This is a genomic window from Pontiella desulfatans (assembly GCF_900890425.1).
In the GTDB taxonomy this organism is placed as follows: Bacteria; Verrucomicrobiota; Kiritimatiellia; order Kiritimatiellales; family Pontiellaceae; genus Pontiella; species Pontiella desulfatans.
The window spans coordinates 576,287-633,957 of sequence record NZ_CAAHFG010000003.1 but is presented as its reverse complement, the minus strand read 5'-3'; the positions used below and the strand labels follow the sequence as shown (position 1 = coordinate 633,957).

Genomic DNA, 57,671 nt, shown 5'->3' with positions numbered 1-57,671 from the left:
GCTTCCATCCCAGCGAACCGCGGAATCGGGATATCCGGCGGCGGTAAAGAGCTTGTCCAGCATGATGTAGTTTCGTCGTTCGGTGCTGGTGCCGTTGGTCATGACCTTGCGGCTCTTGTTCATGGGAGTCGCCCACATGGTCATGTAGGGCGACGTATAGTCACCGGTGTAATGGGTGGCCGTGAGGGCATCGCTCCATGCTGTGTGAGTGTGACTGCGAATCGCGCTTTGCGCAGCCCCGTCTATTCCCGTAGGGCTGTAGGTGCTACCGTTGGCGTTTTGTTCAAAGAGGTGACTGTACAGGGTGGTCGCCAGTGTATATTGGGCTTCAGCCGAGGGCGTCGCGGTCAAGCTGCTCTCAGCAACGGTAAGACCTCCATCATTGATGATATCATGCCAGGCTAACCCGGCCGGAACGGCCTCGATGCCCAGCGCATCCGCAATCCGATAGGTGTATTCCCGGAAGGTTGTCGTCTGGGAAGCCGCACTGGTGGCATTCCAGAGCATCGGCAGCAGGATTTGGGAACTCAGGCCCTCGGTCCTGCAGTAGGCCTGCAAGAACAGCAGCGTGGCCATGGTCAGCTCGGGTTTGTCCTGTAGATAGGCGGGTTCACCGAGGTAGATGATATAATCGAAGTTTTCATCCAGTTTGTCTGTCAGCGCATTCACATAGTCCGCGTGCTTGGGCGCATCCAGATAGTCATTGATAAACTTCGGGTAGGTGCGGTCCGTGAAAAGCGCATCCATCACATAATCCACGTCAAAGCTGTCGAAGGTCAGGTTCAAGGTGTTTACGGAGGGATCGGCAGTATAAAGTGCCTCGAGCGCATCTTTGTGCGTCGTCGCTTCCTTGCCGAGGAACAGCACCCTGCTGTTTGAAGCGATCGGGGCGGCGGCATCCACTGCAGCCGGCTGGATGCAGAAGCAGAGGCAAATACCGCTCCATAACAGGGTTTTAAGTTTATGAGGTAATATCATAGCGTATCTTTTTGTGTGCATTATGTACAAGAAATCAGAGTTCGCCTGGCTCACGTCCATTGCGGAAAACGGAAACCGTCGTGCGCCCCGTTTCATCAGGTTTAAAGCTGACCACATCAAGCTGCTCCGGGAACTGGATCGAAACCGTATCGTGCGCTTCATTCCAGCGGGTCTCGGGGAGCCGGTCTCCCTCACGATGCGGATAGAGCAGCACCTTGAAAGCGGGCGCCACGGCCCGGGCGGCAAAATGGACCTGCGCGGCCGGCTGTCCGCTCCGCGATCCGGGAATGCCGCCGAGTTTCAGCTCGCGCAGTTTCGGTCCGCTCACCGGGCCGTCGGCCTGAAGCACCCGCACCAGCAGGCGGTTGCCGAGATCGTCGTTCCCGGTCTTCTTCAGAATGAGGTCGGTGCCGTCCTGCGAAACCGTTTCAACGGTGCCGGGTTCCAGATTGCCGATCCACTCGTACAGGCGGGTGGCATCATCCTTCTGATAGTCGTCAACCACCAGCACAAAGGGATGCTCCCCTTTAACCAGTGCGGCGGTACGGAAAGCCCGCTCTACCGGATTGTACCGGTACAGATTTTCATTGTAGCGCACCGGCTCCATGCGCCAGGCCGGCAGCCCGGCGGCATCGGCCCGGGTTTTACCATACATGAAATCCGCCCACAGCAGGCCGTGTTCACCGGGCGATACCGGCTCCAGCTTTTCTCCGTCGGGGCTATCACGCAGCTCGCCGTGAACATAGTCATAAAACGACTTCGCATCGCCCGTTCCGATCACCATGCCCTCGGTTTCACGATACTCCACAAACCGCCCGGGCAGACTCGGCCAGGCAAAAGCGCCGCTGCTGCCCCCGCCGCCACGCCCGTCCATCAGGATCGTCTGGTGGAAATCGTTCTGGATCGGATATTTCCCCGGATCCCAGAACCAAGTGGTTCCATTGGCATAGAGTTCAAATGAATTGACATCCGGATGCATGTGGCCTAACGCATACTTATCCATGCGACTGCGGAAAACCAGGTTCACAGCTGAGTCCTCCCAGCCCGTCCGCGCATTCATGTAGCCTTTATCGGGACAGAATATGGAGGCCGGCATTGCAGCCGCTTCGGCCGCCTCCTTTTGTGTATAATCCTGCTGCGGCCCGACCGCGAAGATCAGCGCCATGAGATTAAGGGCCTGGTTCTGTTCTTTCGACGAGCATGACCCGGCAACCAACCGGTCGAGCCGCGGTTTGATCAGATAAGCGGCAACCGGATCATCAGGCCACATGTAACGGATGGTCCAGTCCAGCGGTGCCATGCCGCTGATCTCCGGGGACGCATCCCCGAAGCCGGTCACCCAACAGGCCTGCGGCGGCATAGAGCGGAACATCATCTGGACACTTCGATACAAGCTGGTGGTTTCATAGAGGTTTTCACCGCGCCGGCTGAGGGCCAGCGCCGAAAGCGCCGCAGATTCCATGCCCATGCGGTAGTAGGTATAGCCCTCATGCGCATACCCGGAAGGAAACACCCCGTACTGACTCAGGAATGAACGCAGCTTGTAGACCGCCTGTTCAACCAGCCCTGCATCGTATCCCTCTTCGCCTTCAATCGCCAGGGCCGCCAAAACAATCTGATCGTGATGGGTTTTCCAGTTGGACGAGTTATGCAGATCATCGGTCAGTTCAGAACCGAAGCTCTGCCTCCACTTCGTCATCTTTGACAGCAGGGCACGCACCGGAATGCGCTGTTCTGCATCCATGCTGTTGTGCAGCAGGTCATACGCAAGCGCAAGCCCTCCATCCGCATCATGCGTCAGCTTGTTGGGATAGTTCGGTCGGTAGATTTTCAGGTAGGCCGCTGCGGCGCGCGACAGCACCATGGCCAGCTCCGTGCATGCGGCCTCATCCTCTTCCAGCACCGCAAGCATGGCGGCGGTGGCCATCGAGCCGTAGAAATTGCCCCGCCCCTGCCAGTATCCGCGGGTGTTGTCTTTGCTCACCAATTTGACATCGACATCCGGTTTTCCTGCCTGAAGCAGGGAATAGACCAGGCCTTCCTGCGCCTGAGGGTTAAAGAGTCCCTTTTCAAGCTCGGACCGCAGGATCTCCGCCGCCCGCTGCGCCGCGGCATCGCTCTTGAACCGCTCCCGCATCTCTGGAAGATCCTCCGGACTGAACAGGATGCGCGGATGAACCCCGGCCGGGGGATTTTCGGAGAAGACCCGGGATTTCGGAGCATACGGGCGATGAAAAACCACGGCCACCTCATCCCGGTCGGAACGCGCAAACGCCCCGGTTCCAGCCGATGCCGTCAGCCGGAAAATATAGTGGCGGTAATCCCGGTTATGCAACTCCGGTCCCGGCTCTTCAAAGCGTACCTCGGTCACCGGGCTGTCCGGTGAAGAGAAGGTCACCTCTCCCGGGCCGCGCAGCTGCTCCCAGCGATACGACAACCCCTCCCCTTCAAGTGCGCGTCCCTGCAGCTTAACGGAACGAACCGGCAACGTTTCAAGCCGGTCTTTTCCGGCATCGATGACCGGCGGGGGCAGCTGCAGCTGCGTCAGTTGCTGCGAAGACGGGCCGTTGTAAAGATAGCCAACCTGGCTACTGTCGAGCGGATAGTCAAAGACCGCGATATCATCCAGCTCTCCGTTGAACGGATACCCGCCTCCATTGCTGCGACAGCCCCAATAATGCGTATGATCCGTTCGGCGGCTCCCGAAACAGGTTGTAAATGCATGACCGGTTGAGGCCCGTTGCACGCCATCGATATAAAGTCGCACATTGTTTTCACTGCTCCGAAAATCGGCCACAACCGCCAAATGGTGCCACTGATTATCCAGCACCCCGTTCGCGGTCACGTATACCCCGTCGATGCAGACGGAAACCGTATTCTTTCCACAGTCGATCGAAACCCCCGACTGACCGCCGATGCGACCGACCTTTGCGCCATGCTGCTGAAAATCGCCTTTGAACCAGAGGCTGTGTGTTATCCCGGTGGTCAGTTCGGGATCGCACAGACGGGCGAGAGTAAAACGGTTGTGTACCTTGACGGCGGATGGGATGCCGGCAAAATCCCACCCGGTCCCGGTGAACGCACGCGCCCCTTCCACCAGCTGCGGCAGGCCGGATTCCATCCTGAAGAGTTCTGCACAGGTCCCCCCGGCGGACTCCATGACGCCGGCTGATTCGCGGTTGGCCGGCGTATCCAGTGAAACCAGGTAGAGCGGATTCAGCAGGAGCGCATAGTGCGGCGAGGACGGCCCGCCGACCTGCACACTGACGACGGCACGGCTGGTCAGTTCCCCCACCCCGGCGGTAAGCTGCAACTGGTAGAGTCCGTCACTGCTGAAACGCACCGCGGTTTCCGGCGAGGATTCATCCGCAAACGCCACACGCCCCGGACCGCTCAGTTTGCTCCACCGCAGTTCAACGCCGTCCAGATCGCCGTCGGATCGTCCCGGAACCTCGACACCGACACGCACATTGGCCGTATCGGCACTACCGGCAATCTGAACCGGATCCCCGGCCCGCAGTTGCGGCGGCGATGGCGGCCGCACGGTGATGTTGAGCCGGCTGACTTCGCGGTGCCCCTGGACATGCAGTCCCAGAACATATTCACCCGGCTGACTGAACCGCACCTTGGTATTCGTCCGGCCCGCATTGGAAAACATGACCTGCCCCGGCCCGGACAGCTTTTTCCAGAGAATACGCCCCCCCTCCGGTGCGGCTCCCTTCAATTGGATGGCCGCAGGCAGGTAGACCTTGCGGTCAGCCCCGGCATAGACCGGTCCGGCCAGGATACCCTGGATCTGTTCCGGTGTCAGCGGATAATCAAACAGGGCGACATCATCCAATGCCCCCGAAAACGAACTGCCGCCGTTCCTGCGCGCCCCGATATAGAACAGTCCTTGGCCGCCGGAGCTGTTAAACGATTTATTCGCCGCGCCATCGGCACGCCCGACCTCTTTTCCATCCAGATAGATGATGACATTGTTTCGCCGGCTGCTGAAATCGACCGTTGCGGCAACATGGTGCCACTGCCCATCAAAGGCCTCATATCCCGCCGCGCGGGAGAGGACCACAGTATAGGCGGGCCCGAAGCTGATATTCAATCCGCCATATCCGGCCTTCATCATGGTGGCTTCCACCGCCGGATGACCAAACAACCGATGATTGCTCTTCTGGTCAGCCAGCGGAATCTTCATCCAGAACGAAACCGAAAGTCCCCGTGTGGTCTCGATATCGCCGAGGGTTTCAAAGGCACCGTCAGCCTTGATCTTCAGCGAACTCTCTACCTCACGGAAATTCCAGGCGCGCCCGGTAAAATCACGTGCCCCCTGCTCCAGCTTCGGCAGCCCCGACTCGGCTTTGTGAATCGCGGCGCCGGACGGAGCGCTACCCACGGCGCCGGGATCCTGATCCAAAGAAAAGACCGCCACCGGATTATATCGGTCCACATAATGTGCTTCAGCGCACATCATCCCTGCACCGGAAATCAACCCGATCCCCAACCACGCGACTTGCCTCATCTTAGTTCTCATTTGTATCCTTATTTCCTTACTCGGCTCTATTGCTAATTTGAGCTTAGCGGGTTTACCGGTTCGCCTCATAAAGAGCCCGGATCTCTTCGGAACTCAGCGCACGGTCATAGATCCGGTATTCGTCGATGGCGGTAGGTTTATTGTCACATGACACGGCCTGGTGGTCGGCAAAGAAACCGTTGCCGCGGCGCTTGCCCCAGTGTAGGGATTGAGCGGAACTCACCTTCTCGCCATTGAAGTAAAGCGCGTTCTCCTTGCCGTAGGTGGCGGCAATATGGAACCAGATGCCGCCAGCGACGGCCTCCTTGGGCGCATGCCACTCCGTTTGTCCGATCCCCCGCGACCAGTCACACATCAGACGGTTGCCCCGCAGCCGGAAGTTGAGCGAACCATAGGCCTGGCCAAACAGCATGATGTCTTCCGGGCCATCTTTGAAACGCACCCACGTGGCAATGGAGAAGGCGTCCTCGCGTTGCTTGAGGCCACGGAGTTCGATGCCCGCGACGTCGCCGTAGAGCCCCAGGGCCTTGCCTACGACCCCGTCCGGAATGATCTCGCCGCCCTGTACAAGAGCCGTGGCACCGTCGCCACCTGTGACCGGTGTGGTTTCGCCGTTGAGCTCTTCGCCGCTAATCACGCCAATGAGGCCGGGGATCTCGCCATCGGTTCCCCCCGCCACGGCGGGTGACTGATCGTTCGCATCGCGGGCGAAGGCTGCCGGGGTGAGGACCTGGAAGGAATCATCTGCCTCATGCTTGAAGGATACAACGGCCCGGCCCATGGCGACCTGGAGCTTGAAGGGGTGCAGACCGGCGGCCAGAGCAATGACCCCATCGGTTTTGGGCGCATCCACTTGACGACGCACCACGACTTGATCGTCGATCAGCAGGCAGGCGGCATCGCTGCGGCTTTCACGCAGGCTGAAGGTATAGACCCCATCGCGGCCGATACGGAGGTATCCCTCGTATTCCACCAGCTTGCGGGGCGTATCGTTGCGCTCGGCAATATCTACAAAGCGCGACGCATACGGTTCGACCTCGGCCAGATCGTAGTAGGCAGGGTTTAAGCCACTTGTGGGAATAAACGCTTCCTGATTGAGGAAGTTCGGCACAGTTTGGTAGTCGGCCAGGAGGAACTCCAGTCGGTCATAGCGGTGTTCGACCAGACCGGGAACGACCTCGACTCCCTGTGTCGCGGGCAACAGTGCCGGAGCTGCGTTGTCGGCATTTGCCACCTGTAGCGAGTCCGCATCGCGTAGAAAGTGCTCTGCCGGAATCGTTTCGTAATCGGTACCGCCGGGAGCGAGAGCCTTCAGGTGAATCTTATACTGTTCCTCGGCATCTCCCTTCCAGAAGACAGGATCGCAGACCACCAGACGCAGTGGATGCAGGCCCTTCTCAAGCACCACTTCGCCGTAGCGCGGTTTGTAGCTTAAACCGTATTGCTGATCGATCAGGATGATCTGTTGTCCTCCAATTTGGAGATCGATTGGGCCACAGGACGTCAGTTCAAAAGAGTAGCCCCCCGTTTCGGGCACTTCGACATAGCCATCAAAAGCATAGAAGGCCTTCATCATGCGGGTGCCGTCTTCCTGACCGTCCATCACCGGGATCGTCAGGTCGGACATCGCTGTGGTCATCAATGGGGTGAAACGAGTTACGTCAGGCAGGGAGGACTTGCTGCCTTGGAAGAATCCTTTCTGATCAAATTCAGTGGTCTTGATTTCGTAGCCGGAAACCTTCAGCCCACTGAGCTTGTTGACTGTGACTACGGCTTTGATCGGTTGCTGCAGTTCGAAGGCGAACTCCACGGTGTCGCTCCAGTTGCCCTCGCCAAAGCGCCAGTCAGCGCGGTAGCTGCGGGCCTTGAGAACGCAACTCCGATCAATCGTGATGGGGCCACTGGCTATGGGAGCATTGGGCCCCGGATCAGAACCATCGAGGGTGTAGCGAATCTCTGCTCCTGGCTTGGCGGCGGCAAAGAGAACGTCGGTCGGCCCACTGATGACGCGCGGAGCCCTCCACTCCGGCTTATTCTGATCTTCGGTAAAACGAGTGGTTTCCACCAATCGGGGCTTCGGCGGCTTGGCTCCGGAATCGGTTACCTTCCGGCCATTACGGGTCATGCTGAAGACCGTGCGCTCGCAATCGGTCTGATCGAGATCATAGACGTCAACATGTCCTCCCACCTTGATCGTCAGGCGGCTGCGATCATCCGACCACTCCGTCGTCGGCAGCTTGTCGCCATAGCGAAACGGGAAGACCATGATGCGGTATTCGGGACTCTTGCCAAAGGCCGGCACCGAGACCATGTTGTATTCTCCGCTGCGCTGCAGATTGGGCACCGGGAAGGGGAAGTTGGTGTTGTGCCATAGCACGCGCACCAAAAGCATCGGATCACCCTTTTTCGGCGTTGGCTTGAGGGTGACGTATTTTGCACCCCAGGCATCACCCCCGGCCCGCTGGTAGCTGTCGTCTTTGAGGGTGAAAATCAAATCCGTACCGATTTTACCCTCGGTGTTCAGATCGAGGTGTCGTTTGCCGGCGGCGGTATTGACCTCGTAGAACACTGCGTCGGCCGTCATCAGCATACGCCAGTCAAACTGATGGTTTTCATCATCGGCCTTACGCAGGTCGTCGAAGATGAGGAGGTAAGGAGCCCTGCCCCGAGCGAAGTGCAGGGTCCGGAATACGTGATCCATGGGTTCATTCCACTTGATATAGTATTCCGGGCCGCGGGTTTCGCCGTGCCAGGGGCCGTAGTCGAGATGCGCATAGCCATCGTAATGCTCACGGATACGCGGCAGGTAGGCTAATTCGCTGAAGCGGTTGAGCTGGTAGGCAGCCCTCAGGTAATGTTCGGTCATCTGGTAGGGGGCTTGTTCGATGCCCGGGTGGTCCAGGTAACGTATTCCATTTATGCTTTTACGCCACTGATAAGCGCTGGTCATTTCCGAAACCGAGGTGGCGCTAAGGTCTGTCGCGGAAGCTGTCATCCAATCTCCGGAGATGGGTGCATAGACCCCCGCCAGCCCATCGACGGTGACCATATTGCGGAACGTGGTGTCGAGATAAGCACCGGCATTCGGAACCCAGGGGATGCCATCGGCCCAGACCTGGAAATCACCGTGTTGCGGGCTTTCATGCCCCATGTAATATTGATCAATGCGGTTTTCTTTGTGAATCAGCATGGAGTCAGCGGACCAGTCATTACGGGCCGACATAATGCCACGCTCGTCATCGAACCAGAATTTATCGGCCTCGTCAAACTGCGCAAGTTCATCCAGCTTGTTGTAGTCCGTCATGCGGGTGGCCGTCAGCAGGTTAATCGCCTTGAGACTAAACCAGTTGTGGTGGATTTTGCCGCTCCAGTTGTCCTCCGGTGTGCCTTCATAGTACGCCAGGCTGCCCGGCAGCTTGCAGTTCCAGACAAAGTCGATCATGTCATTCTCAGGGTAGAAATGCTTCATCACGGACCAGAACTCGAGATGGCCGCCCGAGCCCGATCCACCTGATGCGCGCCAGTAGCGCGGTTCGTCCTGTCCGGTGATGATCTTATCGAGATTTTTATCGTCAGGCCGGCGGCGGGACTCGCCGAAATAGCGGTAATAAATTTTCCGGGCGTGTTGGACATTGGAGTTGGCGCGGGACAGAAGGTGGCTGTGCTTCAGCAGGTTTTCCGGATGATCCGGGCCCTGCCGTTTGGCGATGGCCAGCACCGGCAGCATGGGAATGAAGCCCTTGGTGTTCTCGTAGGTGATGCCATCGGAGGACAGGTCGTAGCTGAGCTTGTTCTTCAGCGACCACTCCGCCATTTCTGCAATGCGCGGGTCATAGCCCTCCTCGCCTTCAATGGCCAACGCCAGATAGGTGTTGTTCGCACCGCCGGACATGTGGTTGTTGATATACATCTGGCCGGGCAGAGCCATACCCGTGGTGTATTTGCCGTAGGTGCATTTGGAAATCACCTGGCGGACGATGGCGCGCTCCTCTTCAGTCATGAAGGGATGAGCATAGTCATACTCAAAAGCCAGACTCAGGTAGGCACCGCTGTGATCGCCGGTGTGCGTGATAGTCGCACCGTGCTCACGCATGAGCTCAGCGACCCGCTCTTTGCCACCCTGGTAGTAGGCGCTGTGGTAGTCGATCTGGCCGAACTTTACCCCTATACGCACGAAGTCGTAGGCGACGTCCTTGATCGCCTCGGCATCCGGATGGCTGTTCAGGATATCGGCGCGTCCTTCCAGATAAAGCGCATGTTCTACAGTAGCCTCCGCGGCCTTGCGGCCCAGCTCCTGATCCTCGGTAATCAGCGCGTAGAGCGCCCAGCCGGCGATTTTACTGTCTTCGCCCCAAGGGCTGGTACGGTAATTGAAGTTTGCCGGCACCGTCCAGTTCTCGGCATCCCGGCGCATCTGCTCCACTTGCAGGCGGAAGATGCGCGGGGCCTTGTCTCCCGCGGCATGCAGCTCTTTGAAGTGTTCGATATCATCAGGACCGATGATAATCCGTGGGTGCTCGCCGGGATCAGGGACGGGGCTGAGTCTGAAAGCGTCAAAACCGGGCGCTTCGTAATGAACAGGCACTTCGATTGGATCAGGCAGGTCCTTGATCAAGCCTCCGCTCAGGATATAATCCCCATCCGGTGCATAGCTTCCCTTGTAACAGTCCGCTTCATCACTTCCCCGGGCCGCACCGCAAGCCAGCGCCAGCGCCGCCATCATCCATGAACTTCTTCTCATAATAATTTCCTCAATATAGATTTAAAGACGGGCGCAGTCCCTCTAGTGCTTTACCGGGCGTTTACCCCAGTGTTTTTTTGCAGTCGGACTTGCGGCAACCAATGATGCAGCTAATTCCGCGACCTTATCGGGCATTTTATCTGCAAGATTATTGGTTTCTCCGATATCGTCGGCCAGATTGTAAAGCTCGACCGAATGACCCTTCAGAATCAGTTTCCAGTCCCCCACGCGCACGGCATGTCCACGCCAGCTATAGTAGATGCAGGGTTTCTTTTTTTGTTTTTCCGGTTTTCCCAAAAGGGTTGGCAGGTAACTGACACTATCAATATGGCTCGGAGCTTCGACCCCGGCCAGTTCACAGGCGGTCGCCATGAAATCACAAAAATTACTCATGTGATCTGTGACTTGTCCGGGTTGAATGGCTCCAGTCCAACGGACAATAAAGGGAGTACGTGTCCCTCCTTCATAGATGCTGCGTTTACCGTCCCGCAAGGCTCCGGAGCTTTTGAGGAACTCCATACTTTGTCCGCCTTCATCAGAAGCTCCATTATCACTGCCGAATACCACCAGGGTGTTCTCACTGAGATCCAGTGTATCCAATAGATCCAGAATGCGCCCAATGTCGCGATCCATTCGTGTCACCATAGCCGCATACGTCGCATTGGGGTTTTTGACACCACAATAGCCTTTAATGTACTGGCTGCCGTAACCTGGATTTCGAGACCCGCCCCCTCCTACTTCTTTCGCGGTTTCCGGCCATCCCAGTTGAGCATACTCCTGAAGCGAGTCCTCGGGTACGGTCAACTCGGCATGCGGAATGGTATAGGGCAAATAAAGGAAAAAAGGCCTGTCCTTATTTTCTGTGATAAACCCGAGCGCTTCTTTGGTAAATTCATCATGACTGTACACGCCCTTATGATCATCTTTGATAAACCACTCTTTATCGAAGAGGTTTTTATTCATGGGGTAATGAACCTTTTCCAGATTTCGCCAAAGAAATTCAATATAGTAAAAATGAGCCTGCCCCTGATCGTGATAGGTAAAAACATGATCAAAGCCGTTCACATGGGGACTGTCCGGGTGGCCGGGATGCCCAGTCATGCCCCACTTCCCTATCATAGCCGTGCGGTATCCAGCTCTTTGCAGCATGTGCCCCACGGTGAGACCGGGAATGGTAGTGCCATGCGGAAGATGACCCACATGGCGCCCGGTCATCAGCGCCTTACGCGACATCGTACAGGTGGCATAGCCCGAATAGTGATCCGTAAACCGCAGCCCCTCGGCTGCCATTCGATCAAGACCCGCGGTCTTGATCTTCTCCTGGCCATAACAACCAACTTCGCCATAGCCGAGATCGTCTGCCAGAATAAAGATGATATTGGGTTTATCTGCACCCGGCTCAGAAACGGCCTCTTCCGCAAACAGACCGCCCGGGCAACCCATGCCGAGGGTTATTAAAAGCGCCCATGTTGTTTTCACAAGGTTTCCTTTACCGGAATCCGATAATCAAAACAGTCAAATTCCGCCCAGATGCCGTCGCCGGTCATATCCTGGCAGCACAATCCCCAGAAGGTTCCGGCAAATCCGCTGATGGCCGAGCTCCAGTCCCCCATGTTGGTGCTGTCGAACGTCTGTTCAATCCAATTCCACTCTTCTCCATTCAGGCTCCAGGCAAAGCGCAGGTCGGCATGCTCATTCATCATCTTCAGGTATATCTTTGCACCCGGCTTCAGGTCGCACACATTTTGCACCGTAATCAGCGGGCGCTCCATCCCCGGACTGAAGTCTGAGGAGACCACCCCGACTCGACAGCCGCCTTTACCATCGCCGGCCATCCGCAGATAGTGATAGTTATTGCGGTCATAGTACGCGATCAGACCGGCCTCCTGCTTCGGTGACGTCGGCGAAAAAACCAGGCCCGTTTCCGCCTCGGCACGGAAGTGCTGCAGACGGCGGGCGACCAGCGATTGATCAAACCGGGAGAAGAGCGAGTTGCGGCCCTTCAGGCTGAGCGACCCCGGACAACGCGAGAGCGACAGCCAGCTTTCGTCGGCCGGTTCGCGCAGGGTCTGGAAATGGGGATTGAGGACCGGGCCGTTAAAGTCGTCGCGCAAGGCATCCTCCCACGGATACAGGGGCCCTTCCGGCGCAGGCACAATATCGGACGGGGCATTCCCTCCATCCGCCAGGCGCGGGAATTCACCGTCGGGCCACGCCACACGCTGAATACCGGTTTCGCGCCCGAGGATCGCCACTTTATCCTGATCCCAGGCGGTCTCCGGAACGCCGCGCTTCTGCAACGGACGGTGGCAGAGGTGTACGGTAAACCAGCTGCCGTCCGGGGACTGGAACAGATCGCCGTGTCCCGCCGACTTCAGGTTCAGGTCGGGACGATTGGCCGAGGTCAGCATCGGCCCGTCGGGATCCGCTTCATAGGGACCGGTCAGATTGCGTGAGCGCGCTACACTGACCGCATGGTTGAAAGCGGTGCCGCCCTCTGCCGTCAGCAGGTAATACCATCCGTCCTTCCGGTAGATATGCGGACCTTCGGTGACGCCCAGCTCCGTTCCTTCCCAGATTTTTATCCGCTCACCCACAAGCTTTTTTCTGTCATGGCAATATTCCTGAATCGTGATGCCGTCAAAGCGCTCCTCCACACCAACGGCTCCGACCGACCCCATCTGCATGTTCACCAGATATTTTTTCCCGCCCTTATCGTGAAACAGCGAGGGATCAAACCCGTTGGCGCCCAGCACTACCGGCTCCGACCAGGGGCCTTCAATATCCGGCGCCGTCACCAGAAAATGCGGTGAATCGGTAACCGGACCGCCGTGGCTGCGGACATTGGTGTAAACCAGCCAGAACTGATCGTCCGCATAGGTCAGGCACGGGGCCCATACCCCGCCGGAATGCTGACACCCGCGCAGGTCCAGCTGGCTTACCCGATCCAGCACGCGGGTCAACAGCCGCCAGTGAACCAGGTCTTTTGAATGGTGAATCTGTACACCGGGAAACCATTCAAAGGTGGAGGTGGCAATATAGTAGTCCTCCCCCACCGCAACAATCGACGGATCGGGATTAAAACCGGTCAGGACCGGATTGATAAGTTCAGGCATCATGTTTCCTCGAAAGATAGGGCTTCAGTAATTCCGCCAGGTTTTCACCCATGCGGATATGGCCTTCATCGGCCGGATGCAGCAGGTCGGCGGACATTCCGTCGAAATCGGAAAGCACCTGGCGACCATCGATAAAGTGCAGGTTGGGACGGGCGAGCGCCTTTACGACCTGCGGAACAATACGATTAAACTCGGGAGTGCGGACCGTCTCGGTATCGGATCGATCCAGGAACACATCGTACCGGTTGGGATAGATGTTCAGGGCGGCCACCGGCCGCTCCGGATCACGATCCGCCAACGTGGTCAGCAGGTTTCGAACGCGTTCTTCAAATTCTTCCGGCCCGAACCAGGCCGCCATATTCACGCCCAGTTCACAGGTGATCAGATCCGCATCGTCCCGTCCGGCCAGGTAGTCGATCATGACCGGCTCCACAAGACACGATCCCGGCAGGCCCAGGTTCAGCACATCGACACCCAGCCGGCGGGCCGCCTGCTGGACATAGGCATTGGTTGCATGCAGCGCATCGGCCCCGTAGGTGATCGATGATCCATACGCGAGCCAGCGCAGCGCCGGAACCTCATCCCGTTGCGGAGGACGAATAGAAGCACCGAAGGTTTCGCATCCCAGAAAAGCGGCCTGCGCATCCTGATGAAACAGCACGCGCCAGACCTGCGGCGCAAAGCGCCCGCACCTGAGGCTTTCCGGCTCGACGGCGGCAAAAAACGGCGGATCCTCGAGTTGCAGTGTAGTAGCCACCCCCGCTTTCAGTTCGTGGCGGGCAACCGCATAGTCGCCGCGGTAGACGAGCACATGCGTATCTTCATCCAAAGCCATGAGCGTGAGGCTGACAAAGGGATTGTCCACCACAAAACGCAGTTCCGCGCCGGACAGGCGCCGGGCCAGCCGGCGACCGCGACGATAGGCCGGAATGCCCAGCCCGTTGTGCACCTCGGCAGGCAGCCGCTGCAGGCGGTATCCCCCGGACGCCATCGGCTCCAGCTCCGAAATATTATAAAATTCAATCTGCTCAAAAACCGCCATATTGGTCTCCGGTTTGAAAAAATTACGCTTTAGCCCGTAACACCCAGCGGGTGGGATTCAGTTCCGACTCCAGCGAAAACGGAACCCGGTCTTCATCATGGGCAATCTCTTCGAGGAACAGCTCCAGCATGTCCCGGCCCGGCGCGGAAAAATCGAGCACCTGCGGCTCCTGCCCGTTTACGGCCAGCGTGCCGATACGGCCGCCATCGATGCTTTCCACAAATCCTTTTTCCCCGAAGATGCGCAGGGTTTCATAGCCCCATCGGCTCCAGCCGGGCGGCTCCGGACAGCAATAGTTGGCTACCGCACTGCCGACCGCACCATTTTCAAACGTCATCTGCATCGACACCGCCCGGCGGCAGTCGCTCTCCGGCTGATCATTGCCGAGCGTCGTTTCACGGATGTCCAGGGATTCGATTTTCAGTCCCGCCACATGCTCGGCAAAGCGGGTGTGGTATACCCCCACCTGGCGGGCGAGCCCGCCATCGATGCGCTCATCCTTCGGTCGCCAGGCGGCCCACGGATAAGATTTCTGACCGTAGAGCTGAATCACCTCCCCGATAGCCCCGGATTGCACGACGTCGCGCAGGGTGCAGTAGGGCTGAGCCAGTGAAACCGAATCCATTTCATGAAAGCGCCGGCCGGTGCGCCGGACCGTTTCAATGATCCGGTCAAGTACCGCTTCGGACAGGCAGCAGGGCTTTTCGGCATACACATGCTTCCCCGCCTCCAGGGCCCGTATAATCTGTTCTCCCTGTTCATCCTTGAATGGGGAACAGAAGGAGATGAGCTGAATAGCGGCATCGTCCAGCAGCTCATCGAGCGACTCAACCCTGGAGACATCGTTCAGATGCTCCGGCACCTGTTCGGGTGCAAAGCCGCACAGCGCCCGGATCTCCGCCAACGGATGGTTGTTCAGATCATGCTGGATCTGATGCCCGGCGGTTCCGAAAAGGCCGACTCCGAATTTTACTTCTACCTCGGTCATGGGTTTACTCCTCAAGTCCTTTCCGCATATCGAAAACCGTCAATCCGGCCAGCGCTTTACGATGTCCGCCCGTGACGACACTGACCAGATAACCGACACTCATGCAGCTGATAACGGCAACGGGCATATAAAACATATAATGGAGCGGGGAAAACATTTTAACCAGCAGCGTCACGACAATACTGACCAGGGCACCGCTCACCGCACCTATCGCATTGGTTCGCTTGGTAAACATGCCCAGAATATAGATGCCGATGAATCCCCCCCCCACAAGACCGATAAGCACATTCCAGGTTTCAAACATGGAACTGAGATTCATGGAGGCCATGTAGGCGGCGGCTCCCGTACCGAGTGCCCCGACCACCAGCGACGAGATTTTCATGAAACGTAAGCGTGATTTATCGTCGGCACCCTTGAAGAATTTTCGGTAAAAATCCTCGCAGGTCACGGTGGCAACGCTGTTCATACTGCTCGAAAGCGTCGACATGGAGGCGGCAAAAAGCGCGGCGATAATCAGCCCGGCCAACCCGGTCGGAAGACGCTGCACAACGTAAAGCGGAACAATCTGGTCATTACTCATACCGGCATCGAGCAGTTGCGGATGGGTGTGAAAGTAGGCAAAAATCGCAAGCCCGGAAAAACAGGCCAGAACGGAGATCGCGATCGCGCAAAAGGCGAACATGCCGGCCAGCTTGCGCATATCCTTCAGGGGGGTGGCATAGACGCGCTGCACAACCGGCTGGTCAGAGGCACACGCCAGGTTCTGCAACACCAGCTGCAGGCCGAAAACCCAGAAAACCGGCATGGTTAAATCTGAGTTCCAGATGATGTAATCAAATTTATTATAGGTTTTCCCGACCTCAATAAATTCCGCCATTCCACCCGGCAACCCGTTAATGGCGAGCAGGATCATCAGCGCTCCGCCCACCAACATGAGAACCCCTTGTGAAAAGTCGGTCCAGATCACGGCCTCAAAACCACCAAAGGCGGTATAAATGGTGGTCAGTACGCCCATCACCAGCACGCTGGTCAGCACAGGCAGCCCGGTAACCGCCGAAATGGCCAGCGACGGCAGCAACATCACCACACTCATGCGCCCGATCAACTGAAAGATAATCATCTGCGCACTGGCCACATAGCGGAGCGAAGGGTGGAAGCGATGCTCAAGATACTCATACGTTGAGGTCAGGTTGAGACGGCGCAGCAGGGGATAAATGATATAGGCCTGCAGAAGCGTGAGTGGAATAATGAATATAACCGGGGTAAACCACACCAGGTTCGAGCGGAAGACCTGCGCCGGAATGGCCATGAAACTGATGGAGCTGGCACCGGTGGCAAACATGCTGACCCCGGCAGCCCACCATTTTACATTGCGGTTGCCCAGGGCAAACTCATCGCTGTTATTCTGCTTGCGCGCAAAGTAGATACCGATCCCGGCCATGAATGCGAAGTAAATGCCCATGGTCGCATAGTCCATGAATCCGAGCGTTTTGACCGTACGACTCAATGTAAGCTCCATGGCGGAACCATCCGGGCCGATCAGCAGGGGCTGCGTATCCTGCCCGACCATCAGGCCGCCGCCGACCGCTTGCGGCAGCACGCCGTCCAATACCCACGTGTCGGTCACGGTGTTGTAGAGCAGGACCCGGTCCGACGCGATATCCGGTGCACTGAAACCGCCGGCCAGCGCAACATGGATCTGACCCGACTGAAATACGGCGGATTGAGCCAGTGCGTCCGGCATGGGAGCCAGAGCCTGCCATCCCCGATGAGTGGTGCCGTCGACCGGTTTGAGGCGATAGCCCCAGTTGTCATTCAGTACCCTTTGGCCCGGTCCATCCGCCGTCCAGCCGCCGAAGACATGCAACCGACCGTCAGACGCAATCAAGGTCGGTGAAATCCGTGCCGCACCGGGCAGGTCCGGATGTGGCTGCCATCCCTCGGACGGATTGGAGAGGTTGAGGGAATACATTGCTTTCGAAACCGCCATGCTCTCCAGGTTTTCAACACCGCCAACAACAAAGAGCCGGCCGTCAAACAACGCGGCACCGGCCTCGCTGATCCCGTGCGGGAAAGCAGGGAGCTCAGTGGTCCCGTCATCCTGCACCAATACGGCTCGATCCTGCAGCCGCCCGTTATCGATCCCGCCGACCAACGCCACGCCATCCGGCATCAGAACCGCAGCGGCCGTCGGGTTCTCCAGCACGATCCCGGCCCGCTCCACCGCCGCCCCTTCCGGAACCGCGTCGAGCATCTTTACCTTGATTTCCGCTGAGACCGGCCCGGCCAGAGCCAGCACACCCAGCGCGCACACATAGTTTAAAAATCGCTTACTCATCAAAATTCCTTTTATACCTTGATCAAAACAGAGATCGCACCGGAAGTTTCATCTTCCGGCAGGCCGCCGCCCACACTGATTTCAAATGCACCGGCTTCCACAAACGGCTTCCCTTCGTCATCATACACCTCGAAAGCAGAAGACGTCAGCTCGAACGATACGGTTTGGGTCTCCCCCGCTTCCAGATGAATCCGGCGGAAGGCTTTTAACTGGCGCAGCGCCACCGGCACCGACGCCTCGACATCCTTGACGTACAGCTGAATCACTTCATCACCGTCGCGCTCGCCGATATTGGTAACGTCCACCGAAACCGACACCGGATCAAATCCGCCGGCCCTGAGGTTCTCATACGTAAACCGGGTATAGCTCAGGCCATAGCCGAAACGGTACAGCGGCTCCTGCTCCATGAAACGATAGGTGCGTCCCTTCATAGCATAGTCCCGGAAGTCCGGCAGCTGCTCGAGCGACTTCACCACCGTCACCGGCAGGCGCCCGGCCGGATTATAGTCGCCGAACAGCACATCGGCTGCAGCACGCCCGCCCTGCTCGCCGGGATACCAGCCATACAGGACCGCATCGCAATGTTCCTGTGCCCAGGTCAGGTCCACCGCACTGCCGCTCAGCACCACAAGGATCAGCGGGGTTTCCGGCGCAACGCTTTTGAGATGCTTGAGCAGATCCAGCTGACGGCCCGGGAGATCAATCGTGGTCCGGTCGCCACCGCCGTCGGAGGCCGCTACATCGGGCTCTTCGCCTTCGGTTTCGGACGTATTTCCGAGAACCGCCACCACCACATCGTTCGGCTCCAGGTAGCCCCACTCGAGTTCGGCAGCCGCCACGGGGGCATCGCTGCACAGGTCGCAGCCATTTGCCACAAAGACCTGGGTGCCGGCCGAAACCGCATCCATCATCCCCTCGACCACCGTAACCATGTTCGGCGCATACCCGGTATAGTTGCCCAGCAGCGCATCAATGCTCATGGCATTCGGGCCGACCAGCGCCATTTTCGGCAGATCCTTGCGCAGCGGCAGGATCCCGTTGTTTTTCAGCAGCACCATCGATTCGCGCGCCGCCTGCAGACTCAGTTCAACATGTTCGCGGGAATGCACCACCTCCGGCGGAATGGCGGCATACGGCACCGCCTGTTCCGGATCAAACATGCCGAGTTTAAAGCGGGCCTTAAAGAGCCGTTTAACAGCCGCGTCAATCTCTTCTTCCGTAATCAGCCCCTCATCCAGCGCCTGCATCAGGTTGGAGCGCTCCTCGCCTACGTTGAGGTCGCAGCCGTTGCGGATGGCCAGTGCATCCGACTCGGCATGCGAGCCGGAGACGCCGTGAGTCTGATGAAAATCGCGGATGGCCCAGCAGTCGGAAACCACAAAGCCGTCGAAGCCCCATTCATCGCGCAGAATATCCTGCAGCAGGGTCTTGCTGCCGCAGCACGGTTCCCCATCAACCCGGTTGTATGCGCCCATCACGGAATACGCGCCGGCCTCCTGAACGCAGGCCTTGAACGCAGCCAGATAGGTTTCGCGCAGGTCGCGCGGGCTCACCTCCGCATTGAACACATGGCGCTCTGATTCAGGGCCGCTGTGCACCGCATAGTGTTTCGGGGTGGCCACCAGTTTCAGATAATCAGGATCATCGCCCTGCAGCCCCTTGCAGAAGGCCACCCCCATCCGCGATGTCAGAAATGGACATTCACCATAGGTTTCCTGTCCGCGACCCCAGCGCGGATCACGGAAAATATTGATATTCGGCGTCCAGTAGGTCAGCCCGAAATATTGACCGTGGTTTCCAAGCTTCAGCGCCTGATGGTGCTTCGCCCTCGCCTCGTCGGAAATGGCCACGGCAATGCGGTGCACCAGTTCGTCATGAAAGGTGGCGGCCAGGCCGATGGCCTGCGGAAAGACGGTGGCCCGCCCGGCGCGCGCCACACCATGCAGGCACTCGTTCCACCAGTTGTATGCCGGAATGCCCAGCCGGGGTACGGCCGGCGCCGCATGCAGGGTCTGGTCGATCTTTTCATTCAGTGTCATCCCGGATACAAGGGATTCCACCCGCTCGTCGATCGACTTCGAACGGTCTTCAAAACGTTGGTCATTCAAAGGATTACCCTCCTGATACCGTTAAGCCAAAACCGGTTCGGCGGGGTTGATCCTTCCGGTGCGCTTCACGGCATGGGAGAGCTTTACCAGGCAGCCGGTTTCCGCGGCCTCCTGCATGGCCGCCATGACCCGCAGCGAATTGACAATTACCGAATCCGGTGTCTCGCCCTCCGGCCGTTGCCGCGTGGTCACTGCGTTATACAGCACCTCCCACTGGTAAGCCTGACTCAGTTCCGTATTGGGAACCGCTACCTTCTCGATCGGCATTCCGTCGGTATCATCGCCTTTGCTGAGGCAGAGCCAGGTGTGGTCCAGCAGGTTGGCGCGCACCGGATCGCACGGCATCATGGTCGGGTTGCGGTAAATCGTGCCCCGCTCAAAATAGAGAATCATCGAGGTCGACTGGCGTTCCGGTGATGCCACCCATCCATCGAGAGTATCCACCATGGCGCCATTCTTGAACTTGATGCACATGCGGGCATAATCGGGCGTCGGGCGTCCCGTAAAGAGGCGCGTCTGCATGGCCTGGATCTCCTCAGGCTCACCGAAGATCCGCAGCATGTCATTCACGCCGTAAATCCCCAACCGAAGCACCGGGGCGACCGGGCATTGCGCCGGATCGTCATACCAACTGCCATCGGCCTCTTCAACCACCTTATACCAGCATTCATGATGACCGCCGACCGGACGGCCCAGGTCATACTTTGCGCGCCACTCATTAATAATCCGGAAATCCTCTGAATCAGCGGCACAGGGCGAGTTCAGATAGATAAAGCGTCCCAACCGGCGCGCCTCGGCCAGCACGTCGGCAGCTTCGTCGGGATCGATTTCAAACGGCTTGGTGGTCATGCAATCCTTGCCGGCACGGATAATTTTCCGCAGCTGGTCGGCCCGGCCGTTGGGACCGGTCATCAGAATGATGACACCGATTTCATCGTCCGTCAGCATGTCGTCCAGCGAGGAACAGGCTTTCACACCATATTCCGCAGCCACCGCATCACACGCCTCGGGATTGCGCTGGCAGACCGCCGTTAGCTCAAAGAAGGAGCTCCCGGCCCCGGTAAGAATCTGATGATCAATGATCTGCCGTCCATAATGCAGCCCCACCACGCCTACTTTAATTTTTTTCATAGTCTTTCCCTGCCCGGTTCCCATAGGAATTTCCGGTTAAAATCTATTCTTCCACATTGTTCTTTATATAGCTCTCAATCGCATCCAGCCCGCCCATCATACGGTAGGTTCCGTTATTCTTCTTGGCCAGTTCCCTGAAATGGCTGCATCCCGGACCGTCTTTGTTCTCCTTGGAAGTAAACTGGATAACATTGAGCGAAAATTTATTTTTATTTTTATTTTTCGAACGGCTCAGCCCGCTTTTCACCGGCACCGCATTCTGTGCCCATTGGCGCTGGCCCGTCTGCAGCACTTTGGTGAGGTCATCCGGAGTGTAGGTATAGCGCTCCCCGACCGGCGGCCCCTTGACATTCGGGAAATATTCCTTCACCAGACCGGTTCCGCCCAGGACGCGGGGGGCTTCACCCCGCTTGCGGCGTTCTTCGTTCTCTTTCTTCAGCAGTTCCGTTGCTTTGACCATGGCTTCGTTATACTTGCGTCGCTCCGACTCCTTCCACTGCGCCGCTTCAAGCTGCTTGTAAATCCGGCCATGCATGCAGGTCAGCACATAGACGGTATCCGCCTGCTGGTGAATCCCGCAGAGAACGGACCCCAGCCAGCCCCCTGCTTTTTCCAGCGGCTCAACCACAAATTCCATGTCGCTTAGGCGATGCATATCCCCGGGTTCACCGAGCGTCTTCGTGCCGTACTGCTTGTCGCCCATCCCCTGGCTGACCGTATTGAGCGGCTCCAGCCAGGTCCGGCAAGCCTGAATATTATCGGGAGTGGCGGGTGCCAGCGAGGGAAACAGCGGAACCACCCCCCCGTCAAAAACCGCAACATTGAACAGCGCCACCGAGGGCAGCTGGCTGACAATTTTTGTAATCTCATCCTTGATCAGCGTGTAGGCCGGTATGCCGCCGAGTTCGTCAGCCATGATATAAGAAGTCGTATCCAGAATGATGAACACCTTTTCACCCCGGCTTTTGGCACCGAACAGGTTCAGCTCCGGCATGGTGAATCCGATTCCGCCGGCCCCCTGCAGCCCCATTCCGCCGGCCGATCCAATACCGCCCTTAACTCCGGTAATCTCCGGCATCTTGATATCGGGCATGGTTTGATTCAGCTTCGGCTGGACCACGATCCGCTTGCGCAGCTTCGGCTTGGGTCGACTCTTCTTTATCTTGACCGGTACCTGCAGCCTTTTCAGTTGCATCCTCGGGCGTTTGACCTGCTTGGCCTCAAACTTGGTTTCGTCCTTCTGGATGACGGTAACCGCCACAAAAGAGAGGGCCACCACTATGAGCACCGCATGGATGCCTAAGCTGACCAGCGCAGCGCTCGACTTGGCATGGCGCGCCAAAAACTTTTTTTTTTTCCGTTTTTCAATTCAACACCTAGTGAATGGAGTTCAACCTGTTGTTTTTATGCAAATGCCCCGACGAGGCGGGGCATTTGCAACACTTCGTATTCGCCCTGCCTACTGGGAAATTTCCACCCAGAGGAAGCCTTTGTTTTCGGTGACTGTGTCGACACTGTTGGTGTAGGCGTTGTAACCCGTGCGTCCCGCACCGGAACCATCGAGCGTCACCGTGAGGGAACCACCGCCCACAACAAGATCCGTCTCGGTCTCTACCTGATGCAGTACCGTAGGATCATCCACGATTTCGTAGATATATTTCATACCGCCCGCATCGGTGAGAGCAGGCTGCACACCCACATCGCCGGTACCGCCGTCATTCGGATTCCCGCCAAAGGCATACTCGCCCAGGTTCTTCAGTCCATCACCATCCGGATCGGCATCCGCATCGAGATCGGTACCGCTCAGGCCGAATCCGGCAAGGTATGCTTCGAACGGTGTCGCGTCCAGGTTCAGGAGCGCAGTCATCTCGTCAGCCGTTTTACCGAAGACGGTTGCGTCACCCTGTGAGTAAACAATGCCCAGCACTTCCATCGTGTCACCGGCATCTGCGACATTGTTGCCGTTGAGGTCCTGCAGGATAACGGCAAAGGCCATGTCATTAAAGGCCGTATCATTTCCGCTCGAATCGGCTTGTTCTGCGGTGTAGGCATACCACAAAACCGTGTTGGTCGGCACATTGAACACATCGCCTGAAGCTCTGAAACTCACATTATTAACCGCTGTATCATTCGTGCTGAGCACATCGCTTCCGGTATAGCCCAGTCCACCCGAACCGGCATGGAGGTAATGCCCGTTATATCGTTTATTGCTTGCATCGAAGCGCAGGTAGTAGCGATCCATGCGGCCAGTGTTGTCCAGGGGATCCTGCAAATAGGTCTGCGTTGAAACTTCAATGCCGCCGAGCGTACTGAGCACGGGGATAGGCACACCAGATCCGTTATCACGCTGGGTGTTGATATCCAGCAGCACAAACTCTGAAGCCGTTGCCTGGCCCAGCCGTTCCGCACTGAAGCCTGTTTCACTTCCGCCATCCACTTCCGTCACCACATAATAGTAGGGGGTTCCGGCCACCGCAGAGCTGTCGGTATACTCACTCACGCCTACGGTTGCAATCTCCGTGTAGTTGGTGCCGCTCTCGGTGGATCGGTAAACCTTGTAGGATTCAAACGCCGGATTGGTGGTGTCGTCCCAGTCCAGAGCGACCGCACCTTCCTGCCCCGTTGCGGTAAAGCCGGTCGGCGGGAGGTTCACGGGCTTGGCGCCGGCCTCCGCACTGTACCCGGACTCGACGGAGTCGGTATCGGTGTAGGTCACCACATAATAATAGGTGGTGCCGATCGACACGGCTGTATCCTCATATACATTCGTGGTGATTGAGGTGGCAATTTCCGTGTAGTTGCTGCCGCTTTCTTCCGAACGGTAGACCGTATAAAAGTCCAGGGCCGGGTCGGTCATGGGCGTCCAGCCCAGGCTGACCTTCCACGTACTTCCAGCACCAAGCCCCAGCGGCACGTCCGACGGCAGGGCGGAAACTTCCGAACTGTAGCTCGATTCCACGCCGCCGGCCGTAACGGTCACCACATAATAATATTCGGAGCCGTTGCTCACGCTGGTATCGGTATAGGTATTCGCGGTCAGGCCCGTCGCAACCTGTGCATAATTGGTGCCGCTTTCTTCCGAACGATACACCGTATAAAAATCGGGTGTCGGATCCGAAGCGGCCCAGTTCAGTTCGACTTCTCCCGGCAGGGGGAGCGCCGTCACATCGAGCGGGGCCAACGGAGCGGTTGAGACAATAGCCGCTTCCAGCTCGGCCACCGTGTCTATTTCGGCAAACGTGTCGGCTCCGACCACATATTTCACAGAAACGATATCGCCGGGATCCATTGCGTCATTTGCATTCACGTCGGTCCAGATCAAGCCCCAGGCAATCACGCCGGCACTTCCCAGGTCTGTGCCACCCTCTTCGCCGGACATGCACCAGTTGATCTCCTCCGCACCGGTTCCATCATTGGCGGTCCATCCATTCCCTGGAGTGCCGGACGTTTTAGGACTTCCAGAGGAGCACATAGCGGCTGAAGATCCTTGAGTCTGGTTGGTCGAAAAGGTTCCGCTGCCTACCAGCCACTGATAGCCGCCGCCATCAATTTCGTTAAAGCTGTATCCCTGCCCAAACAGAGAACCCGAGTTGCGAAGGTCTATCCTGGCCCGCGTATACCGGCTGCCGTCCGCGGCCTGACTGATATTGAACTGCTCGTTCGCCCCGCCACTGGTGGCCACAACATCCAGCGTGTTGCCGGTCGGGGTTGTGCCATCCGACAACTGGACGGAAGGATCCCCTCCGGGGTCAGAGCCATAACTGGCCCATTCGGCCAAATAAGTGTCTGCCATTGCACCGGTGCTGCCAAACAATGCAAGTGCAACGATGAATCCGTATCTTTTCATTCTCCACATCACTCTCATCTTTCCTTTCCTCCTGCTGAGTTATTTAATCCCGATTTGAGACAACCCGGGAAATTCAATTAACTTCCGTCTTGGCCAAAAACGCCCCCGAAAGCAGGCATCCGACCACCCATCCAACCCTTCTTCCGGCTGAATATCTATACATATACGACACAGCTCCCCACCTATCAATCCTTAAAAATCATTTTTTTCATTTGTGTTTGCAATATTTTGCATTCCAACAAAAAACCTTCCGCGACTGGTCGCCTCGGCTGGACAGTTATGTTGCGCGAAACATAAGGATGCGTTGCGAAACTGAAACATTTCGGATCTCCGTTTTAAAAACCCGCTCTCAGACCCGGTTTTCGCTACAGTTTATACTCGCTCGGCCAGAGGATTCGTTTACGCACCCGTCAACACCTGCGCAAGTGTGCCGAAACCCGAAAAACGGCAATGAACTAACCGCGAATGAACGCCAATAGACGCGAATGATCCTTTGCGCACGCATATAAGGAGTATTGAAGGACAGGATAATTTTATTCCACTCATCCTACGCGTCGTTACAACGAATGTAGAAAAAAGGTGCGCGACGCGCTCTGGAGCAACAGTGCTTAACAGCAACCTAAATTTCAGCATTTTTCACGGCGGAGTTAGCAGCGATGAGCAACTTTCTCATGACCGCCGTAAGCGCGACCATTTTTGGGCGGTGGTTTTCATTTACCAGACGCTGGTAGAACTCGCGAAGAACTGGGTTGTATGTCCTGGCATTCATGGCAGCCATGTACAGGCAGGAACGCAACCTTCGGCGCCCGCCACAGACATGCCGCCTGCCGGACTTGCCCCCGCTGTCCCGGTTGAAGGGGGCGAGTCCCGCCAGCGACGCGATTTCCCTGCGCGAAAGCGTGCCGATCTCAGGGAGGTGGGCGAGCAGGGTCACCGCATTGACGATGCCCAGGCCTTTGATGGACTGGATACACTTGGCCTTCTGCGTCATGGTTGCGTCTTCGGCAAGGGTATCTTTGATTTTCGCTTCGATTTTCTCGAGCTGCTTTTCAAGCCACTTGAGATGCTGCTTGATCAGTCTGACCATCTCCGGCTCGTCGGCAGTTCCCAAGCGGTTCTTCTCGGCCGTATGCATGTCGCTCAGGTGCACCCTTCGATCAACGAGGGCGGTGAGCCTGCGCTGCGTCGCCGAAGGCTTCTCGGAGGGCTTGGGGTCGGTGTGCGACGCGAAGTCGCGGATCATCCGCGCGTCGATCGGATCGGTCTTGGCGATCTGCCCCATGCCCAGCGCGAAGTGCCGGACGCGCGACGGGTTCACGATGCTCGCGGTGCCGCTGGCGGCCATCACCATCCAGGCGGCCATGCGTTCGTAGCCGCCCGTGGACTCGAAGACATAGTGGGCGCTGCCCGCCCAGTTCATCAGCGCCGTGGCACCCTCGCAGGTGTTGTCGAAGCGACGCGCTGTTTTTCCGTTGAAGGCATCCAGATGCTTCTTGGAAACATCGACGCCACAGTATACTTTTTCCTTGTTCATATTTGCTCCTACTTGCTAATGCGAGCTCGCTCGTACGGCTCATGCAACAGTTCGAGTTCAATATGGCAACCATCCGGCGGATCCGGGCTCCAGAACGTTCGCCAAAGGCGAACCAGTGCGGCACGATCTCACCGGACGGGAACCTCTCCCGGCTGGCCGGCCGGGGGAGGCACTCCTCTACGAGGATTGCACAACCCCTTTCACGGGAAAAAGGATTTCTCCGACGTTATAGAAATTCATTCTCAAAATCCTTTTTCCCTACCTGTTTTGAGTTGGTTGGAGAAACATACAAGTGCGGCATCGTTGATGCCGCTTTTAAAGCGGAGACCCCGTCTCCGCACTCCGGAGCGGCTACGCCGCAGGCACAAGCCGATTTTCACGCCATTCGGGTCAGCCCTTGAATTCTGACATAAAACTTTCGATCGGGACAGGACTCTGGTCGGTCCGGCTGGATGGTTCTTTGGCCTTCCAGCATTGCGAGCGGTAGCGAACCGGCGGGACCTGATAATGATTTTTGAAGACCCGGGAAAAGTGGGCCGGATTGGCAAATCCGGTTTTATACGCGATTTCCGCAGCACTCAACCCAGTGCGTTCCAGTAAAGCCGCCGCCGCTTCGGAGCGAACCTTCCAGAGATATCGAACCGGAGTGGTTCCCCTGAACTCTTTAAACAGGCGGATTAAATGCGCCCCGCCCACTCCGCAGCCTGCAGCCACCTGCTCCAGATCCAATTCGGAGGAATAGTTCACCTCCATAAACGCAATAGCCTTGCGAACAGCCGGATGCTCCTGAACGTTCCCCTGTTCCCCGGGTTGATAGCCCGCGCAATAGAGGAATTCCTGAAAGATGCACTGCGCCAGAGATTGCTGCAGGTTGCACGACTGTGCCGCGCGGTCTTTATCCAGATCGATAAGCATTCCGTCCAGCATCCGCATCCGGTCACTCATCGCCACCCGGAACGGCAGGGCCTCAAGCGCATCGAACGCAGCTTCATCTAAATGCACGGCCCTCGCCTCACACCAGCCGTGGTGTGTTGGTTCCGTGGTTGAAAAGCTGAAAAATTCAGTCCTGCCCGGAAGCAGCAACGTCGCATATCCAGCCGGAAGATCGTTGATATGCCCATCTACGCTGATGCGGGCATGGCCCTTAAAAACATAGACCAGCTGCACCAATTCCTGCAAACGCGGCCCAAACTGCCCGAATTCTTTATAGACAACCTGACCCCACTTAAAATCCGATATTATATCGTAAATCTTCATTTAGGATAATCTAATGCCGTTTGCAGATATTGTAAAGCGCCGCATACCCGGATAAATTAACGTCCATCATTTTAAAGCGAGGTAACGATGAAAACAGATCCCTTATCCAGAGAAGAAGTAATAGCCGTCATTGAAGGAAAGGCCACGCAGACCCGTGTACCGAACCTGGTTCAGTTCTGGGTGCACCCGGAAGAATTCGGCGCCCAGCAGAATGAAGTACTCGACCTGCTGGACCGCTATCCCATGGATGCCCAGGCCATCCCCTTCAACATTCCGACCGTCTTTGATGCCCCGGCCGATGATCCGGAATACCGCTGGGTAAACTTTAAAAACCCACGCGAAGGCGAAACACACGGAATCGATGAAATTGTTGCCATTGAGGACTGGGATGCCCAGCTCGAAGGCGTTCTGACCAACTTCCCCAACCCCGACTATGAAAACCTGTTCCCCGAAAATCCGGAAAGTGACGGACGTTACCGACTGGGCTATTGGTGGTATTTTTTCTTTGAGCGGTTCTGGTCACTGCGCGGCATGACCAACTCCCTGATGGATTTTTATGAATATCCGGACGAAGTTCATGAACTGTTCGACAAACTCGCCGACTTTTACTGCCGTATGCTGGAGCGGGCCAAAAACGAACTCAACCTGGACGGGGTGTTTGTTTCCGATGATCTGGGAACCCAGGCCAACACCTTCTTCAACCCCGATTTATTCGATGAATTTTTTGCCCCCTATTACAAACGCGTCATCGGAAAAGCGCACGAACTCGGGATGCATTTCTGGCTGCACTCCTGCGGCAACATTGAAAAAATTATTCCCAAGCTGATTGAAGCCGGTGTGGATGTCCTGCATCCGATTCAGAAATACACCATGGAGGAAAAAAATATTGCGGATCAGTTTGGAAAAGACCTGTGCATCTGGGCCGGTTTCGATGTCCAGCAAACCATCCCGTGGGGCACCACGGAAGAAGTCCGGGAAGAAGTGCGCTTCCTGATCGATACATACGCCCGCCCCGAGGGCCGACTGATGATCACCGCCGGCAACGGAATCAATGCCGACTGCCCCATTCCAAGCCTGGAAGCCCTGCTCGATGAAACCGTAAAATATGGAAGCGCAACTTAGGAGGCCCGGCCCCATGACTGAGCAAACACGCATTAAATGGTATCGAACCGAGGTGGACAAGAGCGAGATGAAGGCGCTCATGAAACGAAGTGACCTGCCGGGTTTCCTGCAGGCCGGTTCCCAGCTGGCGATCGTATGCGCCACTGGATGGCTCTGCTTCCACTCGTTCCATCACTATCCCTGGTGGGCCACCCTGGCGGCCTTCTTCCTGCACGGTTCATTCATCTCGTTTCTTTCGCCGGGCGCCGCCATTCATGAACTCTCGCACGGGACCCCCTTTAAAACGAAAGCCTTCAACGAGTTTTTCTTTTATCTCTTCAGCTTTATAACCTGGACCAATCCGGTCTGGTTCAGACAAAGCCACATCCAGCATCACCAGCATACCCTGCACGATCAAGTGGATCAGGAAGTGGTCCTTCCGCAGCACTATTCATGGGTGGATGTTATTGCGGCGTTTACGCTCTCGCCCTCGGGTATATTCAGCAAACTGAAAGATACCCTCCTGCTGGCCGGCGGAAACCTGCATACCGATTGGTACAAACGCCTGTTTGACCAGTCAGCAACCAAACAAAAGCAACTGTTCAACTGGGCCCGCCTGATTCTGTTCGGGCATATTGCGCTGACGATTGCCTTTCTGATGCTCAACCAATGGATCCTGATTCCGATTGTAGTCCTGCCGTTTTACTGCGGATGGCTTACCTTCCTGTGCGGAGGCACCCAGCATGCCGGACTGCAGGATAATGTGGCCGATTTCAGGCGTTCATGCCGCACGGTAAAAATGAGTGCGTTCAACCGGTTCTGGTATTGGAATATGAACTACCACATCGAACATCACATGTATGCCGCCGTCCCGTTTCATGCTCTGCCGAAACTGCATAAACTGATCCGGCACGATCTCCCTGCTCCGAGCAGAAGCATAGCCGCCGCATGGAAAGAAATTTTCAAAACCACCCGAGTGCAGAAAGCAGACCTGACCTATTATTTCGATAATTTTACCAGAGAAAAATAATCGCCGGATCTGCAGCATAAACCTGTTGATTCCGACTTATCGCTGAACCTCATCCATCGCAATCGCGGCCCAGTCCGACAGCCGTTCAGGACGGTAACGCACGGTGGAAATATCTTTCATGATAAATTCCATCGGAGCCCCCTGCCCGATATCCAGCACGCGCCGGATTTCAGCCCGGGCCCGCTCCGGATGCCAGTTATCCTCCGCCAGGATCGCGGGGCTCGGCTTGATGCTGTAGACCATCTCCTGCCCCAGCCCTTCGATCACTTTTTCAACATCACACCAGCAACTGGTGGATACCTTTCGCAGGTTGGGAATCTTTTTTAAGATCTCGGTTTTATTATGCAGCGGTTCGCAGCATCCATAATAGTTCAGCCCCCACCGCTTCATCCATCGCATATCGTGCTCAATGGCAAACTCCCAATGCATATCCGGAGAAACCTCGGAAAAAATCTGGGCGTTCGAACAGCCCCACATATCCTTTGCCGTAATGCGCGACGGTGCCTGGTCCGGAAGCGGAAGTTCAGAGGTATAGCCATACCCGCCTGAACCAACCCGTTCATTCGTATTATCCAGTTCCAAGACATTGAGTGCTTCAAACTGATCCAGCTCAACCATCCAGGCCTCCACAAGACGCTCAACAATGGCATGGTACAGATCAGGATCATCGTACAGCCCGATCATCGCATTCTCGATGCCCGTCCAGCGAATCAGAAAATCCCAGGGCGTAAACCAGATATGGCTTTGGCCTGTAACCTTCACCGGCATGATATCCCCGAACACATCATTAAAGACCTGCTCGCGCATGGCGGTCTGCCCCTCGTGGTGAACCACCTTCGGCATTTGAATTTTTTCAATATCGGCCAGTTGCTCAATCTGCACATTAAAATGACGGGAGACCACTTCGTTGGATGAATCGGTCTGGGTAATATCCGTATCCTCAACAATGCCGAAATCCGTACTGTGCACCGCCTTCGGACATTCGATCCATGGATTAACCACCATATCGGCGCGCAAATGATTCCACTGATACAGCTCCTTCCGAAGCCCCACTTCCTGTTCCCGGGCCCAGCGTCCTTCGCACTGCAATGCAAGCTCGTCATGAACCTCCATCTCATTCCAGCAAATCTCATTAATCCAGACCATCGGCCGCTCTGGCTTCAGATCATTCAGCGCGGTCCAGAGCCGGGCATTTTCCTGCTGCGTGGCCTCTTGTCCGATTTTTGCTTTCTGCTCGGCCAGACCGCGCAGGATATCGCGATCCGACGACGAAACCGCAATGCTTTCTTCGGTTTCGATCGGTGTGTAATGACTGGGATCGTGCAGCATGGTTATTCCTCGTTGGTTGAAGTTTGTTTTACTTTTGTCATACGAATACGCTGAAAAGCAAGGCCGTTCCATTTGCCATCATCAATTGGCTGAAGTGAAAAGGACTTAAGCCCCGCAGTTTTAAAAACAACCCGGCCGGCGTTAACCGGAACCGGAGCATTGCGGCTTCCCGTATGCTGTATTCCGAAAACCTGCTCCTGTCCATCAATCGTAAGAACAAAACGACCGGTCGCGGCAACTAAGCCCCTTTTTCGACGTGGAGGCTGCCACCGACTTCCGACGAAAAGAAGATCGATTTCCGGGAACTCCTCGGAGAAACCGATACGCCTTCCGAGGAGCCAGAGGATGTATGCGCTGAAAGCGAAACCACCTCAGAAGAAACCGCAGTAACTCCCGAAGTCCCGACCATTCTGAATGAATACTACCTGCTGCTTGAATGCTGCCGGGACAACCCGGATCTGGGCGCCTCTGCCCTTTATAGAAAGTCAGGTCTGTCAGCCGGCCGCGGCACCAGAGTGAAAAACAAACTTATTGAGCTCGATTGGATCGAACCCATCCATCTCGCATCCCCAAAAGGCGGGAGGCCGAAATTAACATTGAAACTAACAAACAAAGGGAAAGGTATACTCAATGGAAAACGCACGTAGAGGCCATGAAACCCAGCGCCATATTGAAGCAAAGCTTGCCATCGGGCAGATGTTTAAGAACGAGGACTGGTCGGTATTTTTCGAACAGTGTAATGCGGACATCCTGGTACTGCACCATGCAACCCGGTTCGTGGCCTCTATTGAGGCCGAAGCATCTCCGCGCAATGTACTCCGCAATATCGAGCGAAATATTAAGTATGGATGCAAAGCAGTCGCAACGGTCTCCCTGACAGATCGCTATCTTGGACAGATCACAACCAAGGTCTTCAAGTACTCAGATCAAAACCCCGAGTTCCCGATCCGGCTGTTCCGGCATAACAAGCAGGGACTCGAAGAGCTGCACTCATGGATCGTCTCACTCGCAGAACATACCGCCTCAGCCAGGAAAACAAATCATGACCCCGAATGAATCCCCCCTTCCTAAGCCACTGGAAACTAGTGCCGAAATCCTGGTTAACGTCCTTCTTCGGCGTTTAACCGAAGAAAAATGTCCAACAGGGGTAGAGAAGACTTGAGGTTCGCCTGAACGAATGGACTAACACACAGCACCATTACAAACGGAGAAAACTATGAATATCGAAGAACATGAAAAGGTGCTCAACACACTCCCGATGCGAACGCTGCGGGGGCAATATGCGAACCATTACGGCTACACGCCCAAAACACGGAACCGTACTCATCTCATCAAAAAAATCCTTTGGGCTATTCAGAGGAATGCCCAGGGTGACATCAGTGATCTGGCCCGAAATAAGGCATTGGCCATCGCAGATGATCGGGATGTCAAAGAGCGCTTCCCGAAAATGAACCCGCCAATTCAGGCATCCGGCAATCCGGAAGGAACAGTCAACATCGCCTACCAACCGGAATCGGTACTACTGCCCGGATCTGTTCTTCACCGGGATTATCAGGGTGAAACCATCCAGGTACTGGTATTGGAAAACGGTTTTGAATGGAACGGTGAGGTCTACAGGTCGTTGTCGGCAACTGCACGGGCCATTACCGGTACCCGCTGGAACGGAAAGCTGTTTTTCGGCCTGAAGAAAGGAGCAAAATAATGGTTGCTCCACAGACAGATTCCACCCGGATTCCGGTCGTGATCTATGCCAGAAAATCCACAGATGCAAAGCTTGAGCAGAAGATTAACTCCATCTCCGTGCAATGCGCCTCAGCACGCAGCTACATTGAATCTCAGCAACATGCAGGTTGGTATGCCCTGGACGAGGAGCTCATGGATAACAACATCAGCGGGGCTACAATGGAGCGTCCAGGGATTAAGCGGCTTAAACAGCTTATCCTTGAAGATAAGGTCAGGATCGTGATCGTCAACCGCCTTGACCGCATCTCACGCAGTCTCTCGCAGTTTCTGGAGCTTATGACCTTCTTCGAGGCACATGGAGTTTCTCTCGTCAGTGTGACGCAGAACATCAACACAAGCACCCCGATGGGCCGTTTGATGATCCAGATTATCATGGGGTTTTCAGAATTCGAAAGGGAGCTGATCTGCGAACGGGTGACCGAACGCATGCATGCCGCACGTAAGAACGGCCAGTTTCTCGGCGGACGACCGGTGCTGGGCTACAACATTAAACCCGAAGGCCGGGCGCTGGAGATCGATGAACTGGAAGCAATCCGGGTTCGTGAAATCTTTTCGATGTATATCAAACAACGCTCCGTCAAGACGGTGGCTCTTGAACTCCGCAATCGCGGTTGGAAAAACAAACGATGGATTACGCGGGAAGGCAAGGTGACAGGCGGGTCGGATTTTACGGTCAGCACATTGCATAATCTGCTTAAAAACCTGATCTACATCGGAAAGGTAACGCTGAAGGATGAGATCTTTGAAGGTCAGCATGAAGGAATCGTGAATTCGGACATCTTCGACCGGGCAAACACAATTCTCTCCGGCAATGATCTCACCAAAGGAAACCGTAACCGCAACAGCCATGACGCCTTGCTGAAAGGACTGCTTACGTGCAAAGCCTGCGGAACCGCTTTCGTTCATACCGGCACTAAAAAGAAATCCGGCAAAGGGTAACATCTGAACTGGAATTAGTTAACAGGGATTTGGACATCTATTTGATGCCCGATGAATCATGGTCGATGGACGGCTTACGGATGGCGACCCTTAATCAAGCGGTGAGAGAAGCCTTTGGCGAACTCAAGACCGTGGCCAAACAACATCCTGAGGTTAAATTTAAAGTCAGGGTCATCGCTTTTTCGGATGGCGCGCGCTGGCACATCGGACCGGACCCTGTTGATCCGGAACAACTGTCGTGGGAAGATCTGACGGCCCAGACCATGACGTCAACCGGTGCCGCGGTCAAAATGCTGGCCGAATCGGTCACTATGGACAAGATGCCGCGAAAGGGTTTTCCGCCCGTCATGGTGCTTTTGTCCGACGGCGACAACACGGACGGCAAGGCCTACGACGACGCCATCGAGCAACTGGATCGCGAAGTGTGGGGAGCGAAAGCCGTCCGCCTGTCGATCGGTATTGGGGATGAATACGACCGCAAGCAACTGGAAAAGTTCACCAACCATCCGGAAGTCGGGGTTCTCGAAGCCAAGAACACGGTCGATTTGGCGAACTATATCCAATACGCGCTCGTAACGGCGACCCTCTCGGTTAACTTCTAACTGGCTGACAGTGCATGGAGTATCAAACAACCTTGCACGAAGGTATGTTTCATCGGGATGGTTTGAACGCATCGGACAAGGTGCCTATATACGATACGGTGACGATGTCGATTGGCAGGGTGGATTATATGCGTTGCAGTCCCAGCTTGGATTGAAAGTTCATGTTGGGGGGTTGAGTTCCCTCCGCCTCAAGGGTATGGGGCATTTTCTTTCTTTGGATGCAGATCAATCCATCCAGCTATTCAGCGGGAGCGCTAAACCGCTTCCCGCATGGTTCCGCGAGACGGATTGGGGCGTTCAGATCCAACACCGCACGGCATCCCTTTTCAGCAATGCGGAAAACCTCCAGATGAGTTCCGTGCCGCATAAGAGTTTTGAAATAGAAATGTCCCCACCGGAGCTGGCTGCTTTCGAAATGATCCATGGCATAAAAGACAATTCTGATTTTGATCATGCCCGAACTGTATTTGAGGGGCTGAGCACACTTCGCCCCAAGGAGAGCCAGGAACTTTTGCAGACATGTAAGTCCGTTCGGGTCAAACGCCTTTTTTTATGGATGGCTCGGGATTGCGGTCATCCATGGTTTAAATACATGGATATGGAGAAAGTGGATTTGGGAAGTGGAAAGCGGGTGGTCTACAAGGGAGGCAAACTGGATCAGGAATTCTTGATCACCGTTCCCCGCCCGGAAGGGGTGTCTGATGTTTAATCCCGCTTATTCAAACCAAGTGAAGCTGCTGCTCAGCGTTTTACCTTTGATCCAAGAATACGACAGCTTTGCCCTGAAGGGCGGGACAGCCATGAACCTTTTTGTGCAGAACCTGCCCCGGCTTTCCGTTGATATTGATTTGGCCTTTCTTCCATTGATCCCACGCCATGAAGCTCTTCAAGAGATCTCGAAGACACTTGAGTCACTTTCGGGTAAAATACAATCGATACTGCCGGAATGTTCCGTCACCCATCAGCCTGTGGCCGGGGTGACCGGGCGACTGGTCGTTAACTCTCCGGCAGCCACCATTAAAGTAGAGCCGAATTTCGTTTTCAGAGGGGCTGTGCATCCAGAGGAAACACGCCTGCTCTGCCCTGATGCCCAGGATCTGTTCGAACTTTTTCTGGAGTGCCGGGTTCTGTCTATCGCCGATCTTTATGGCGGAAAAATCGCAGCGGCACTAGACCGACAGCATCCCCGAGACCTGTTTGATGTCCATCTGATGTTCGAGCGGTTCGGACTTAGCGATGAAATCCGCACGGCCTGCACAATATATCTCGCGGGACACCCGCGGCCTATGGCGGAGCTGCTCACCCCCAATAACCAACCTCTCGAAAACCTGTATGCCTCGCAGTTTGCAGGCATGGCCCGTGAGCCAATAAGCATCGAGACATTAGCGAAAACACGAACCCGCCTTGTTCGTGAGCTGAAAGAGAGTCTGTCAGAAAATGAAAGGCTGTTTCTACTTTCGATCAAAACAGGCAAACCAGAATGGAATCGCATACCCATTGAGCACCTTGAGCGCTTGCCCGCGCTTCAATGGAAGCTTAGAAACATCCACAACATGGACGCCCAAAAACACAAGCAATCCATAGATAAGCTGAAGCAGGTTCTGGAACTGTAGGTACTGATGCCTGATCCTGCCAACGAACTTCAGCAGCTCCGCGAGGAACTGGACTCCCTGATACCCGATCAGGATGAACCGGGGTTTACCTTCAGAGGTCGCGGAGAGCAAACTGTGCCATACCGTCACATGCAGAGATAAAAAGTTCGCCTTAAGACATGGCCGGTGCACCTTGCTGGATGATACTGGGGTTGAGGGGGAAATTAGCACGAAGAAAGAGTTCGCTTTGCCATATCGTAAGGTAACCGAGTCGGATGTAACTGGGGTTTAACTTTGTGGAGAACGGAGAGCGAACGGAGAATCTCAGGAGAAATCGGACTACAAAATCGTGAATTCGGGGTTGGGAGAATGATACGGGAGCGGCAATTCGGCGTACAGCACCTCAAATCGTTCACGCAACCACCTCAAGCAGTTACGGTTATGAACGGGTGTTTTGAGGACATAAAAAAACGGCGATTCCCGAAGGAGTTCGCCGTAAAAATAAATGGTCGGGGCGACTGGATTTGAACCAGCGGCCTCTACACCCCCAGTGTAGCGCTCTACCAGGCTGAGCCACGCCCCGACATTTCAATTTCCGGAAAATTGAGGGCAGAACGTATCACGGCGGATGGGGGCCGTCAACGCCTGCCATGCAAAAAACTCACTACGTTTTTCTTTTAAATGGGCATCGTGACTCTACAATGGCGCGCATGAACCAAATACCTGAAATCCCTTCCGAAGATCTCGAAAAATATTCATCCGCCATTTCCCTCTCGGACATGGAGATCTTTGTGTTTCCGGAGCTGCTCTACAGCCTGGTGCTGGCCAACATCATGTCGCCGCGCATCTGGGAGTGGAAAGAACACGAATGGTTTGCCAAGCTGGACACGATGAAGCCGTATAAGAAGATCCAGCGGCTGAAGCAGTTCATCATCGATAACTATGAGTTCAACCTCGACCTCGACACGTGGGGCTTGACGACCAAGGAGTCGGAAATCGAGCGGTTCAAGCCGTACATGGACGAGGGGATGATCAGCCAGTCGAACGCCTTGTTCGGCTACCAGGGGGACAAGCACTATTTCTCGCTGGATATCCGCAAGCATTTCGGCCTGGATAAATACAACTCCAGCATCATCCCTTTCTGGAAAACGGAAACGCTGGAGGCGATGGATGCCTTCAAATTCAAGGAAAACTATCGCGTGGGCGCGGGCGAGTGCGTCTCGCTCTCGACGCTGTATGCGGCGGCCCTGTTCATTATTTGCGAGATCCCGCTGGAGGATATTTTCCTGATCGCAACGCCGTTGCATTCCCAGAATTTCATCAACGTGAACGATGGCGTGCTGACCAACAACCGACGGCTGGTGACGAAGAACATGTGGTTCAACGGCACCGACCTCACCGGCAAGGCCCAGCGGGCGCTGCGTAACGAGCAAGTGACGATTGTGGCAAACAATACCGGCTTTATCCATACGGTCTATCCGGAAGCCACCATTGCCCCGGACAGCTTCGAGGTTTTCCGAAGCAAGCTCGACGCCTTCACCACGACGGAGATCACCTTCGAAATCCTCGCCAATTTCCTGCGCGAGCGCTCCGAATTCCAGAAGTGTTTCCAGATTAAATACCTGCGGCATGGCAAGGAGCAGTATCTGCCGATCGAGCGCGCATTCGCCTACGAGCACGGCAGCCCCTACAAGGTTTCGGACAACGCCACGCGCGACAAGCTGCTCGACCAGATCGATGAATATGATTTCTATACCGACCCGATCGAGGGCCGCATCCAGATCAACAAGCTGGGCGACTACCTGAAAAACAATCCCATTTCCCACTTCGACGAGGAAAACATGCGTGGGCTTGCGGAGAAAATCGACTGCACACGCGACATGGAACGCAAGATGTCGGTCATTGAGGGACTGGTCGATTTCGTGCATCTTGAACCGGAACTGCCCGAGGTTGGGGAAAAAACCTTCGGGGGCCCCGGGCCGATCGAGATCCAGCCCGGTAGCTCCCGCGATGAGATTATCGACCACCTCTCCAGCCTGCGCGAAAGCCACACGATTGCCGACCTCGCCTTCTATGCCAGCCGCGATCTTTCCTCCACGCATTGGAAACCCTTCCTGAAAGCCGGGCTGGAGCGGAATCCGGTCATCATCGCGGCGACCAAGGAGCTTTCGGACGACGAACTGGTCCAGACGATGCAAGACCTGACGAACGAGTCGATCTACGACGGCCCCCGCGCGGCCCAGCCCGACGAAGTCTGGAACTTCCAGCGCGGCGACGGCCTCGAGCGCGCGATTGCCTTGGCCAACGTCTGGAAATCCCGCCATCCGGAGGCGAGCATCGAATTCACGGCGAAGGGCTCGGAAGTGACGCTTGTCTGGGGAGACAGGAAAATCCGGTTCGAATCGGCCAAGGGCCTTGTAAAAGAGCTAACCCTGAAACCCATCTAAGGTTTCTTCTCCCCGAAGAAGCCAACCAACTTCCGTTTAAGAACAGGCTTTGCCCTGTGCCTTCAACTCCGCGATGATCTCTTTCCCTAAAGACCTAGTATTTTTCGAACGCCCGCTTGAATTGGTTAAGCTTACCCTCAACCTTTTCTCATCGTTAATCATCCGGAGCACAGGTTTTGCCATTTCGCAACGCTCGGCATCGCAGTTGTAAACGCTAATGGAATGACTGTCGTACCTCTCTAATCGATATGTACCGATTGAAATCAATACATTAACAGATTCAATTACATCACCTTTTTCAAAAGGGCTCTGGGCTTTCTTGATCTCTATCCGTTTCCGCTCTTTCTTAAGTATGTAATCCTTGGCTTCTGGAAGAGGGATGATTTTGTCCGGCTGAATAAACAAATCCCCCTTGTCATCAACAAACGGCGTCAGACGCAAGCACTCGATATCAACGCCATAATCCCGAAGCCATAATACGGCAGAGATGACATCCGAGTGATATTCTTTTGAAACAAGAATGATGCGTTGGCTATTATTTAGGAGTTCCAACTCAACATCGATGAACTCATCGATTCGGGATCGAGCATCTTCCTCATCTGAATTTAGATAGACGGCATAATTCCCGACAACCTCTTCGACCAAGAAGTTGGAACAATAAGATGTATATTTGATCGCCTGCCAATCTACTTCCTTTCCAGAGTCATCGCGTTTCAGCTCAACAATGACAAGTCGCGCATTTCTATCAATTGCCAGAAGATCGAGACGGCTCCCTGATTGGAGTTGAAGTTCCTTGCCGATTATCAGCAAATCCTCACCTAGGATCGCGGGCGTCTTCTCGATCCATTCTTGAATATCGTATCGCTCCAGCAGGTTGCGGGAGCCAAAACTCGTTGGCGCAAGCTTTACAAGCGCTTTGTCGTCAACATTAAGTTTATACATGTGTCCCCCATCAATACAGTTCATGAAGCATCTGGCCGGAGCAGGGCAATGACGCCATCGACGACCGCATCGAGTTTGGCCGGAACCAAGTTCCCTGCTTCGCGAACCATGATTGATGTGTTTGCGGAGAATAGTTTTCCGGGGCGTGCAAAGCTAGTTCGCAAAAGGGAACCTCTCGTGAAATCCGAATCGGTAATTTCAACCGCGTTCGGATCGGAATATGGATTACTGGTAATTTGGCATAGCACCCAATCGTCCCTGCCGACTCCAGCAAGCACGACGGCAGGACGCAACTTACTGGACGAAAGATCTGAAAACGGGAAGTTGACGAGGACAATCGAGCCTACTGAAGGTGCGACCATGCCTTGTCCTCCTCAGAGCGGTTCCAATCCTCCGCCAAAGCTTGTTCGGCAAGCAATGCGCTTTCCGGAACATCAGGTGCATCGACAATGGTTACGATGGCGCGGCACGGATGCGTCAGATGCACCTGCTCAAGCAAGCGCACATGCCCATCTGTTTCAATTGTTGCCTCAACTGCTTTCAACATGGCTTCACCTCACTTAAAGAGGTACAATAAAAAGCTATTTCATTCAATCCTTCTTTTGCGAAGGCGGAGAATCAACTATGTTGCGCTTAAATGGAGATGATATGAAACAGACTGTACTGATACTGCTCGCAACAGCAATGGCGGCACTCGGAGGCGACTGGATGCAGTGGCGCGGGCCGGAACTGAACGGGACATGCTCCGCCAAGAACCTGCCGGCATCGTGGTCGGTTGAAAGCGGTGAAAACGTGGCATGGACCTGCGACTTGCCGGGCACCGGGCAATCGACACCGGTCATCACCGGGGACCGGATCTTTTTAACCACGAGCGACGACAACCAGCTCCACGCCGTCTGCATCGACCGCAAGTCTGGCAGGATAGCCTGGAAAAAAAAGGTCGGCCAGGGACGCGAAATGCCGCGGGGCGGCAATGCGGCGCACCCCTCGGCCGTAACCGACGGCAAAACCGTCTGCTTTCTCTATGGGCAAGGGACGCTGGTTGCGTTCACGCTCGATGGCAAACAACTCTGGGAAAAGGAACTGGAAAAGGAATACGGCAGACTGGCCACCAAGTTCGGCTTCAGCTCGAGCCCCCTGCTGCACAGCGGCACGCTGTACCTTCCCCTGCTCTACCTTGCGGGAAAGAACGATCCTACTGCAAAAAACGGCACCACCTTGCTGGCCATTGATCTTCTAACCGGAAAGACCCTTTGGGAAGCCGACCGTCCCACCCCGGCCACGAAGGAATCGCTTGATTCCTACATCACGCCGGTCCTCGGCAAGCAAGGGATTATCCTGACCGGCGCCGATCTGGTGACCAGCCACGACCCCAAGAACGGCAAGGTGCAGTGGGAGTTCGATGTGGCAAAAGGCAACCGCAAGACCAATTGGCGCATCATTTCCAGCCCGGTGCAGGCCGACGACCTAACCGTGACGGCCTACCCTCGCGGCCGCACCTTGGTTGCGCTCAAACCCGGCGGCGGCAAGCGGTGGGACTACGAAGGCTATGTGCCGGACGTCTGCACCCCGGCCTATGGCGACGGTCTGCTCTATGTGCTCGATGGCGTGAAGCGCTACCTGACCTGCATCAACGCCCAGAACGGACGGGAAGAGTGGCAGGAAAAGATCCCGAGCGACAAAGGCTTTTTCGCCTCGCCACTGGTGGCGGACGGCAAGGTCTATATGCTCAACCTCAACGGCGAGGTATTCGTCTATGCCGCCGGCAGGAAGCCCAAGCTGCTTGAACAGTTCATGATGGGCGCGGATAATTCGGCGGCCTCCATCGTTGCAGTCGATGACGCGCTATACATCCGGTTGCCCAACAAACTAATTTGCGCGAGGAACACAAAATGAAAACCGTGGCAAAATATGGAATGGCGCTGGTGGTGATGGTGTTGCTTGCAAACCTTCTTTTTGGTGGCGGCGTGGACAAGGATGCCGACATCCCGACCTTGGTCAAGAACGGCGCACTGGTGATCGATACCCGCACCCCGGGCGAGTTCGGCTCGGGCCACATCGAAGGGGCCATCAACATTCCCTACGACATCGTTGCCCGCGCCATCGACCAGCGCATAACTGACAAGTCGAAGAGCATCATTGTCTATTGCCACAGCGGGGCGCGCTCGGGCGCGGCGAAGGAAGCTCTGGCAAACGCGGGCTACACCAACGTGGTGAACGCCGGCAGCCTCAACCGCATGCGCAAGCTGATGGCGCCCGACTAAGTCGTTACGGCTTTATTCGGCGGCGGGCTCCGCCGGCGGGGCGTTCCGGGCCTCTTCCTGGTGCTTGAGCCAGGCGACATGGTAGTCGTTGAGTGAGTTGACCAGCAGCTCCAGCTTGACCTCGGCGCGGAGGTTTTCGAACAGGCGCCCCCTGCCCTTGCACTCTTCGCATCGAACAAGAACCTTGCCCGCGCCTTCGCAGCCGGGGCAGATGCCGGTTCCGCCACACACCTCGCAATCTTCGTCGAAGGTGGATTGCTGGGTCTTGGCCGCGCTCTTTTTGGAGCCGCCGCCTTTCGTTGGAGCCGGGGCCTGCGTTTTCGAAGTGCATTCCGGGCATTTACCCTTTTGCTTCTCCTTGGAGCAGGTTGGGCAATCCTCCTCGATCTGCCCACTGGCCTTGCAGGTCTTGCAGACCTTGATGTAGTCGCCGATCTTCATCACCTTGTTTTTCGGGAACCGGACCTCGAGCATCAGGTTGAAGCGGTCGGCATCCGGAAGCCTGTCCTTGAGCAACGTCTGCATGACGCAGGCCGCCAGGATGTTGGTATCCATGGAGCCGTTGTATTGCTCCGACAGATAGAAACCCAGTGCCTCTTCCTTCAGCCCGGGCAAGCCGGCCACCACCTTGGGAACCCCGCTGGATTCATCACGGGTGACCGCCAGGATTTCACCATCGACCAACATGCTGATGGTGCGGACGAGATGGTAGCGGTTGACTTCGCAATAGCGCTGATCAAGCAACACGCCGCGCCCGCGGCAGTTCGCACAGGGCAGCACGAGGCGCTTCTTGCCTTCGCACTGCGGGCAGTCCCCGGTTTTTTCGCAGGCCTTGCATTCCTGGTTCGATTTCCCCAGCCCGGCCTTCACCAACCCCGTGCCTGCGCACTCGACGCACTCGCCCGTGCCTTCGCAAGAGGGGCAATCCTGCTCATACTCCTTCTTGCCATCGCATTCCGGGCACTTGTTGAAAATCTTGTCGAGCTTGAGCGCATCGATCTTATAGCCCAGCTCCTCCGTGATCAGATAGAAGCGGTTGGCCATTTCGCGCTCGTTCGAAAGGAGGCATTGGAAAACGGCCAACGACAAGCCCAGCTGCTTGGTTTCCTCGTCCGAACCCTCGCGAAGCAACCAGGTCTGCGCATCTTCGCTCAGGCCCGGCACCCGCGCAAGCACGGCGGCCGCCCGGTAGCGGTCGTCCGTCGAGACCGTCACCGGCACCGGCACCTTTTCCTCCTCCACGGCATCTTCCCCGAGATAAGCGGCCTTCCAGTCGTCGGGCAGGGTTTTGAAGTTCATGAAAAACTGTCCATCGTCGTGGACGATCATGATGCCCTCGAAGTTGCGCTTCCAAACAAACGCATTCTTCAGCACGGAGCCATCGGGCAACCTGAACTCGGCCACCGGTTGCTGGCCCAGTACCACAATCTCGTTGGCCGCGCATACCGGCGCCAGCGCCAGCAACATCCCCAGAACCCCCAACTTAAACACGACCCGAACCATACCCATCTCCATAATTGATTGAACAGAACCCGACCAATGTACAATATGTCGCATTCAAATCCAATTACGCATTACGAATTACGTTTCCGCCCTATGAAAGTCGTCATCACAGAAAAACCATCGGTTGCGCGCGACATCGCTGGCGTCCTGAAGATCACCGAGAAGAAAAACGGCTACATCGAAGGGCGCGGCTGTGCAATCACCTGGGCGTTCGGCCATTTGGTCACCCTGCTCGACCCCGGCGAATACGATCCCGAGCTGCGCAAATGGCGGCTCGACTCCCTCCCCTTCATTCCGGACGCCTTCCAGCTCAAGCTGATCGAGAACCCCGGCGTGGCCGAACAGTTCGCCACCATCAAGAAGCTCTGCCAGGAGGCCGAGGAAATCGTATGCGCCACGGACGCCGGACGCGAGGGCGAGCTGATCTTCCGCTATATCCTCGCCCTGAGCGCGTGCGAGGACAAACCGATCAAGCGCCTTTGGCTGAGTTCGCTCACGCCCGACGCCATCCAGGAAGCCTTCAAGGACCTCAAGGACGGGCACGACTACGACCCGCTCTACGCCGCAGCCAAGTGCCGTTCCGAGTCGGACTGGATCGTCGGCCTCAACGCCACGCGCTTCTTTACCGTCCGGCACGGACGGCTCGCCTCCGGCGACGACCGCGTGCTCTGGAGCATCGGCCGCGTGCAGACCCCCGTTCTCGCCATGATTGTCCAGCGCGACGACGAAATCATGAAGTTCCGCCCCAAGCCCTTCTGGGAGCTGACCACCCGCTACCGCGAAACCGTTTTCAAATATACCGGCGACCGCTTCGAAAAACCCGAAAAGGCCCAGGAGCTGCTCGATAAAATCACCGGCCAGCCCTTCGGCATCACCGGCGTCAGCGGCAAACAGAAGAAGGAGCAACCCCCGCAACTGTTCGACCTCACCACGCTCCAGCGCGAGATCAACAAAAGCCACGGCCTCTCCGCCGCCGACACGCTGGCCGCCACGCAAAACCTCTACGAATCCAAACTCGTCACCTACCCGCGAACGGACTCGCGCTATCTCAGCGCCGACATGAAGCCGCGCATCCCCGGCATCCTCGAAAAACTCAAATCCATGCGCGCCGAACAGATCGCGCCATTGAACCTGGCCAAACTGCCCTTCACCAAACGCATCGTCGACGACAAGAAAGTGACCGACCACCACGCCATCATCCCCACCGGCATCATTCCCGGATCGATCGGCCCCAACGAACAGATGGTCTACAACGCCATCACCACCCAATTCATCGCCGCCTTCTATCCCATCTGCCTCAAGAAGATCACCACCGTCGGTGGCGAGAGTGCCGAGGTGAAGTTCCAGGCCAAGGGCACCGTCGTCGTCGAACCCGGCTGGACGGTGCTCTTCCCCAAAAAGAAGAAAAAGAAAAAGCCCGATGACGAGGGCGAAGACGACGACCAGACCCTGCCGGAATTCAAGAAGGGCGAAAGTGGAAACCACGAACCCTCCACCCGCGAAGGCAAGACAAAGCCCCCCCAGGCCTTCACCGAAAACTCCCTGCTCGGGGCCATGGAAGCCGCCGGGAAATGGGTTGAAGACGACTCCTTGCGCGAAGCCCTCAAGGAGCGCGGCATCGGGACGCCCGCCACCCGCGCCGCCATCATCGAGACCCTGCTGCGCCGCAACTATATCCGCCGCGAGAAAAAGCAGATCCGCGCCACCGACATGGGGCGCTGCCTGATTGCCCTCATCCAAGACCCGCTCCTGAAGTCGCCCGAAATGACCGGCGAATGGGAAGAGCAGCTCAAGAAGATCGAGCGCGGCGAAGGAGAGGCTTCCGACTTCATGGACGGCATCGTCGGCTATACGCGCGGGCTGATTGAAAACGGCACATCAACCAAACTGGACATGGATCAACTGGGCAGTTGCCCACTATGCGGGAAAAAAGTTATCCGAGGAAAGACCGCCTATGGTTGTTCCGGATGGAAAGAGGGATGCTCCTTTGTCCTGCCCATGGAATACAAAGGCATCAACCTTACCCGCAACCAAGTGCAGGTCCTTCTGCAAATGAGGGTTCTGCCCTACGCCATCCACATCGAAGACCAGCTGCGGCTTCTGCTCCTCAGCACCCAGGGCGACCTGATGGACATCGACCTCCCCTCCGCCGACCGCCAGAAGAGCGCCAAAGACGAAGGCCGCCCAGCGAAGAAGAGGTAGAATACGCATGCCAGGCTCCTCACTTAACCAAAACAGAGAATTGGACGGTAGATAATGCCTGCACTGTATTCAGCCCAACTCGACGAATTTCAAGGCGCCAATCCAACCCAGCTGCTAGGAAAGCTGGTTGCAGGCCTCGCTGTACGAGCACATCGTTTTGATTCCCATTTAGAATCCCATCCCCAGGAACTACCATGACGTTGTACGACCTTTTCCATCGAATCGATTGGGCGGCACTCTCCAACCGACTCGCCAAACTGTACCCGGATCAAGCCAACCAATTGCCGGAATACGAGGCGGCATTCAATTCGCTACGCCTCGTTGCACCGGAGGAAACCCGCATGCGGATTATCGTGCAACAGACCTTCCGCGAAGGGCTGGACGATGAGCCCTTTGTTGAAGTGAGCGGGAAAGATGGAACCCTTAACAAGGAACAGGACGACTTCCAGTACATGAATCAAGCGTCAGAAGGCACCTTTGCCAACCGCGAGACCTCCTATGCCCTTTCACTCAGTCCATGGAACGAATGGTTGGGAATGGAAATCGACGCAGCAACAGCAGAACACTATTCCGACGAAGACATCCTGGCCCACTGCCTATGGGAAATGACCTGGCACGGTTTCGAGGAGGAATCCATACAGGAACAAAAGAAAGAACTGGATCGAAGAGTTGCCGAAATCGCCGCAATGACGGATGAGGAGAAAAAGGAAAAACTGATCCCGTGGGAAGACGTGAAGCAAAGGCTGAAAGACAAGTTCAACCGCGATGATCAGGACGAAAGCTAGAGGGGCAAACGAATGTGATACCGTCAATAATTGCAGGGAGCGAATGGTCGCATGCGTGGGGCTGCTTCGGCCCACCTTTCTTCGCATCGCGCCGAGGTCGGAAAGGCGTTGCCTATTCCAGCCCTACAAAACGGAGTCGGCATTTCATTAGCCCGTCTTTCGCTATTCGACCCTGAAAACGACTAATTTAGAGGGTGCGTACGCCGTTTTGCCCTTTATTTACCGGGGTGCGTGTTCCAAAACGGGCTGTAGTGCAGACCTTGCCCGTTGACGACTTTGTTTTCTATGGAAAAATAAGGGCATGTACTTGAGATGCCACAAGCGGTTGAAGGACGGTAAGGAACATCGCTACTGGAGTGTGGTGGAAAGTGTCCGCACGCGCCGGGGCGTACATCAACGTCAGTTGCTCTATCTGGGCGAACTCAATGACAGCCAGCAGGCGCAGTGGTGTTCGGCCCTGGATGTGCTGGACGAGTCGCATGACTGCGTCAAGCAGATGAGCCTGTTCCCCGACGACCGGATGCCCCCGCCGGAGGTGGCCAACCCCGTCCAGATCCGGCTCAGTCAAATGACCCTGCGCCATCCCCGCCAGTGGGGCGGCTGCTGGCTGGCCATGGAACTCTGGAACCAGCTGGAACTCGATTCGTTCTGGGGACCGCGCCTGCCGGACAGTCGCAAAGGTACCGGATGGATCAACGTGCTTAAAACCCTTGTCGCCTACCGCCTGCTCGATCCGGGCAGCGAATGGCGGCTGCACCGCGACTGGTTCCGAAACAGCGCCATGGCCGACCTGCTCGGCGAGGACGATTCGGTGGCTGCCAAGGACACGCTCTACCGCTGCCTCGACAAGCTCTGCGAACATAAGGCCGGCCTGTTCTCCTCCCTGAAGCAACGGTGGGCGGATCTCTTCGGCGCCTCGTACGACGTGTTGCTCTACGACCTCACCAGCACCTACTTCGAATGCGACCCGCCGGAGGATGCCGACGGGCTCAAGCGCTTCGGCTACAGCCGCGACAAACGATCTGACTGTGTACAGGTCGTCATCGCGCTGATCGTCACCCCCGAAGGCTTCCCGGTCGCTTACGAAGTCATGCCCGGCAACACCTCCGACAAAACCACGCTGCCGGACTTCCTCCGCAAAATCGAAAAGCAGTACGGCAGGATGAACCGGCTGTGGATCATGGACCGCGGCATCCCCACCGAAGACGCCCTCGAACAGATGCGCGCTGAAGGCGCGAGCTACCTCGTCGGCACCCCGCGCGGACGGCTCACCAAACTTGAGGACCAGCTCTTCGCCGAGCCGTGGAAAAAAGTGCAGGAACAAATCGAAGTCAAGCTCGCCCGCGCCGGCGAAGACCTCTACGTGCTCACCCGCAGCGGCGGACGGCGCGATAAGGAGCAATCCATGCGGCGGCGCAAACTCAAGAAGCTCTGGAACCGGCTGCACCAGATCCGGGGCATGAAAAACCTCAAACGCGACGCGCTGCTGCTCAAGCTCGGTGCCGCCAGGCAGGACGCCGGAAAAGCATGGGGACTAATCGATATCCAGCTCCCCGAACCCCGACAACCCGTCACTTCCGACACCTTCGCCTTCCGCCTCAACCGGCAGAAACTACGAAAGGCCCGGCGCGGCGAGGGAACCTACCTGCTACGCACCAACCTCACCGCCGGCAACCCCGAAGAGCTGTGGAAACAATACATCGTGCTCACCGAAGTCGAGCAGGCCTTCAAGGAACTCAAACACGACCTCAACATCCGGCCCGTCTACCACCAGAAAGACGTCCGCATCGAATCGCATATCTTCGTCAGCTTCCTCTCCTACTGCCTGCAGGTCACGCTCAAGCAGCGGGCCAAGGTAAAGGCCCCCGGGCTCACGCCCCGCGCCATCCTCGAAAAGTTCAAAGCCATGCAGATGATCGACGTGCACCTGCCCACCACCGACGGCCGCAACCTGATCCTGCCGCGCTACACCCAGCCCGAAAAGGATCTCCAGCTTCTCCTGCACCAGCTCAACCTGACGCTACCGGACCAGCCGCCCCCTCGGCTTGAAGAGCTGAAAAAGAAATGTAGTGCAGACCTATGAACAGAAATGGAATAAACAAGGCACTTTTACCCGCGAATAGCGAAAGACGGGTTAGTGAAGCGTTCTAGTCCTCGGAACCGCCTAAAGGCGGGACTACATACCTTTTAATGGCGGAACTACGCACCTTTTCTAAACCGCGGCGAGGACGCCGGTGGCCCAATTGGACACGGCTTTGAGATCGTCTTTGTCCGGATGGGTTTCGGCATCCTTCCAAAGCTTTTTGCGCGAGTCGGTGGGGCCGTAGCCATGGTCTTTCGGGAGCGCCTTCATCCACTCGATCAACTCGGGATCAATGGCGCCCTGGCACATGAAACGATCCACAACCGAGCAGGACGCCAACAGTCCGGATACCGTCTCCTGGCATTCGGCGGCGTGCGCGGAATCCGGATAGGCCCCGAGGGAGAAAAACAAAGCCACCGGTTTGTCATGGATCTTGGCCATGAAGGCCTGGGCTTCCAGGTCTGCCGTGCCCTTATCGATCCAGCATCCCATGAAGATGAGATCGTACTGGGCCGGATTGGGCGCGGAAGCCATGGGACACAAATCGGCATCCGGCAAGACCAGGTGAATGGCCTCGGCCAGTTTTCTCGTATTGCCGGTCTTGCTTGAATAGGCGACTAAAATTTTCATCGAACTACCTCGTTTCGTTTAATTGTGTCTTTCCTACCCCAATCCAACGCCCCCTGTAAATCCAACAGCCTTAAAATCAGCCAAGCACCGCCTTTTGCATCTCGATGAGCTCGCCGATCCCCTTTTCAGCGAGGGTCATCATTTGCATGAGCTCATCCTTGCTGAAAGGAGCACCTTCGGCGGTGCCCTGCACCTCGATGATTTTCCCGGACTCGGTCATGACGAAGTTGGCATCCACCTCGGCGGCGGAATCTTCGAGGTAGCAAAGGTCGAGAATCGGCACTGCCTTATTAATGCCGCAACTGATGGCGGCCAGGCCCTCAACCACCGGATCTTCCTTGATCTTCCCCTCTTTCAGCAGTTGCGCAACCGCGAGCTTGAGGGCAACGTAGGCCCCGGTGATGGAAGCGGTACGGGTGCCGCCATCGGCCTGAATGACATCGCAATCGAGAAAAATCTGGCGGCGGCCGAGTTTCTGGAGATCGACCACAGCGCGCAGGGAACGCCCGATCAGACGCTGGATTTCCATGGTGCGCCCGCCAATCTTGCCCTTGGAAGCCTCGCGCTGCGTACGATCCTGCGTGGCAGCCGGCAACATGCTGTATTCCGCCGTCACCCATCCGCCGGGCACATTCTGGTAGCGCATCCAACCCGGAACGTTTTCATCCACACTGGCGTTGCAGATGACGCGCGTATTGCCCATTTCGACCAAAACCGATCCCTTGGCCGACGTTATGAAATCCTTCGTAAACCTGACCCGGCGCAGCTCATCGGCCGCGCGACCATCAATACGTTTCCCCGAATTTTCCACCACGGCATCCAGATCGATGCCCCCACTTAGATTGATTTCTTTTTTCATAGTCCGCGCAGGATGGCGAAGATGTGCACCCATTGCAACGGGAAACAGTCCCGGGAACCGGCTTCGCCCCGCCCGGACGGAAAAACTGACGGCCGTCAGTTTTTCCGTCCGGGCAATGGGGGGGGGCTCCCCAACCGGCCCGAACGCGGCCCTAACGTGATCGGTCCGCATGCCCCAGGCGCAATGACGCACCCCCGCCGCATAGGAACGGGTATCTTTTCAATAACCGCTTCGCTGAAAGTACAGATACGCCCCAAAGGGAGGGGAATGAGTCCCGCCATTGATTCAACTCGCGCGGAACCCCCGGATCGCACTGAACATTTGCATAGCGCCACACCATAACCGGCTACTGCAATGAACCGAATGCCACGGCCGTCTCCATTTTCTTTTCTAAACCTTGGCTTGAGATATGCAAGCGAATCGGTACATTGCTTGGCATGGCACACCCCGGACTAGTTTTAAGCCAGGAAATGAAGATGCAGCAGGTTCTTGCTCCGCATCTCTTCCAATCGTTGGAAATCCTGCAAATGCCGCTTCTCGATCTTCAACAGATGATCAAGCAGGAGCTATCTGAAAACCCGACCCTTGAGGCCACGGAGGAAATGGCCGATGCCCAGATCGAGATCGAACAGGGCACCAAGGATGTTGATCGAGACGAGTTCGATAACGAATTCGAAAAACTCGCCGCGCTCGGCGAAGAGTTCGACAGCTTCCAGGACCGGGGCCAGATTTCCGGCGGCGCAGACGCCGAGGAAAAATACCAGTACATGATGGATTCCTTGTCGGAGGCATCATCCCTGCACGACCAATTGCTCGACCAGCTCTCGCTTTCCGGGTTGAACGACTATGAAAAGAAGATTGCCGAGATCGTGATCGGCAACATCGATGACGATGGCTATCTCCAACTCGATGTCGAAGATCTTCTGGCATTGCCCAACTTCCCGGCGGAAACCCTCGATAAGATCCTGGATACGATCCACGACTTCGACCCGGCCGGTGTGGGAGCCCGCGATCTACGTGAATGCCTGTTGCTTCAGTTGAAGCGGAAGGGGCGCGAGAACTCGCAGGAATACCAGATGATCGACCTGCATCTCGACTTGGTCGGCCGCCACAAATACGAAGACATAGCCCGAGCCATGGGGCTGACCGTGGATCGGGTCAAGGAACTCGCAAAGGCGATCAGCAAGCTCGATCCCAAGCCCGGGCGGAACTTTTCCGAAGAGCGCATTGAATATGTAACGCCCGAGATCATCGTCGAGAAAAAGGATGGCGAATACGTCATCACCCAAAACAAGAAGCCTTATCCGCGGCTCTTCATCAGCCAGAAATATTTGCAGATGCTCAAGGATCCCAAGACCTCCAAGGAGGTTAAGACCTACATCCGCGAAAAGATTGCCAAGTCGAAGCAGTTCATTCAAAGCATCGACCAGCGGATGGATACCATCTACCGCATTGCGGTGGAAATCGTCCGTATCCAGCGCGACTATTTTGATCACGGAGTTTCCCGCCTGAAGCCGCTCAACATGAAAACGGTTGCCGAATTGCTGGAAGTCCACGAAACCACCATCAGCCGTGCCACGGCCGGAAAATACATGCAGACGCCGCGAGGCCTGCTGAGCATGAAATATTTCTTCAAGCCCGGCGTGATGACGTCCAGCGGGGAAGCCATCTCCAACGAAAGCGTCAAGGCGGCACTGGGCGTCATTGTGCGCGAAGAGGACAAGAAAAAGCCCTATTCCGATGCCAAGCTCGTCAAGTTGCTGGAGGAGCAAGGGATCCAGATTGCCCGACGCACGGTCGCCAAATACCGCGACCAGCTTCGCATCCTGCCGTCGCATTTGCGGAAGCAACATTAAAGTACTACGTACTACGTATTTCGTATTGCAATAGCCTATCTGATCGCGAGAAATCCTCGCAATACGCAATACGCATTCACAAAAAACGCGAGCCATTGCTGAACCGCGTTTTTCTGGATTTAACCCTTTGTTCCTACGCCTTCACGGTCTTCTTCCGCAGGTTGCGGAAGCCGGTCTGGGCAATCATGAGCAGGTTGCTGGTCGTCCAGTAGAGCACGAGGCCCGACGGCATGCTGTAGAAGAAGAACAGCATCATGATCGGCATCATGAACATCATCATCTTCTGTTGCTGCTGCTGTTCCGGCGTTGCGGCGGTGCCTGGAGAGGAGAGCTTTTGTTGCCAGATCATCGAGACGGACATCAGCAAGGGCAGGATGTTGAGTGATCCGACGAATGGGATGCTTCCGGCAAACAGGTTTTCCGGCTGGCTGAGGTCGGCGATCCAGAGGAAGCCGGCATAGCGCAGCTCGATGGCGTTGCGCAAAACGGTGAACAGTGCAATGAAGACCGGAATCTGGACGAACATGGGAATGCACCCGCCCATGGGGTTGACCTTCTTCTCCTTGTAGAGCTTCATGGTCTCCTGCTGCATACGCTGCGGGTCTTTCTTGTATTTCGCCTGCAGCGCCTTGATTTCGGGCTGGATCTCCTGCATGCGCTTCATGCTTTCGGTGCTCTTGTGCGTCAGCGGCCAGAAGAGGATGCGGATCAGCAGGGTTAGCAAGATGATGGCCACGCCATAGTTCGGGATAACGGCAAAGAATTTGTTCAGCGTCCAGAGCAGGAAGCGGCGCGCCGGTTCCATCAGCCAGTTCATGAAGGAAAAGGCGCCGGTGGTCTCGAACTCCATCACCTTTTCCATGCTGTAGCCGGAATCCTTCAGGACGGAATAGTTCTTGGGGCCGATGAAATAGGTGTAGTTGTTGGCAACGCTTTCCCCCGCGCCAATGACCTGTTGCTTGAATACCAGGGCAGAGGCGATGTCCTCCGGAACTACCCCCTTTTGGGATGGATCGCGGGAGGAAAGGATCGCCATCGTTGCCACCGGCTCTTCGGGGCGCAGGATCTGGACAAAAAACTTGTTTTTGGTGGAAACCCAATCGACTTCGACCCCGCTCATTTCCTCGGGGACGAGATCGATCGAAACGGGGCCGTTCTTGTCGTGCAGCTTATGGAGCTTCTTGCCCCAATAGTTGACACCGCCGGCCGGGGTGAAGGAATCGACACCGAGAATGCTGACGCCTTTCATGGCTTTCATGTCGGCCGGGTTTTCCATGCGCCCGGTCAGGATGCGGGCGTCGTCGAGCGTGGCGGCATTGGCCCCGGGGTTCGTGAAGCGGTCGCTGATGGTCAGAACATAGTCGTTGGTGAAGGAGACCGTGCGCTGGTAGACCAGGCCGGAATCCAGGGTTTTTGAAAAGGTAACCGACCGGCCGTCCCCTGCCTTCCGGATGGCGAGGGCTTCGTTGGCGCCGATGCCAGCCAATCCTTCATAGGCCAGAGCGGCTTTGTCGAATCCGATTTCAACCGGGGCACTATCCTTCTCGTTCAGCTCGGGATAATCCTGAAGGGTGGCCGATTTGATGCCGCCGCCCCAGGAGCTGAGCTCCAGTGTGACTTTCCCGTTTTCCAGGGTCTCGATGATTTCTTCGGTGGCAGGTTCTTCGACTTCGGCCACAACGGGAGCAGCTTCCGGCCGTACCACGTCTGCCGATGCGGCGGCGTTGGTGGTCACCGGGGTCGCCTCAACCACCTGCTCGGCTGGAACCGGGGTCTTGGCAGGATATTTCGGCGCAATGAAGGTGCGGTCGATGAACATCCAAACCGGGATCAACAGGGCCAACAGGATAACGGGTACTAAATCTTTTTTATTCATAGCATCTCTCTTCTCGGAAAATCATTTCTTGGGTTTCGGCACCGGGTCGAACCCGCCCGGATGGAACGGATGGCATTTGCAAATTCTTTTCGCCGCAAGCCAAAGACCGAAAACCATACCATGTTGCCTCAGGGCTTCAATGCAATACTGCGAGCAGGTGGGATGGAAGCGGCAGCGTTGCCCGAGCCAAGGGCTGACGATATTCTGGTAGCCTTTGACCAACACGATCAACACGCTGACGGCGGGGTTTCTCATCAAAGTTTCTTACCACGAAGCCTCGACGTTCACGAAGGCTTGTTTTGAATGCCCTTCGGGTGCGTTGCGCCTTCGTGGTGAAAAAATTCCAGCTCGGCGTTGTTCAGGTTTTCGTCGGTGATCAATCCGGCTTTTTGCGCCAGTTTCAGCATTTCGCGGACGACCTCCCTCCACTCGGCGCCGAGTATGCTGCGGCGTCCGACCAGTATGATGTCGAAATCGCCGGAGAAATAGGGGCGAAGGTTCCGGTAGGCTTCGCGCAGGCGGCGTCGCGCAAGATTGCGCTTGTTGGCCCGCAGGTGGACTTTCTTGCTGGTCACCACGCCCAACCGGAGCGCGGCACCTTCGCCGCTACGCAGCCACAGAACCATAAAACGCCCAACCCATTTCCGGTTCTGGGAAAAAGTTTCCGAGAAGAGCGAGGAGCGGGTGAGGCGTTGCTGTTTGGATAAACAACGATCAAGCCCGCTTTTCGGCGGGCTTGAGTCGATGGAGCAGTCCGACTCCCTCTCGTGGGGCTTCGGCATGTGGGTTCCAATTAAACTGCGGTAAGGCGCTTGCGGCCTTTCTGGCGGCGGCGCTTCAGGATGGCGCGGCCATCGGCAGTTGCCATACGCTTGCGGAATCCGCACTTGCGGGCGCGCTTGATCTTCGAAGGATTGTATGTGCGTTTCATCTCTAAATTCCCTTTGTGTTCTAAAAAGCAGGCTAAACTACCAACATATCGCCGGTTGTCAAATCCAATTACATCGATTTTGCGTGCCTCGCAATCTTACCGATTGTGAATGAATTGCGGGATGCTTGGATTGCCGGGTGACAAGACCAGCGACATCGAAAAAAAACGCCATGTCACCCGAATGCCGGCACACCATCCCCTTCGCCTCGCAGTTTCTTCCAGAAAACCAACCCTCCCTGGGAAGTTCTGCTAGGCCCCAAGCAGTGCCTTAAATCGCTCCAGGCCTTCCATATCCCTTGCATCGAGTTTGTAGTGGATGGAATGGTCGAGGTAATCGGCCCAGAAATCCTGCGATCCACCGAGTTTGCGGGCATAGCGTTCGGCAATCTCCTCGGTGGCGCGGAAGCCGGCGGCATAGGCCTTGTGGGCGATCTGGGTGACGGTCTCGATTTCGGGAAAATCCCTCCGCACGGCCCAGACCGCAAAAACAAAGGGTAGCTTGGTCCACTTCTGCCAGGCCTCGGCGAGATCGATATCGCCTGCGGGGGCCGGGGCGGCGCAGAGCGCACGGTCGCCGATCACCACGGCGGCGTCGGGCTGCTCCACCGCCTGGAAATCGAGCATTTCGATCTTCTGCCGGAAATATTTGGTGAGCAACAACTCGGCCAAGGCATTAGAGGTGGCCGAGGCCGGATCGCGCGCAACGGTTTTGATCTGCCCCATCTTCTTGCTGCATTTGAGCAACACGCTCTTCACCGGCCCATCGGCGGCAACGCCCAGCCCTTCGAGCATCGTCAGCTCCGGGTGGGCGAACAGGTGCGCCACGGGAATCAGTGCCACATCCGCGCGGCCCGCGTTAAGGTCGCGCACCAGGCAGGAGGGATGGTCGTTGACCACCCGAACCCGCGGATCGATCTCGGTCAGCTTATCCACCAAAGGCGCCGAGTTGCTGTAGGGAGCTCCCGCAAAAATTAATTCTTCCTTCATCCGCCCCTACTTCTTACCCGAAAAAATGCACACCGTCCCGAACGTCAGCGGCTTGCATTGTACTTTTGAAAACCCGGCCGCACCGAACATGTCGGTCACCGTGCTGGGTTTAGGGAAATCCTCAATCGAATCCATCAGGTATTTATACGCCGTTCCGCCGCCAAGCATTTTACCAATGAGCGGCACAAAAGGCGTATACATGCGGTAGCCCAGGCGCACAAGGGGATTATCCGGATAGGTCGCCTCCAACACCACCAGCATGCCGCCCGGCTTCAAAACACGCAGCATTTCGCCCAGCGCTTTCTGGCGACATTCAATATTGCGAAAACAGAAGCCCGACACGATGCCGTCGTAGGTTCCGCCCTCCATGGGAAGATCCAGGGCATCCGCCGTAAAAAACGAGACCGCGTCCCCAGTCCCGCGCTTTTCGGCCTTGTCTTTGGCAATGGCCAGCATTTGCTCCGAAGGGTCGATCCCGTCGATGATCACATTGGCCGATTGATCCAGGATCTCAAAAACCAGATCGCCGGTTCCCGTACCGATATCCAGATAGCGCCCGCCGCGGAACGGCCGCAGCAATTCGATGGTTTTCCGGCGCCACACCTTGTCCATGCCCATCGAGATCGCCCGGTTCGCCACATCGTAGTTGTTCGCAATGCGGTCGAACATATCGCGGTTTTCCTGGGCGGAGATCAGCGTATCCCGCTCGGGGGAGTTCATCGGATATCCTCCCAGGTCTTGGGCGATTCCTGCCCGAACAGCGCAAGAACGTGGTCGCAATAATACCCCAGCATTTCGGCCATCGACACCGCGTTCGGGTCGCGCCCCTTCGACATATAGTAGGGCGGCGACATCGGCATGATGGTTCCGCCGGCGGCGGCAATGCTCACGGCGTTTTGGGCATTGAGCAGGGTCCAGGGCGCCTCGCGGATGCACAGCACCACCCTGCGCCCCTCCTTGAGCTGGCAGTGGGCCGCGCGCGTCACCAGCGAATCGGCAATGCCCGCCGCAACCTTGCCCAGCGTATTGGCCGAACACGGCATAACAACCATCCCCACGGTCGGCACCGAACCCGATGCAATCGTTGCGGTCAGGTCGGCATCCTTCCAAACCTCGGATGCCAAGGCTTCGAGTTCCGCAAAGGGGCCCACCTCCTGCTCATAGACCACGCGCCCCATCTTGCTGGCGACCAGCGTCACCGGCCACTGCGATTTTTCAATCAGCAGCTTCGTCGCCAGCGCGCCGGACGCGCCCGTCATGGCCACAACCAAATTCATGTCAAACCTCTCCGCAACGAATGAATGGAAAGCAACGAATCCATTACCGGACTCCTCTCAACTGCATTTCATGATGGTTTAAATTCACAAGCATTCCATTCTTTGCACCGGCATGCTTCATATAGGTCTTAAGATAGCTCAAATCCGTTGCAGACGAAGAGGCCGAAACCCGGACTATCAAATCTTCACCAACAGATATTGCATCAACTTCCCGTTCCTCAAAGCACTGTTCACTGAAGGTTGGAGCCAGACAAGTGTTTATGGCTTTCACGCCAAGAAAGCCCGGCTCCGCCATCAGAAGCTTTTTATAAATCCCTGCTCCATATCCACAACCGACCAGGGAGTTTATCGTGTTAACCGCCCCCCGGATCAAATCACGAACCTCGACCGGAAGCTTAACCCACTCTCCAACATAATCGACAGTCGCCTCGGAACAGGAGAATGGGATTCGCTGATACCTGAGCTTTTCCTGACCATAATTGATTAGCAGCCCCAAACGTTTATCCCAGCGTTTAAGATAGTTTATGATTTGGGTATAATGCGATGGATGAAAACCTTCCTTAAGGTGCTTTAATTCCAGAATAACTAGACCATCGACAAGCAAATCCAACTCAAAGCCATCCACTACTCCGCCTCTATAGACGAGATCCTTTCGATCATGGCTCTTTACAACATGTCCACGGCTTTCCAGAACCGCAACCATGGCTCTATGGTAATCCCTTTCATCCCACCCCGGCTTCAGCGAATTGTGCACAACCATTGCCGCACCGACAATCGAGTAAGACAATTCTGGATAAATCACAGTTGAGTTATTGAGCCAAGTTTTCATTCTAGAAAGTCATTCGTTGCTTTCCATGCATTCGTTGCAAACCTACCCGCCGAACAGCACCACCAGTGCGCCGGCGATGCCGGCGATGGCGGAGATTGGGAAAAATCTAACGGGAACCGGGATGTTTTGCAAGTAGGCCGCACCGAATGCTCCGGCGGAAACCAGCAGGGCAATGGTTGAGAGAACCGAATCCGTGCCCATCCAAATCAGCACCAGCGCCGCGAACGAAACCAGGTGCGTAACGGCCGCCACCATC

The 57,671-nt window shown here is 56.2% G+C and carries 45 protein-coding genes and 1 tRNA gene (2 of these 46 running past the window's edge); 15 read left to right on the top strand and 31 right to left on the bottom strand.

Annotation, left to right across the window (positions count from 1 at the left end; genetic code table 11):
* The 14 genes from E9954_RS23710 to E9954_RS23645 all read right to left on the bottom strand — a co-directional run.
* Positions 1-978 carry the 5' end (the start) of a choice-of-anchor D domain-containing protein gene (locus tag E9954_RS23710; protein ID WP_168442537.1) on the bottom strand. 3,231 nt of this gene lie to the left of the window's left edge, so the window shows 978 of its 4,209 coding nt (coding positions 1-978); it begins with the start codon at positions 976-978; the stop codon falls past the left edge of the window.
* 34 nt (positions 979-1,012) lie between these two features.
* Positions 1,013-5,506, bottom strand: a complete 4,494-nt coding sequence (locus E9954_RS23705) for a LamG domain-containing protein (protein ID WP_168442536.1) — start codon at positions 5,504-5,506, stop codon at positions 1,013-1,015.
* Positions 5,507-5,558: 52 nt separating this feature from the next.
* Positions 5,559-10,247, bottom strand: a complete 4,689-nt coding sequence (locus E9954_RS23700) for a LamG-like jellyroll fold domain-containing protein (RefSeq protein WP_136081757.1) — start codon at positions 10,245-10,247, stop codon at positions 5,559-5,561.
* A 42-nt stretch (positions 10,248-10,289) separates the two neighbouring features.
* Positions 10,290-11,726, bottom strand: coding sequence for an arylsulfatase (locus E9954_RS23695; protein WP_222847295.1), 1,437 nt, complete (start codon positions 11,724-11,726; stop codon positions 10,290-10,292).
* On the bottom strand, positions 11,723-13,366 hold the full coding sequence (locus tag E9954_RS23690; RefSeq protein ID WP_222847294.1) for a glycoside hydrolase family 43 protein: 1,644 nt from the start codon (positions 13,364-13,366) through the stop codon (positions 11,723-11,725). The genes E9954_RS23695 and E9954_RS23690 overlap by 4 nt, the downstream gene beginning before the upstream one ends.
* A complete protein-coding gene (locus E9954_RS23685; RefSeq protein WP_136081756.1) occupies positions 13,356-14,405 on the bottom strand; it encodes a GDSL-type esterase/lipase family protein in 1,050 nt (349 codons plus the stop codon). Before E9954_RS23685 ends, E9954_RS23690 begins: the two co-directional genes overlap by 11 nt.
* A gap of 22 nt (positions 14,406-14,427) precedes the next feature.
* On the bottom strand, positions 14,428-15,393 hold the full coding sequence (locus E9954_RS23680) for a Gfo/Idh/MocA family protein (protein ID WP_136081755.1): 966 nt from the start codon (positions 15,391-15,393) through the stop codon (positions 14,428-14,430).
* 4 nt (positions 15,394-15,397) lie between these two features.
* On the bottom strand, positions 15,398-17,731 hold the full coding sequence (locus tag E9954_RS23675; RefSeq protein ID WP_136081754.1) for a sodium:solute symporter family transporter: 2,334 nt from the start codon (positions 17,729-17,731) through the stop codon (positions 15,398-15,400).
* 11 nt (positions 17,732-17,742) lie between these two features.
* Complete coding sequence (locus E9954_RS23670; protein WP_222847293.1) at positions 17,743-19,839, bottom strand: glycoside hydrolase family 3 N-terminal domain-containing protein; 2,097 nt, start codon at positions 19,837-19,839, stop codon at positions 17,743-17,745.
* 21 nt (positions 19,840-19,860) lie between these two features.
* Positions 19,861-20,970, bottom strand: a complete 1,110-nt coding sequence (locus tag E9954_RS23665) for a Gfo/Idh/MocA family protein (RefSeq protein ID WP_168442535.1) — start codon at positions 20,968-20,970, stop codon at positions 19,861-19,863.
* A 43-nt stretch (positions 20,971-21,013) separates the two neighbouring features.
* Positions 21,014-22,312 (bottom strand): vWA domain-containing protein, encoded by a 1,299-nt coding sequence (locus tag E9954_RS23660; RefSeq protein ID WP_136081752.1) that lies wholly within the window; start codon positions 22,310-22,312, stop codon positions 21,014-21,016.
* 117 nt (positions 22,313-22,429) lie between these two features.
* Entirely contained in the window at positions 22,430-24,817 is a 2,388-nt protein-coding gene (locus tag E9954_RS23655; protein WP_136081751.1) for a fibronectin type III domain-containing protein, read from the bottom strand.
* A gap of 619 nt (positions 24,818-25,436) precedes the next feature.
* Positions 25,437-26,351, bottom strand: coding sequence for an IS110 family RNA-guided transposase (locus E9954_RS23650; protein WP_136078431.1), 915 nt, complete (start codon positions 26,349-26,351; stop codon positions 25,437-25,439).
* 390 nt (positions 26,352-26,741) lie between these two features.
* Positions 26,742-27,608, bottom strand: a complete 867-nt coding sequence (locus E9954_RS23645) for an AraC family transcriptional regulator (protein WP_136081750.1) — start codon at positions 27,606-27,608, stop codon at positions 26,742-26,744.
* Positions 27,609-27,695: 87 nt separating this feature from the next.
* Between E9954_RS23645 and E9954_RS23640 the strand changes: the two genes are divergently transcribed.
* Both E9954_RS23640 and E9954_RS23635 read left to right on the top strand, forming a co-directional pair.
* Positions 27,696-28,730, top strand: coding sequence for a uroporphyrinogen decarboxylase family protein (locus tag E9954_RS23640; protein ID WP_136081749.1), 1,035 nt, complete (start codon positions 27,696-27,698; stop codon positions 28,728-28,730).
* A 13-nt stretch (positions 28,731-28,743) separates the two neighbouring features.
* Complete coding sequence (locus tag E9954_RS23635; protein ID WP_168442534.1) at positions 28,744-29,739, top strand: fatty acid desaturase; 996 nt, start codon at positions 28,744-28,746, stop codon at positions 29,737-29,739.
* A 36-nt stretch (positions 29,740-29,775) separates the two neighbouring features.
* Here the strand turns inward: E9954_RS23635 and E9954_RS23630 are convergent, their stop codons facing one another.
* Positions 29,776-31,068: a hypothetical protein gene (locus tag E9954_RS23630; RefSeq protein WP_136081747.1), complete on the bottom strand. Its 1,293-nt coding sequence runs from the start codon at positions 31,066-31,068 to the stop codon at positions 29,776-29,778.
* 630 nt (positions 31,069-31,698) lie between these two features.
* Here E9954_RS23630 and E9954_RS23625 point away from each other — a divergent pair.
* From E9954_RS23625 to E9954_RS23600, 6 genes are all read left to right on the top strand, one after another.
* The gene (locus E9954_RS23625; RefSeq protein ID WP_136081746.1) at positions 31,699-32,124 is read left to right on the top strand and encodes a hypothetical protein; all 426 of its coding nucleotides are present in this window, start codon (positions 31,699-31,701) and stop codon (positions 32,122-32,124) included.
* 160 nt (positions 32,125-32,284) lie between these two features.
* Positions 32,285-32,770, top strand: a complete 486-nt coding sequence (locus tag E9954_RS23620; RefSeq protein WP_136081745.1) for a DUF2924 domain-containing protein — start codon at positions 32,285-32,287, stop codon at positions 32,768-32,770.
* 38 nt (positions 32,771-32,808) lie between these two features.
* Positions 32,809-33,750 (top strand): recombinase family protein, encoded by a 942-nt coding sequence (locus tag E9954_RS23615; protein ID WP_168442533.1) that lies wholly within the window; start codon positions 32,809-32,811, stop codon positions 33,748-33,750.
* 44 nt (positions 33,751-33,794) lie between these two features.
* Positions 33,795-34,352 (top strand): vWA domain-containing protein, encoded by a 558-nt coding sequence (locus tag E9954_RS23610; protein WP_136081743.1) that lies wholly within the window; start codon positions 33,795-33,797, stop codon positions 34,350-34,352.
* Positions 34,353-34,362: 10 nt separating this feature from the next.
* Positions 34,363-35,061: a type IV toxin-antitoxin system AbiEi family antitoxin gene (locus tag E9954_RS23605; RefSeq protein WP_136081742.1), complete on the top strand. Its 699-nt coding sequence runs from the start codon at positions 34,363-34,365 to the stop codon at positions 35,059-35,061.
* Complete coding sequence (locus E9954_RS23600; RefSeq protein ID WP_136079621.1) at positions 35,054-35,965, top strand: nucleotidyl transferase AbiEii/AbiGii toxin family protein; 912 nt, start codon at positions 35,054-35,056, stop codon at positions 35,963-35,965. Before E9954_RS23605 ends, E9954_RS23600 begins: the two co-directional genes overlap by 8 nt.
* Positions 35,966-36,450: 485 nt before the next feature.
* On the opposite strand, the gene E9954_RS23595 is transcribed toward E9954_RS23600, so the two are convergent.
* Positions 36,451-36,527 (bottom strand) — tRNA-Pro (locus tag E9954_RS23595).
* A gap of 127 nt (positions 36,528-36,654) precedes the next feature.
* Here E9954_RS23595 and E9954_RS23590 point away from each other — a divergent pair.
* Positions 36,655-38,391: a hypothetical protein gene (locus E9954_RS23590; protein WP_136081741.1), complete on the top strand. Its 1,737-nt coding sequence runs from the start codon at positions 36,655-36,657 to the stop codon at positions 38,389-38,391.
* 36 nt (positions 38,392-38,427) lie between these two features.
* Here the strand turns inward: E9954_RS23590 and E9954_RS23585 are convergent, their stop codons facing one another.
* From E9954_RS23585 to E9954_RS23575, 3 genes are read right to left on the bottom strand one after another with little or no spacing between them, the layout of a single operon-like run.
* Complete coding sequence (locus E9954_RS23585; protein ID WP_136081740.1) at positions 38,428-39,333, bottom strand: PDDEXK family nuclease; 906 nt, start codon at positions 39,331-39,333, stop codon at positions 38,428-38,430.
* Positions 39,334-39,353: 20 nt separating this feature from the next.
* Complete coding sequence (locus E9954_RS23580) at positions 39,354-39,695, bottom strand: type II toxin-antitoxin system PemK/MazF family toxin (RefSeq protein ID WP_136081739.1); 342 nt, start codon at positions 39,693-39,695, stop codon at positions 39,354-39,356.
* Complete coding sequence (locus tag E9954_RS23575; protein WP_136081738.1) at positions 39,677-39,880, bottom strand: hypothetical protein; 204 nt, start codon at positions 39,878-39,880, stop codon at positions 39,677-39,679. The genes E9954_RS23580 and E9954_RS23575 overlap by 19 nt, the downstream gene beginning before the upstream one ends.
* A 101-nt stretch (positions 39,881-39,981) precedes the next feature.
* Between E9954_RS23575 and E9954_RS23570 the strand changes: the two genes are divergently transcribed.
* Positions 39,982-41,229 carry an outer membrane protein assembly factor BamB family protein gene (locus tag E9954_RS23570; RefSeq protein WP_168442532.1) on the top strand — a complete coding sequence of 416 codons (1,248 nt, stop codon included), beginning with the start codon at positions 39,982-39,984 and terminating at the stop codon, positions 41,227-41,229.
* Complete coding sequence (locus E9954_RS23565; RefSeq protein ID WP_222847292.1) at positions 41,226-41,597, top strand: rhodanese-like domain-containing protein; 372 nt, start codon at positions 41,226-41,228, stop codon at positions 41,595-41,597. Before E9954_RS23570 ends, E9954_RS23565 begins: the two co-directional genes overlap by 4 nt.
* 12 nt (positions 41,598-41,609) lie before the next feature.
* Here the strand turns inward: E9954_RS23565 and E9954_RS23560 are convergent, their stop codons facing one another.
* Positions 41,610-43,100, bottom strand: coding sequence for a hypothetical protein (locus E9954_RS23560; protein ID WP_136081736.1), 1,491 nt, complete (start codon positions 43,098-43,100; stop codon positions 41,610-41,612).
* Positions 43,101-43,193: 93 nt separating this feature from the next.
* Between E9954_RS23560 and E9954_RS23555 the strand changes: the two genes are divergently transcribed.
* The 3 genes from E9954_RS23555 to E9954_RS23545 all read left to right on the top strand — a co-directional run bounded on the left by E9954_RS23555 (position 43,194) and on the right by E9954_RS23545 (position 48,170).
* Positions 43,194-45,302, top strand: a complete 2,109-nt coding sequence (locus E9954_RS23555) for a DNA topoisomerase 3 (RefSeq protein WP_136081735.1) — start codon at positions 43,194-43,196, stop codon at positions 45,300-45,302.
* Positions 45,303-45,496: 194 nt separating this feature from the next.
* Positions 45,497-46,087, top strand: coding sequence for a DUF6557 family protein (locus E9954_RS23550; protein WP_136081734.1), 591 nt, complete (start codon positions 45,497-45,499; stop codon positions 46,085-46,087).
* A 301-nt stretch (positions 46,088-46,388) separates the two neighbouring features.
* On the top strand, positions 46,389-48,170 hold the full coding sequence (locus tag E9954_RS23545; RefSeq protein ID WP_136081733.1) for an IS1634 family transposase: 1,782 nt from the start codon (positions 46,389-46,391) through the stop codon (positions 48,168-48,170).
* A 129-nt stretch (positions 48,171-48,299) separates the two neighbouring features.
* Here the strand turns inward: E9954_RS23545 and E9954_RS23540 are convergent, their stop codons facing one another.
* On the bottom strand, positions 48,300-48,800 hold the full coding sequence (locus E9954_RS23540) for a flavodoxin family protein (RefSeq protein ID WP_136081732.1): 501 nt from the start codon (positions 48,798-48,800) through the stop codon (positions 48,300-48,302).
* Between the two features lie 76 nt (positions 48,801-48,876).
* Positions 48,877-49,659: a ribonuclease PH gene (gene rph, locus E9954_RS23535; RefSeq protein ID WP_136081731.1), complete on the bottom strand. Its 783-nt coding sequence runs from the start codon at positions 49,657-49,659 to the stop codon at positions 48,877-48,879.
* Between the two features lie 437 nt (positions 49,660-50,096).
* Here rph and rpoN point away from each other — a divergent pair, with 437 nt between their 5' ends.
* Entirely contained in the window at positions 50,097-51,515 is a 1,419-nt protein-coding gene (gene rpoN / locus E9954_RS23530) for an RNA polymerase factor sigma-54 (protein ID WP_136081730.1), read from the top strand.
* A gap of 133 nt (positions 51,516-51,648) precedes the next feature.
* Here rpoN and yidC read toward each other — a convergent pair whose 3' ends face one another.
* The 9 genes from yidC to E9954_RS23485 form a co-directional block, all read right to left on the bottom strand.
* Positions 51,649-53,391: a membrane protein insertase YidC gene (gene yidC, locus E9954_RS23525; RefSeq protein WP_136081729.1), complete on the bottom strand. Its 1,743-nt coding sequence runs from the start codon at positions 53,389-53,391 to the stop codon at positions 51,649-51,651.
* 21 nt (positions 53,392-53,412) lie between these two features.
* A complete protein-coding gene (gene yidD, locus E9954_RS23520) occupies positions 53,413-53,646 on the bottom strand; it encodes a membrane protein insertion efficiency factor YidD (protein ID WP_136081728.1) in 234 nt (77 codons plus the stop codon).
* A gap of 29 nt (positions 53,647-53,675) precedes the next feature.
* A complete protein-coding gene (rnpA, locus tag E9954_RS23515) occupies positions 53,676-54,173 on the bottom strand; it encodes a ribonuclease P protein component (RefSeq protein WP_136081727.1) in 498 nt (165 codons plus the stop codon).
* An 11-nt stretch (positions 54,174-54,184) separates the two neighbouring features.
* Positions 54,185-54,322 carry a 50S ribosomal protein L34 gene (gene rpmH, locus E9954_RS23510; RefSeq protein WP_136081726.1) on the bottom strand — a complete coding sequence of 46 codons (138 nt, stop codon included), beginning with the start codon at positions 54,320-54,322 and terminating at the stop codon, positions 54,185-54,187.
* A 249-nt stretch (positions 54,323-54,571) separates the two neighbouring features.
* The gene (locus E9954_RS23505; RefSeq protein WP_136081725.1) at positions 54,572-55,309 is read right to left on the bottom strand and encodes a menaquinone biosynthesis protein; all 738 of its coding nucleotides are present in this window, start codon (positions 55,307-55,309) and stop codon (positions 54,572-54,574) included.
* A 6-nt stretch (positions 55,310-55,315) separates the two neighbouring features.
* Entirely contained in the window at positions 55,316-56,029 is a 714-nt protein-coding gene (locus tag E9954_RS23500; protein ID WP_136081724.1) for a ubiquinone/menaquinone biosynthesis methyltransferase, read from the bottom strand.
* Positions 56,026-56,586 carry a UbiX family flavin prenyltransferase gene (locus E9954_RS23495; protein WP_136081723.1) on the bottom strand — a complete coding sequence of 187 codons (561 nt, stop codon included), beginning with the start codon at positions 56,584-56,586 and terminating at the stop codon, positions 56,026-56,028. The genes E9954_RS23500 and E9954_RS23495 overlap by 4 nt, the downstream gene beginning before the upstream one ends.
* 43 nt (positions 56,587-56,629) lie before the next feature.
* Complete coding sequence (locus E9954_RS23490; RefSeq protein ID WP_136081722.1) at positions 56,630-57,415, bottom strand: GxxExxY protein; 786 nt, start codon at positions 57,413-57,415, stop codon at positions 56,630-56,632.
* 42 nt (positions 57,416-57,457) lie between these two features.
* On the bottom strand, positions 57,458-57,671 hold the 3' portion of the coding sequence (locus E9954_RS23485; RefSeq protein WP_136081721.1) for a UbiA-like polyprenyltransferase. Its footprint extends 1,184 nt past the window's final position; 214 of the gene's 1,398 nt are visible here — the last part of the coding sequence; the start codon falls outside the window, past its right edge; the stop codon is at positions 57,458-57,460.

Coding starts and splice junctions, on each gene's coding strand:
- E9954_RS23705 (WP_168442536.1), bottom strand. CDS start 5,506: ATGAGAACTAAGATGAGGCAAGTCGCGTGGTTGGGGATCGGGTTGATT.
- E9954_RS23700 (WP_136081757.1), bottom strand. CDS start 10,247: ATGAGAAGAAGTTCATGGATGATGGCGGCGCTGGCGCTGGCTTGCGGT.
- E9954_RS23690 (WP_222847294.1), bottom strand. CDS start 13,366: ATGATGCCTGAACTTATCAATCCGGTCCTGACCGGTTTTAATCCCGAT.
- E9954_RS23685 (WP_136081756.1), bottom strand. CDS start 14,405: ATGGCGGTTTTTGAGCAGATTGAATTTTATAATATTTCGGAGCTGGAG.
- E9954_RS23680 (WP_136081755.1), bottom strand. CDS start 15,393: ATGACCGAGGTAGAAGTAAAATTCGGAGTCGGCCTTTTCGGAACCGCC.
- E9954_RS23675 (WP_136081754.1), bottom strand. CDS start 17,731: ATGAGTAAGCGATTTTTAAACTATGTGTGCGCGCTGGGTGTGCTGGCT.
- E9954_RS23665 (WP_168442535.1), bottom strand. CDS start 20,970: ATGAAAAAAATTAAAGTAGGCGTGGTGGGGCTGCATTATGGACGGCAG.
- E9954_RS23655 (WP_136081751.1), bottom strand. CDS start 24,817: ATGAAAAGATACGGATTCATCGTTGCACTTGCATTGTTTGGCAGCACC.
- E9954_RS23650 (WP_136078431.1), bottom strand. CDS start 26,351: ATGAACAAGGAAAAAGTATACTGTGGCGTCGATGTTTCCAAGAAGCAT.
- E9954_RS23645 (WP_136081750.1), bottom strand. CDS start 27,608: ATGAAGATTTACGATATAATATCGGATTTTAAGTGGGGTCAGGTTGTC.
- E9954_RS23640 (WP_136081749.1), top strand. CDS start 27,696: ATGAAAACAGATCCCTTATCCAGAGAAGAAGTAATAGCCGTCATTGAA.
- E9954_RS23635 (WP_168442534.1), top strand. CDS start 28,744: ATGACTGAGCAAACACGCATTAAATGGTATCGAACCGAGGTGGACAAG.
- E9954_RS23630 (WP_136081747.1), bottom strand. CDS start 31,068: ATGCTGCACGATCCCAGTCATTACACACCGATCGAAACCGAAGAAAGC.
- E9954_RS23625 (WP_136081746.1), top strand. CDS start 31,699: ATGGAAAACGCACGTAGAGGCCATGAAACCCAGCGCCATATTGAAGCA.
- E9954_RS23620 (WP_136081745.1), top strand. CDS start 32,285: ATGAATATCGAAGAACATGAAAAGGTGCTCAACACACTCCCGATGCGA.
- E9954_RS23610 (WP_136081743.1), top strand. CDS start 33,795: ATGCCCGATGAATCATGGTCGATGGACGGCTTACGGATGGCGACCCTT.
- E9954_RS23600 (WP_136079621.1), top strand. CDS start 35,054: ATGTTTAATCCCGCTTATTCAAACCAAGTGAAGCTGCTGCTCAGCGTT.
- E9954_RS23590 (WP_136081741.1), top strand. CDS start 36,655: ATGAACCAAATACCTGAAATCCCTTCCGAAGATCTCGAAAAATATTCA.
- E9954_RS23585 (WP_136081740.1), bottom strand. CDS start 39,333: ATGTATAAACTTAATGTTGACGACAAAGCGCTTGTAAAGCTTGCGCCA.
- E9954_RS23580 (WP_136081739.1), bottom strand. CDS start 39,695: ATGGTCGCACCTTCAGTAGGCTCGATTGTCCTCGTCAACTTCCCGTTT.
- E9954_RS23575 (WP_136081738.1), bottom strand. CDS start 39,880: ATGTTGAAAGCAGTTGAGGCAACAATTGAAACAGATGGGCATGTGCGC.
- E9954_RS23570 (WP_168442532.1), top strand. CDS start 39,982: ATGAAACAGACTGTACTGATACTGCTCGCAACAGCAATGGCGGCACTC.
- E9954_RS23565 (WP_222847292.1), top strand. CDS start 41,226: ATGAAAACCGTGGCAAAATATGGAATGGCGCTGGTGGTGATGGTGTTG.
- E9954_RS23560 (WP_136081736.1), bottom strand. CDS start 43,100: ATGGTTCGGGTCGTGTTTAAGTTGGGGGTTCTGGGGATGTTGCTGGCG.
- E9954_RS23555 (WP_136081735.1), top strand. CDS start 43,194: ATGAAAGTCGTCATCACAGAAAAACCATCGGTTGCGCGCGACATCGCT.
- E9954_RS23550 (WP_136081734.1), top strand. CDS start 45,497: ATGACGTTGTACGACCTTTTCCATCGAATCGATTGGGCGGCACTCTCC.
- E9954_RS23545 (WP_136081733.1), top strand. CDS start 46,389: ATGTACTTGAGATGCCACAAGCGGTTGAAGGACGGTAAGGAACATCGC.
- E9954_RS23540 (WP_136081732.1), bottom strand. CDS start 48,800: ATGAAAATTTTAGTCGCCTATTCAAGCAAGACCGGCAATACGAGAAAA.
- rph (WP_136081731.1), bottom strand. CDS start 49,659: ATGAAAAAAGAAATCAATCTAAGTGGGGGCATCGATCTGGATGCCGTG.
- rpoN (WP_136081730.1), top strand. CDS start 50,097: ATGGCACACCCCGGACTAGTTTTAAGCCAGGAAATGAAGATGCAGCAG.
- yidC (WP_136081729.1), bottom strand. CDS start 53,391: ATGAATAAAAAAGATTTAGTACCCGTTATCCTGTTGGCCCTGTTGATC.
- yidD (WP_136081728.1), bottom strand. CDS start 53,646: ATGAGAAACCCCGCCGTCAGCGTGTTGATCGTGTTGGTCAAAGGCTAC.
- rnpA (WP_136081727.1), bottom strand. CDS start 54,173: ATGCCGAAGCCCCACGAGAGGGAGTCGGACTGCTCCATCGACTCAAGC.
- rpmH (WP_136081726.1), bottom strand. CDS start 54,322: ATGAAACGCACATACAATCCTTCGAAGATCAAGCGCGCCCGCAAGTGC.
- E9954_RS23505 (WP_136081725.1), bottom strand. CDS start 55,309: ATGAAGGAAGAATTAATTTTTGCGGGAGCTCCCTACAGCAACTCGGCG.
- E9954_RS23500 (WP_136081724.1), bottom strand. CDS start 56,029: ATGAACTCCCCCGAGCGGGATACGCTGATCTCCGCCCAGGAAAACCGC.
- E9954_RS23495 (WP_136081723.1), bottom strand. CDS start 56,586: ATGAATTTGGTTGTGGCCATGACGGGCGCGTCCGGCGCGCTGGCGACG.
- E9954_RS23490 (WP_136081722.1), bottom strand. CDS start 57,415: ATGAAAACTTGGCTCAATAACTCAACTGTGATTTATCCAGAATTGTCT.